Origin of the sequence: Shewanella metallivivens (assembly GCF_028750675.1) — a bacterium.
In the GTDB taxonomy this organism is placed as follows: domain Bacteria; phylum Pseudomonadota; class Gammaproteobacteria; order Enterobacterales; family Shewanellaceae; genus Shewanella; species Shewanella metallivivens.
Genome location: NZ_JAQQPZ010000010.1, coordinates 1 through 57,671 on the forward strand (window position 1 = coordinate 1; position 57,671 = coordinate 57,671).

At 43.1% G+C, this 57,671-nt stretch carries 53 protein-coding genes and 1 pseudogene; 22 read left to right on the forward strand and 32 right to left on the reverse strand.

The features are described 5' to 3' along the window. A partial coding sequence (locus PQR79_RS11875) for an NAD(P)/FAD-dependent oxidoreductase (RefSeq protein WP_274408511.1) occupies nucleotides 1-698 on the forward strand: 698 nt, incomplete at its 5' end. 895 nt (nucleotides 699-1,593) lie between these two features. Here the strand turns inward: PQR79_RS11875 and PQR79_RS20295 are convergent. The 6 genes from PQR79_RS20295 to PQR79_RS11905 form a co-directional block, all read right to left on the reverse strand. Then, complete coding sequence (locus tag PQR79_RS20295; RefSeq protein WP_274408512.1) at nucleotides 1,594-1,839, reverse strand: GyrI-like domain-containing protein; 246 nt, start codon at nucleotides 1,837-1,839, stop codon at nucleotides 1,594-1,596. After that, on the reverse strand, nucleotides 1,757-2,518 hold the full coding sequence (locus PQR79_RS11885) for an AraC family transcriptional regulator (protein WP_274408513.1): 762 nt from the start codon (nucleotides 2,516-2,518) through the stop codon (nucleotides 1,757-1,759). The genes PQR79_RS20295 and PQR79_RS11885 overlap by 83 nt, the downstream gene beginning before the upstream one ends. A 312-nt stretch (nucleotides 2,519-2,830) precedes the next feature. Then, nucleotides 2,831-3,262, reverse strand: a complete 432-nt coding sequence (locus PQR79_RS11890) for a hypothetical protein (RefSeq protein ID WP_238102549.1) — start codon at nucleotides 3,260-3,262, stop codon at nucleotides 2,831-2,833. Between the two features lie 1,213 nt (nucleotides 3,263-4,475). Continuing rightward, the gene (locus tag PQR79_RS11895; protein WP_238102548.1) at nucleotides 4,476-5,309 is read right to left on the reverse strand and encodes a sulfurtransferase; all 834 of its coding nucleotides are present in this window, start codon (nucleotides 5,307-5,309) and stop codon (nucleotides 4,476-4,478) included. Nucleotides 5,310-5,359: 50 nt separating this feature from the next. Further along, on the reverse strand, nucleotides 5,360-5,776 hold the full coding sequence (locus PQR79_RS11900) for a VanZ family protein (RefSeq protein WP_238102547.1): 417 nt from the start codon (nucleotides 5,774-5,776) through the stop codon (nucleotides 5,360-5,362). Between the two features lie 157 nt (nucleotides 5,777-5,933). Next, a complete protein-coding gene (locus tag PQR79_RS11905) occupies nucleotides 5,934-7,430 on the reverse strand; it encodes an aldehyde dehydrogenase (protein WP_238102546.1) in 1,497 nt (498 codons plus the stop codon). Between the two features lie 291 nt (nucleotides 7,431-7,721). On the opposite strand from PQR79_RS11905, the gene aptA reads away from it, so the two are divergent. From aptA to PQR79_RS11930, 5 genes are all read left to right on the forward strand, one after another. Continuing rightward, nucleotides 7,722-9,074, forward strand: coding sequence for an omega-aminotransferase AptA (gene aptA, locus PQR79_RS11910; RefSeq protein ID WP_238102545.1), 1,353 nt, complete (start codon nucleotides 7,722-7,724; stop codon nucleotides 9,072-9,074). 33 nt (nucleotides 9,075-9,107) lie between these two features. Beyond that, on the forward strand, nucleotides 9,108-10,607 hold the full coding sequence (locus PQR79_RS11915; RefSeq protein WP_238102544.1) for a CoA-acylating methylmalonate-semialdehyde dehydrogenase: 1,500 nt from the start codon (nucleotides 9,108-9,110) through the stop codon (nucleotides 10,605-10,607). 9 nt (nucleotides 10,608-10,616) lie between these two features. Beyond that, nucleotides 10,617-10,985 (forward strand): cupin domain-containing protein, encoded by a 369-nt coding sequence (locus tag PQR79_RS11920; RefSeq protein ID WP_238102543.1) that lies wholly within the window; start codon nucleotides 10,617-10,619, stop codon nucleotides 10,983-10,985. 130 nt (nucleotides 10,986-11,115) lie between these two features. Then, entirely contained in the window at nucleotides 11,116-11,838 is a 723-nt protein-coding gene (locus PQR79_RS11925) for a TorF family putative porin (RefSeq protein ID WP_238102542.1), read from the forward strand. A 498-nt stretch (nucleotides 11,839-12,336) separates the two neighbouring features. Further along, complete coding sequence (locus PQR79_RS11930; RefSeq protein WP_238102541.1) at nucleotides 12,337-12,681, forward strand: DUF3634 family protein; 345 nt, start codon at nucleotides 12,337-12,339, stop codon at nucleotides 12,679-12,681. A gap of 55 nt (nucleotides 12,682-12,736) precedes the next feature. On the opposite strand, the gene PQR79_RS11935 is transcribed toward PQR79_RS11930, so the two are convergent. The 13 genes from PQR79_RS11935 to PQR79_RS11995 all read right to left on the reverse strand — a co-directional run bounded on the left by PQR79_RS11935 (nucleotide 12,737) and on the right by PQR79_RS11995 (nucleotide 25,920). Then, nucleotides 12,737-13,237, reverse strand: a complete 501-nt coding sequence (locus PQR79_RS11935; protein ID WP_238102960.1) for a DUF3833 domain-containing protein — start codon at nucleotides 13,235-13,237, stop codon at nucleotides 12,737-12,739. A 124-nt stretch (nucleotides 13,238-13,361) separates the two neighbouring features. Next, nucleotides 13,362-13,994 carry a chalcone isomerase family protein gene (locus PQR79_RS11940; RefSeq protein ID WP_238102540.1) on the reverse strand — a complete coding sequence of 211 codons (633 nt, stop codon included), beginning with the start codon at nucleotides 13,992-13,994 and terminating at the stop codon, nucleotides 13,362-13,364. Further along, the gene (locus PQR79_RS11945; RefSeq protein WP_238102539.1) at nucleotides 13,991-14,509 is read right to left on the reverse strand and encodes a DUF2878 domain-containing protein; all 519 of its coding nucleotides are present in this window, start codon (nucleotides 14,507-14,509) and stop codon (nucleotides 13,991-13,993) included. The genes PQR79_RS11940 and PQR79_RS11945 overlap by 4 nt, the downstream gene beginning before the upstream one ends. Nucleotides 14,510-14,569: 60 nt before the next feature. Beyond that, complete coding sequence (locus tag PQR79_RS11950; RefSeq protein WP_238102538.1) at nucleotides 14,570-15,805, reverse strand: SAM-dependent methyltransferase; 1,236 nt, start codon at nucleotides 15,803-15,805, stop codon at nucleotides 14,570-14,572. A 107-nt stretch (nucleotides 15,806-15,912) separates the two neighbouring features. Beyond that, nucleotides 15,913-16,725: a DUF1365 domain-containing protein gene (locus tag PQR79_RS11955; RefSeq protein WP_238102537.1), complete on the reverse strand. Its 813-nt coding sequence runs from the start codon at nucleotides 16,723-16,725 to the stop codon at nucleotides 15,913-15,915. Beyond that, the gene (locus PQR79_RS11960; RefSeq protein ID WP_238102536.1) at nucleotides 16,722-17,990 is read right to left on the reverse strand and encodes an NAD(P)/FAD-dependent oxidoreductase; all 1,269 of its coding nucleotides are present in this window, start codon (nucleotides 17,988-17,990) and stop codon (nucleotides 16,722-16,724) included. Before PQR79_RS11960 ends, PQR79_RS11955 begins: the two co-directional genes overlap by 4 nt. Nucleotides 17,991-18,015: 25 nt before the next feature. Then, nucleotides 18,016-18,771: an SDR family NAD(P)-dependent oxidoreductase gene (locus PQR79_RS11965; RefSeq protein WP_238102535.1), complete on the reverse strand. Its 756-nt coding sequence runs from the start codon at nucleotides 18,769-18,771 to the stop codon at nucleotides 18,016-18,018. Continuing rightward, on the reverse strand, nucleotides 18,771-19,169 hold the full coding sequence (locus tag PQR79_RS11970; RefSeq protein ID WP_238102959.1) for a nuclear transport factor 2 family protein: 399 nt from the start codon (nucleotides 19,167-19,169) through the stop codon (nucleotides 18,771-18,773). Before PQR79_RS11970 ends, PQR79_RS11965 begins: the two co-directional genes overlap by 1 nt. A 320-nt stretch (nucleotides 19,170-19,489) precedes the next feature. Next, nucleotides 19,490-20,899 carry an ammonia-forming cytochrome c nitrite reductase subunit c552 gene (locus PQR79_RS11975; protein ID WP_238102534.1) on the reverse strand — a complete coding sequence of 470 codons (1,410 nt, stop codon included), beginning with the start codon at nucleotides 20,897-20,899 and terminating at the stop codon, nucleotides 19,490-19,492. A gap of 40 nt (nucleotides 20,900-20,939) precedes the next feature. After that, nucleotides 20,940-22,151 (reverse strand): NnrS family protein, encoded by a 1,212-nt coding sequence (locus PQR79_RS11980; protein WP_238102533.1) that lies wholly within the window; start codon nucleotides 22,149-22,151, stop codon nucleotides 20,940-20,942. A gap of 225 nt (nucleotides 22,152-22,376) precedes the next feature. After that, a complete protein-coding gene (gene phrB, locus PQR79_RS11985; RefSeq protein WP_238102532.1) occupies nucleotides 22,377-23,810 on the reverse strand; it encodes a deoxyribodipyrimidine photo-lyase in 1,434 nt (477 codons plus the stop codon). A 12-nt stretch (nucleotides 23,811-23,822) separates the two neighbouring features. Next, a complete protein-coding gene (locus PQR79_RS11990) occupies nucleotides 23,823-24,785 on the reverse strand; it encodes a YbgA family protein (protein ID WP_303648475.1) in 963 nt (320 codons plus the stop codon). 199 nt (nucleotides 24,786-24,984) lie between these two features. Next, nucleotides 24,985-25,920: a polyprenyl-phosphate transporter gene (locus PQR79_RS11995; protein WP_497007966.1), complete on the reverse strand. Its 936-nt coding sequence runs from the start codon at nucleotides 25,918-25,920 to the stop codon at nucleotides 24,985-24,987. A gap of 153 nt (nucleotides 25,921-26,073) precedes the next feature. Here PQR79_RS11995 and PQR79_RS12000 point away from each other — a divergent pair, with 153 nt between their 5' ends. From PQR79_RS12000 to bamJ, 5 genes are all read left to right on the forward strand, one after another. Beyond that, entirely contained in the window at nucleotides 26,074-26,550 is a 477-nt protein-coding gene (locus tag PQR79_RS12000; RefSeq protein WP_188954569.1) for a hotdog fold domain-containing protein, read from the forward strand. Nucleotides 26,551-26,604: 54 nt separating this feature from the next. Then, nucleotides 26,605-27,489 (forward strand): prohibitin family protein, encoded by an 885-nt coding sequence (locus PQR79_RS12005; RefSeq protein ID WP_238102531.1) that lies wholly within the window; start codon nucleotides 26,605-26,607, stop codon nucleotides 27,487-27,489. Nucleotides 27,490-27,662: 173 nt separating this feature from the next. Then, on the forward strand, nucleotides 27,663-28,811 hold the full coding sequence (locus tag PQR79_RS12010) for a DUF418 domain-containing protein (protein ID WP_238102530.1): 1,149 nt from the start codon (nucleotides 27,663-27,665) through the stop codon (nucleotides 28,809-28,811). 73 nt (nucleotides 28,812-28,884) lie between these two features. Further along, a complete protein-coding gene (locus PQR79_RS12015; RefSeq protein ID WP_238102529.1) occupies nucleotides 28,885-29,235 on the forward strand; it encodes a DUF1294 domain-containing protein in 351 nt (116 codons plus the stop codon). A gap of 123 nt (nucleotides 29,236-29,358) precedes the next feature. Further along, a complete protein-coding gene (gene bamJ, locus PQR79_RS12020) occupies nucleotides 29,359-29,829 on the forward strand; it encodes a BamJ family beta-barrel-assembly machinery protein (protein WP_238102528.1) in 471 nt (156 codons plus the stop codon). A gap of 363 nt (nucleotides 29,830-30,192) precedes the next feature. Here bamJ and PQR79_RS12025 read toward each other — a convergent pair whose 3' ends face one another. Next, complete coding sequence (locus PQR79_RS12025; protein ID WP_238102527.1) at nucleotides 30,193-31,407, reverse strand: M24 family metallopeptidase; 1,215 nt, start codon at nucleotides 31,405-31,407, stop codon at nucleotides 30,193-30,195. Between the two features lie 205 nt (nucleotides 31,408-31,612). On the opposite strand from PQR79_RS12025, the gene PQR79_RS12030 reads away from it, so the two are divergent. Beyond that, complete coding sequence (locus PQR79_RS12030; RefSeq protein WP_238102526.1) at nucleotides 31,613-33,400, forward strand: aminopeptidase P family protein; 1,788 nt, start codon at nucleotides 31,613-31,615, stop codon at nucleotides 33,398-33,400. 435 nt (nucleotides 33,401-33,835) lie between these two features. On the opposite strand, the gene PQR79_RS12035 is transcribed toward PQR79_RS12030, so the two are convergent. Continuing rightward, a complete protein-coding gene (locus PQR79_RS12035) occupies nucleotides 33,836-35,302 on the reverse strand; it encodes an Lcl C-terminal domain-containing protein (RefSeq protein WP_238102525.1) in 1,467 nt (488 codons plus the stop codon). A gap of 221 nt (nucleotides 35,303-35,523) precedes the next feature. Then, on the reverse strand, nucleotides 35,524-36,387 hold the full coding sequence (locus PQR79_RS12040; protein WP_274408516.1) for a transporter substrate-binding domain-containing protein: 864 nt from the start codon (nucleotides 36,385-36,387) through the stop codon (nucleotides 35,524-35,526). 682 nt (nucleotides 36,388-37,069) lie between these two features. On the opposite strand from PQR79_RS12040, the gene PQR79_RS12045 reads away from it, so the two are divergent. From PQR79_RS12045 to purT, 3 genes are all read left to right on the forward strand, one after another. Beyond that, nucleotides 37,070-38,371 carry a DEAD/DEAH box helicase gene (locus PQR79_RS12045; RefSeq protein ID WP_238102523.1) on the forward strand — a complete coding sequence of 434 codons (1,302 nt, stop codon included), beginning with the start codon at nucleotides 37,070-37,072 and terminating at the stop codon, nucleotides 38,369-38,371. Between the two features lie 125 nt (nucleotides 38,372-38,496). After that, the gene (locus tag PQR79_RS12050) at nucleotides 38,497-39,126 is read left to right on the forward strand and encodes a peroxiredoxin-like family protein (protein WP_238102522.1); all 630 of its coding nucleotides are present in this window, start codon (nucleotides 38,497-38,499) and stop codon (nucleotides 39,124-39,126) included. Nucleotides 39,127-39,396: 270 nt separating this feature from the next. Continuing rightward, entirely contained in the window at nucleotides 39,397-40,572 is a 1,176-nt protein-coding gene (gene purT / locus PQR79_RS12055) for a formate-dependent phosphoribosylglycinamide formyltransferase (RefSeq protein WP_372941833.1), read from the forward strand. A 96-nt stretch (nucleotides 40,573-40,668) separates the two neighbouring features. On the opposite strand, the gene PQR79_RS12060 is transcribed toward purT, so the two are convergent. From PQR79_RS12060 to PQR79_RS12075, 4 genes and pseudogenes are all read right to left on the reverse strand, one after another. Then, the gene (locus PQR79_RS12060; RefSeq protein WP_238102520.1) at nucleotides 40,669-41,622 is read right to left on the reverse strand and encodes a D-2-hydroxyacid dehydrogenase; all 954 of its coding nucleotides are present in this window, start codon (nucleotides 41,620-41,622) and stop codon (nucleotides 40,669-40,671) included. 46 nt (nucleotides 41,623-41,668) lie between these two features. Beyond that, nucleotides 41,669-42,442 carry a co-chaperone DjlA gene (gene djlA / locus PQR79_RS12065; RefSeq protein WP_238102519.1) on the reverse strand — a complete coding sequence of 258 codons (774 nt, stop codon included), beginning with the start codon at nucleotides 42,440-42,442 and terminating at the stop codon, nucleotides 41,669-41,671. Nucleotides 42,443-42,496: 54 nt separating this feature from the next. Further along, nucleotides 42,497-43,182, reverse strand: a pseudogene (murU, locus tag PQR79_RS12070) (N-acetylmuramate alpha-1-phosphate uridylyltransferase MurU). 2 nt (nucleotides 43,183-43,184) lie between these two features. Then, nucleotides 43,185-44,216 (reverse strand): aminoglycoside phosphotransferase family protein, encoded by a 1,032-nt coding sequence (locus PQR79_RS12075; RefSeq protein WP_238102517.1) that lies wholly within the window; start codon nucleotides 44,214-44,216, stop codon nucleotides 43,185-43,187. A 143-nt stretch (nucleotides 44,217-44,359) separates the two neighbouring features. Between PQR79_RS12075 and lptD the strand changes: the two genes are divergently transcribed. The 7 genes from lptD to PQR79_RS12110 all read left to right on the forward strand — a co-directional run bounded on the left by lptD (nucleotide 44,360) and on the right by PQR79_RS12110 (nucleotide 53,340). After that, a complete protein-coding gene (gene lptD / locus PQR79_RS12080) occupies nucleotides 44,360-46,660 on the forward strand; it encodes an LPS assembly protein LptD (protein WP_238102516.1) in 2,301 nt (766 codons plus the stop codon). A 144-nt stretch (nucleotides 46,661-46,804) separates the two neighbouring features. Next, nucleotides 46,805-48,109: a peptidylprolyl isomerase SurA gene (gene surA / locus PQR79_RS12085; RefSeq protein ID WP_238102515.1), complete on the forward strand. Its 1,305-nt coding sequence runs from the start codon at nucleotides 46,805-46,807 to the stop codon at nucleotides 48,107-48,109. A gap of 9 nt (nucleotides 48,110-48,118) precedes the next feature. Further along, nucleotides 48,119-49,102: a 4-hydroxythreonine-4-phosphate dehydrogenase PdxA gene (pdxA, locus tag PQR79_RS12090; protein ID WP_238102514.1), complete on the forward strand. Its 984-nt coding sequence runs from the start codon at nucleotides 48,119-48,121 to the stop codon at nucleotides 49,100-49,102. A 9-nt stretch (nucleotides 49,103-49,111) separates the two neighbouring features. Continuing rightward, nucleotides 49,112-49,918 carry a 16S rRNA (adenine(1518)-N(6)/adenine(1519)-N(6))-dimethyltransferase RsmA gene (gene rsmA, locus PQR79_RS12095; RefSeq protein ID WP_238102513.1) on the forward strand — a complete coding sequence of 269 codons (807 nt, stop codon included), beginning with the start codon at nucleotides 49,112-49,114 and terminating at the stop codon, nucleotides 49,916-49,918. Between the two features lie 53 nt (nucleotides 49,919-49,971). Then, entirely contained in the window at nucleotides 49,972-50,352 is a 381-nt protein-coding gene (gene apaG / locus PQR79_RS12100) for a Co2+/Mg2+ efflux facilitator ApaG/CorD (protein WP_238102512.1), read from the forward strand. A gap of 2 nt (nucleotides 50,353-50,354) precedes the next feature. After that, the gene (locus tag PQR79_RS12105) at nucleotides 50,355-51,173 is read left to right on the forward strand and encodes a symmetrical bis(5'-nucleosyl)-tetraphosphatase (protein ID WP_238102511.1); all 819 of its coding nucleotides are present in this window, start codon (nucleotides 50,355-50,357) and stop codon (nucleotides 51,171-51,173) included. Between the two features lie 145 nt (nucleotides 51,174-51,318). Continuing rightward, entirely contained in the window at nucleotides 51,319-53,340 is a 2,022-nt protein-coding gene (locus PQR79_RS12110) for a methyl-accepting chemotaxis protein (protein ID WP_238102510.1), read from the forward strand. A 403-nt stretch (nucleotides 53,341-53,743) separates the two neighbouring features. Here the strand turns inward: PQR79_RS12110 and PQR79_RS12115 are convergent, their stop codons facing one another. The 6 genes from PQR79_RS12115 to rpmA form a co-directional block, all read right to left on the reverse strand. Next, nucleotides 53,744-54,130: a DUF3718 domain-containing protein gene (locus PQR79_RS12115; RefSeq protein ID WP_238102509.1), complete on the reverse strand. Its 387-nt coding sequence runs from the start codon at nucleotides 54,128-54,130 to the stop codon at nucleotides 53,744-53,746. A 96-nt stretch (nucleotides 54,131-54,226) separates the two neighbouring features. Next, complete coding sequence (gene folA, locus PQR79_RS12120) at nucleotides 54,227-54,709, reverse strand: type 3 dihydrofolate reductase (RefSeq protein WP_238102508.1); 483 nt, start codon at nucleotides 54,707-54,709, stop codon at nucleotides 54,227-54,229. Nucleotides 54,710-54,783: 74 nt separating this feature from the next. Beyond that, entirely contained in the window at nucleotides 54,784-55,254 is a 471-nt protein-coding gene (locus PQR79_RS12125) for a threonine/serine exporter family protein (RefSeq protein ID WP_238102507.1), read from the reverse strand. Continuing rightward, nucleotides 55,255-56,013: a threonine/serine exporter family protein gene (locus PQR79_RS12130; protein ID WP_238102506.1), complete on the reverse strand. Its 759-nt coding sequence runs from the start codon at nucleotides 56,011-56,013 to the stop codon at nucleotides 55,255-55,257. 20 nt (nucleotides 56,014-56,033) lie between these two features. Further along, nucleotides 56,034-57,200 (reverse strand): Obg family GTPase CgtA, encoded by a 1,167-nt coding sequence (cgtA, locus tag PQR79_RS12135; RefSeq protein WP_238102505.1) that lies wholly within the window; start codon nucleotides 57,198-57,200, stop codon nucleotides 56,034-56,036. A gap of 202 nt (nucleotides 57,201-57,402) precedes the next feature. Next, nucleotides 57,403-57,657, reverse strand: coding sequence for a 50S ribosomal protein L27 (rpmA, locus tag PQR79_RS12140; protein WP_011621691.1), 255 nt, complete (start codon nucleotides 57,655-57,657; stop codon nucleotides 57,403-57,405). Nucleotides 57,658-57,671 lie beyond the last annotated feature (14 nt).

The following is a 57,671-nucleotide window of genomic DNA, read 5'->3' on the forward strand; positions in this document are numbered from 1 at the left end:
GCAATCTGGGTACTCAATTATTTGAATACAGCGCTGCAGAAAAAATCATTAAAGGTGAAAAACCCAAAGTAATCACCGCACAAGGTCAGGTGACCTGCGATTACTTAGTCATGGCATGTAATGGCTATATTGGTAATAAACTCAACCCCTATTTAGGCGGTAAAGTATTACCTACAGGCACTTATTTACTCGCCACAGAACCATTAACTGAGCAACAATGTGCCAGTATCATCCCGCAAAATATGGCTTTTGCCGACATGCGCGTCGCCTTAGATTATTTCCATTTATCTGCCGATCGCCGTTTATTATTCGGTGGTTTATGCACGTATTCAGGTAAAGATCCTAAAGACATTGAGGCCGCACTAAGACCCAATCTTGAAAAAGTCTTCCCGCAGTTAAAAGGCATTAGGATTGATTATGAATGGGGCGGCATGATGGGCATCGGTGCTAATCGTATGCCACAAATAGGCCGTTTACCTGACGCCGCTAACATCTATTTTGCCCAAGCGTATGCTGGTCACGGGGTGAATGCCACTCATATGGCAGCAAGATTAATTGCCGAAGCGATTAGCCAGCAGTCACAACGCATTGATGTATTTAATGACATTAAACACATGACCTTCCCCGGCGGCCCTATGTTTAGATCGCCCATGTTGGCTGCTGGGATGTTGTACCACAGGATGAAGGATTTGCTGTAGGTTGATGGATTTGCTGTGGGTTGCTGGATTTGCTGTAGGTTGGCAAAAGGGTCAACCTTTGTTCTTCTTATGGCCTACGGCCACCAACGCTTAAGATCGCAAGGTTCCACTCTGCACGGGCTAATACATTATGGCCTGCGGCCACCAACGTCGTGGCGCTTCACCCACACCAGACCAAGAGGAAATCAACGGCTATTCCCTCTTGGAACTCCCAGCCGCCCCGCAACATTTTCAAACAGCGAAAAGGTCGCCATAGGGATTAATCCAGCTTTTGACCGCGTGTGTAACCGGCTTCGGCCTTATTCGAAAATGCTAACGCTTCAGATGGGGCGTCCCTTCCCCTCCAAAGCTAGCTCGCCATCCATGGCTAGCTCACGTCATTTTCTTCAACTGCCTCAAGTCCAGAGTTGAATTTGGGCATTTGAAAGCTAAGAATAACTCGTTTTTGGACAGAACCGAGTTAAGCTACTTTCTTGTCGTCCCGGCAATGTTTTTAAGTCGGGATCCAGGTGTTTGCTTATGTTCTGCTGCCACTAACGTCGTGGTGCTTAGCTTATCCCACGAAATGTTTTGGGTATCACAAGCAAAGGTCTATGGCGTAGCTCGACGCTTTTTCTGTGATGAGAAGGGACACAAAAAAATATTGAGTAATGCCAAACTCTAATAAATAGTTAAGAAAGCAGGATTATATTCACTAAGAGATGGATGGATCGCAGTTCATTATCCTAACCAGAAAGGGTAGTTAGGGGGTCTAAATGAACCGCCCTCGGCAACATGTTCCTGCGTTGCTATACCTCCAAAATCCATTTAGTCGTGTGCGGAGCCGCATGCAGGGTGATGTAGGGGCTGGAGGTTAGATACCTCCGGCTACCCGATTAGCTTTTCGCGCAAATGCCTATATTTCCTTCAGTTTAACGTGAATTTCCATTTCTACATACCCATCAATTCTTGCATCGTTCAGATAACGCTCTAACATCGGAAAGTTATCTGGCTCAAACCCACTATCAGGCAACCAATCAGAGTAGATACTCAACTGAGCCTTAATTGTTTCCTCCGGACTACCNTTTAAAATAGAGTACAGCGTACTTACCCTTTGGTATTTCAGATAGTGAAAATGGCTGCTTAACTTGTATATTTTCACCAATCACAACTGAAGCAGTGTAGCGACATTTATCAATCGGCGTAACTGTTGGGTTATCAAAAGCAAAAGAAAATCGCCTTTGCTCATCTTGCTTTATCCCGTTATTAGATGCCCAATCTATAAGCTTGTCCCATGCCTCATATATTGCTTCAGGCTCATAGCCACGCTGCGACGCTAAAGTGCATACACGCTGGCGATCAAGCTCTCTTACTTCAATGTTCATATTTTTATCCTTTAATTTAAGTACATTCATCACTTCATTTGTGATGCGAGAAGGATACAAATCAGAGGGTTTAAAATCTTTTCCATACTTGCTGGATATTTTTCCAATCTTGCTATCCTTAACCTTATCGGGATTACGTATTTCTGACGGACTAAAGCCGAAATGCAGCTTCACTGCTTTTGAAAAATTGGCACTTGACGAAAAACCGGTATCTAAAGCGACCTGAGTTACGGATAGTTCAGTTTTAAAGATTAATAAGTTGACCGCTCGCTCAAGCCTTCGCCTCACGATGTAATCATTTACCGTCTCACCGACAATAGCTGTAAAAATTCGGTGAAAGTGATATGCTGAAAAATGACTTACATTTGCCACTTCAGCCAGTGAAATTTTGTTATCCAGATTCGCTTCAATGTATTGAATTACTCTTTCTATACGCTTGTTGTATTCTTTATTCATAGATACCTAATTAGGAATGCTGCAAAGATACTCAAGGGAAGCTAACGCTTTGCTAAGCCGTAATTCGCTGTTTGGTAAGCGCGAAGTGCCAAGCCAACTGTTAATTGTTCCAGTGAGTTTACGAACGAACTTGAGCAACTTGTGTACGCCCTGCATGGGCATGAACTAATGAGGTGAAAGTCCTCTGTAGGAAGATCGCCGTTCAAATAACTTACTGTTATTAAACGTTAACTACTAGCGAATGGCAAGGGCTTAATCGCAAGGTTTGGTCTGGAGAAAGCCGCTAGCCTCATGCAGGGTGGGGGCTGGAGGTTAGATACCTCCACCGACCCGATTAACTGGCCTTTTAAACTTTTCCGAAACTGGTCCAATAAAACACATAGTTATTAATGCGCCTTGCATCATTTGAATTGACCATTCTAAATCTGTAACCCAATTCAATTCATATCCCCAACCTTCAGTATGTAATAAAGGGCCTGATATGCTAAAGATAAGAAAACCCCATTTCCCGAAATTGTTGTGCACGGCCAATAAAGCTAAAGATATAAAGGCTAATGGTTTACGAAAATCATAAACATACATAAGAATGTCATCAGGCAGTAACCAATGAGGCATAGGTTGCATCATCCAATAATTTACTACTTGGTAAGGAATGATCGACTCGTCATTATTGAAATACCAAACTGAAATCAAGTAGGCGGTAAAAACAACAATAAAAAATCTAAAAATTAAATTTATACTCATATCATCCTTGGCAAGTTAATTTTTCATTATGGGTTATTGATTAATAACATCCTACATTTGCTAACTTATTGTTGTAAAGCAGTTCTATTTAACTTTACTGACAAATAAAAGCGGGCTTGCACATTAAAAGTGGCCCAAGATTCTGAATGAATAAAAGTTCATTTATTTCAATTATTTATGAAAGATAAATTATTCACCATACTACTTTAGTTTACTTGTTAGCCGATTTGACTTAAAAATACTAAAAACCATTACAAGTGTTTTTGTTTATATTACACAATATAAAGGTAGGAAATATGGCTTTCACAGGATACTTATCCGATATTTTTAAGCCAGATACTGATGAAGTGTTAAGCAGTACGATCTCCTTCGAAAATTATGCCATTTTTAGTATTTTTCGTCTGGGATGATGTGGCCACAGGTTCATATTTGAAACAAACTTTGGGGCATAGATGAGTTACGTATATTGCTTGCAACAGTCCAAATTCAACTCTGAACTTGAGGCCGTTGAAGAAAATAACGTGAAGCTCACATGGATGTGAGCTTAGCTTTCGCGGTACAGGATGTACCATCGGAAGCGTTAGCATTTTCGAATAAGACCGAAGCAGGATTCAAACGAGGCCAAAAGCTAGATTAGTTTCCGTCGCGACCTTTTCGTTGTTCAGAAAATGTTGCCGGAACGCTGAGGGTTTGCAAAGGGGTACAAGCGCTTTACCCATTTGCTCTGGTGTGGGCGAAGCGACACGACGTTAGTGGCTGCAGGCCATATCTTAAACAAGGAATGGGGCATAAATGATTTACATTTACTTGATTTGAAAATGGTCAAATGCAACATTGAACTTGAGGCCGTTGAAGAAAATGACGTGAGTCCAGACATGGATGTCTGGCTAGCTTTGGAGGGGAAGGGTCGTTCCTTGGCATCCATGCCACCACGACATTTGTGAATCCATTCACATCAGACGCCCATCTGAAGCGTTAGCATTTTCGAATAAGGCTAAAGACGGTTACAAACGCGGTCAGAAGATGGATTAATTTCCGTCGCAATTTTTTCGCTGCTGTTGTTTGGTTAAAAAGCGAAAATGTTGCCGGAACGCTGAGGGTTTGCAAAGGGGTACAAGCGCTTTACCCCTTTGCTCTGGTGTGGGCGAAGCGCCACGACGTTAGTGGCCGTAGGCCATAAAACAAAAAATACCCACCAATTATTCAATCGACCCTATTCTATAGGCAGCGCAGCATCTCCGCCCCACACAGCCCATGAACCGTCGTATAATGCGGCTTGATGATGACCTGCGACATACGAGGCTAAAATCAAAATACATGCGGTGATACCAGAGCCGCAAGTGAACACACGTTGGGCATTGTTACTGGTATCCAGGTTGGCAAAAATTGTGTGTAACTCTTTAGTCGATTTCATTTTAAAACCGTTTAATACTTGGGCAAACGGTAGGTTTAGCGAGCCAGGAATATGCCCACTGCGCATGCCAACTCGTGGTTCGGGTGATGTACCATTAAAGCGCCCTACTGCGCGGGCATCGATAATATCTACATTAGCATGGCCAAGGTGAGTTAACACAAATTCGGTGTCACATACCTTATGTTGCAATAAACGCCCTTTTATATCACCAGACTGAGTTGGGCTAGCAAATTGGCGTACCGTGTCTTTACCTTCTGCTCGCCACTGCGGTAAGCCACCGTCGAGCACAAACACTTTTTCAAACCCCATCGCTTTAAACGTCCACCAAGCGCGTGGCGCAGAATAAATACCCTGGTCATCGTAAATAACCACGGTGCTGTTATGAGTAATACCCAGGGTTTGCGCGGCGTCAGTAAATTGCTCCGGTGTTGGCATGGCATGGGTTTGTGGAGAGTGATGATCAAAAAGTAGTTTATCAATTTGGCACGATAACGCACCAGGGATGACATAAAGCTCATCGTATACGAGAGGGTCTTTGCCTAACACAACTTCCATGCTGGCATCGAGTATAACGAGATCTGGATCTTCAAGATGTAACGCTAACCAATCTGTGGTCACTAAAGGAGAATTCACATTAAACCTCTCTATTGTTTACGATAAAACTCAGTCAAATTAATCCTAACTCAGGTTGTAACACCTCGCTGTCTATCGAGAATACGCTGAGTTAAGCCACTTAAATAACTAAATAAAATAATACCAACAGCATCGGCAACCAAGTCGATGATGTCTAACGTTCTTGATGGAATAAAGCCCTGACTGATCTCCTCACTCAAGACGAATATTGACACTAGCACAGCACCGTAATAAAGCGGAATACGTCCAAGCAGAAAGTGTCGACTCTGTAACGCTAAATTGGCCACAAAGGTTAATAATCCAAACAACAGCATATGGCCAACTTTATCGCCATAAGGAATATGGCGGACCAAATCAAACAATATGCTTTGAGCACCCGTATTGGCTAAATAAATGACCCATAAAATAAAACAGAAAAAAACCGCAGCTACAGCGAGTGATAATCGAGAGAAAGTATTGTGGGTCATTTAACTTTATCCATTTGTTACGTATTACGGTAATTTTTAACGACATAATCGACTTGTCAGTCTACGCGAAGATATTTAAAAGAAGGGTTAATATTTCTTAATAAAAAAGCCCTTTATTTACTAAAGGGCTTTGTTTACATCACAGGCAGAATGATGACTATAAAGCAATCCAAGTCGCTTTTAATTCGGTGTATTTATCAAACGCATGTAATGACTTATCACGGCCATTACCCGACTGCTTATAGCCCCCGAATGGTGCTGTCATATCACCACCATCGTAGTGATTAATCCACACCATACCACTGCGAAGTGCTTTAGCCGTTTTATGCGCCTTACTTAAATTTGAGGTCCATACCGCTGCAGCTAATCCATAAATGGTGTCGTTAGCAATCTTAATGGCTTCGTCCATACCGTCAAATTCGATTACCGATAACACAGGGCCAAAAATTTCTTCACTGGCGATACGCATGTCATTTTTAACATTACTAAAAATGGTCGGTTGAACAAACATACCGCCAGTTTCTGCCATTACCTGTTTGCCCCCCTCGACCAGAGTCGCGCCTTGTTCGGTACCGGTTTTAATGTAGTTAAGCACATTGGTTAATTGTTGCTGATCGACCACCGCGCCACAAGTGGTATTAGGGTCAAGTGGATGCCCAGGCTGCCAGCCTTGCATTTCTTTGATAATAAGCTGAATTAATTCATCTTTAACACCAGATTCAACCAACAAACGTGAACCCGCTGTACACACCTCACCTTGGTTAAAAGCAATGGCAACTGCGGCGGCTTCTGCGGCAGCTTTTAAGTCTGGTGCATCGTTAAATACAATATTGGGGCTCTTGCCACCCGCTTCTAACCACACGCGTTTCATGTTCGACTCGCCTGCGTAAATCATTAATTGTTTGGCAATTTTAGTTGAACCGGTAAACACCAATGTATCAACGTCCATATGCAAAGCCAATGCTTTACCCACGGTATGACCAAAGCCAGGTAACACGTTTAATACCCCGGCAGGAATACCCGCATCCAGCGCTAACTGCGCCATACGAATGGCTGTTAACGGCGACTTTTCAGAGGGTTTTAAAATCACACTGTTACCGGTTGCAAGCGATGGCCCAAGCTTCCAACACGCCATAATCATGGGGAAGTTCCACGGTACAATGGCAGCCACAACCCCCACCGCTTCGCGGGTGATCATGCCAATTTCGTTATGGGCTGTTGGGGCAATTTCATCGTAGATTTTATCGATGGCTTCACCAGACCAGCGAATAGCGCGCGCGGCACCCACCACATCAACGCCTTTTGAGTGTTGAATGGGTTTACCCATATCGAGGGTTTCAAGCAGTGCAAGCTCGTCTGCGTTTTCTTCTAGCAAATCTGCAAATCGAATCATGATTTGCTTACGTTGTGCTGGCGGCAAATTAGCCCAAGTTCCTGCCTCAAAAACTTCACGAGCATTGGCTACGGCGACGTTGGCGTCAATCAAGTCACAACTGGCCACCTTGGCTAATACTTTGCCATCAATCGGGCTAATGCAATCAAAGGTCTCACCAGATGCAGCACCTTGATACTGACCATTAATAAATGCATTTCCATTAATTTGCAGACTGGCTGCCAATGCTTGCCAATCGCTAAGACTTGTTGGAGTACTCATTGTGACCTCGATTTAATAAATGGATTGATAGACATCACGCCAAGTGATGCCAAACAACATAATTAGCTTGCATGACTCAATATATTTACTGTGAATATTGTCACTTGATGAGGCCAAACAGCAAGAGATTTTCAATATATTTTACAAAATAGTCTAATTTAGTATAAATAAATGCACACACCCCTTTTATGTTCATTATTTTTGACATAGCATAGCAAATATCAATCACTCATAATTTAACCATTATAAGTGGGCCAATTGACTAATTTGTTACCTATGTAGAGTCTATTTATGAACGAACTTCAGCACAAAGGAACGGGCGACTCATCGCAAACATGGCCGAATATGGCCCATTTTTGGATGCCATTTACCGCCAATAAGCAATTTAAAACAAATCCACGCTTGTTAGTGTCAGCACAAGGTATGTATTACACCGACATTGATGGTAACAAGGTGCTCGATGCCACTGCAGGATTATGGTGTTGTAATGCCGGTCATGGCAGAGCAGAAATATCTGAGGCGGTCAGCAAGCAAATTAGCCAGATGGACTATGCGCCGTCCTTTCAAATGGGTCACCCACTGGCGTTTGAATTAGCCCATAAACTCAGTGAAATGAGCCCTGACGGATTGGACCATGTGTTTTTTACCAATTCGGGGTCAGAGTCTGTTGATACAGCTCTCAAAATGGCGCTTTGTTATCACCGAGCCAATGGTCAAGCGAGCCGTACACGCTTTATTGGCCGCGAGTTAGGCTATCACGGTGTTGGGTTTGGTGGCATTTCAGTTGGTGGCATCAGTAATAATCGCAAAACTTTTAGCCAACAATTGTTGCAAGGTGTTGACCACCTGCCTCATACACTCGACATTGCCAACAATGCCTTTAGCCATGGTCTACCGCCATACGGTGTAGACAAGGCTGAAGCGCTTGAGCAGCTCATTACCTTACACGGCGCAGAAAACATTGCTGCCGTTATCGTTGAACCCATGTCAGGCTCTGCGGGGGTGATTTTACCACCTGATGGCTACCTTAAACGCTTACGCGAAATCACCCAAAAACACGGTATTTTACTGATATTTGATGAAGTTATTACTGGCTTTGGCCGCGTGGGAGCCGCTTTTGCCAGTGAACGCTGGCAAGTGACGCCAGACATGATCACCACAGCAAAAGCCATTAACAATGGTGCAATCCCTATGGGGGCGGTCTTTGTGAGTGATGCTATTCACAACACCTGCATGAATGGCCCAGACGAGTTAATTGAGTTTTTCCATGGTTACACTTATTCCGGTCACCCAGTGGCAGCGGCATCAGCCCTAGCAACCTTGTCGATTTATGAAAATGAACAGCTATTTGAACGCGCGCGCGAACTTGAATCTTATTTTGAACAGGCCGTGCATAGCCTCAAAGGGCTACCAAATGTGATTGATATTCGCAACACAGGTTTGGTTGCCGGCATTCAGTTTGCCCCAAGTAATAAAGGCGTGGGTAAACGTGGTTACGCCATATTTGACCATTGCTTTAGAAACGGCGCATTAGTGCGCGCAACGGCTGACATCATTGCCCTATCGCCGCCATTAATTGTCGAAAAATCTCAAATAGATGACATGGTAAATCAACTGACTGACGCCATTAACGCCGTGGATTAATTCATTTTTAGTTTATAAGAAAGGACTGCAAGCATGCTTAACATTACCCATTTTGTGAATGGACAACAGACTCAAACCAGCCAACGCCAACAAACGATTTACGACCCAGCAACCGGTGAAGCCCGTGGCCAGGTGTCATTAGCCAGTCAGGAAGAGGTAGCCACTGCCATTGCTGCGGCTAAAATCGCGTTTGACAGCTGGTCACAAGTGACGCCACTCAATCGTGCTCGCGTGTTATTTAAATTTAAAGCGTTAGTCGAGCAGCATGTCGATAAATTAGCAGAACTGATCACCCTAGAGCATGGCAAAGTGCTTGATGACGCCAAAGGCGAAATAACTCGAGGCCTCGAAGTGGTTGAGTTTGCCTGTGGTATTCCGCACTTATTAAAAGGCGAACACACCCAACAAGTCGGTGGTGGCGTTGACGCATGGTCGGTTAATCAAGCTTTAGGTGTTGTGGCTGGTATTGCGCCATTTAACTTCCCAGTAATGGTGCCCATGTGGATGTTCCCGATTGCCATTGCCTGTGGCAACACCTTTATTATGAAACCGTCTGAAAAAGACCCTAGCTCGGTCATGTTCATTGCTGAGTTGCTCAAACAAGCTGGCTTACCTGATGGAGTGTTTAACGTCATAAACGGCGATAAAGAAGCCGTTGATGCCTTGCTCAGCCACCCAGATATTAAAGCCGTCAGCTTTGTTGGCTCAACTCCCATTGCGGAATATATCTACACCACAGCGTCTGCTCACGGTAAACGAGTGCAAGCGTTGGGCGGAGCTAAAAATCACATGTTATTAATGCCCGATGCTGATTTAGATCAAGCTGTTAATGCACTAATGGGGGCAGCATATGGTAGTGCGGGTGAACGTTGTATGGCCATTTCTGTAGTACTGGCTGTCGGTGATGTGGGCGACAAATTGGTCGATAAATTATTGCCGCAAATTAGCGCCTTAAAGGTGGGTAGCGGTATCACCCCAGAAATGGACATGGGTCCGCTGATCTCAGCGCAGCATTTAGCCAAAGTGCGCGACTACGTTGAAGCCGGTATTAACGAAGGCGCTAAATTGGTAGTCGATGGTCGCGATATTAGCATTAGCGACCACCAGCAAGGTTACTTTTTAGGTGCCTGCTTGTTTGACCATGTCACACCACAAATGAGCATTTACCAACAAGAAATATTTGGCCCAGTACTGGCCATTGTGCGAGTTGACAATTATGCCGACGCATTAGCCCTCATCAATCAACATGAGTTTGGTAATGGCACGGCCATTTTCACTCAAAATGGACAAGTCGCGCGTCATTTTTGCCACCATGTTGAAGTGGGCATGGTTGGCGTTAATGTGCCAATCCCAGTGCCAATGGCCTTTCATAGCTTTGGTGGTTGGAAGCGTTCATTATTTGGTCCATTGCACATGCATGGGCCTGATGGCGTGCGTTTTTATACCAAACGTAAAGCCATTACCGCTCGGTGGCCACAAGCTAAAGTTGACGCTAACGAACCGTCGGCCTTTATTATGCCAACCATGAAATAAGTGAGCATTATGAATAAAAACATCAGTGATATCACTCTATTTAGTAGTCAATCTACCGAGGTTGAGTCGTATCACTTAGCCGCTGAAAAAAGATTAGCGGGCAACCCACTGCAGTCGGTGCAAAATCATTTCGAAAGCCCCTGCAAACAATTTAATGTTGGGGTCTGGCAAAGCGAAGCCGGCAGTTGGACTGTAAATTACAGCGAGTTTGAATATTGCGACATTCTTGAAGGAAGCAGCATTATTACCGACAGCCAAGGCCACAGTTTAACGGTTAAGGCTGGCGATAAATTTGTCATTCCATCTGGGTTTACTGGTACTTGGGAGGTCGTTGGATACTGTAAAAAGATTTACGTTATGTTTGAACAGCAAGCTTAAGCAAACATAGCGTTTAACCGCCATGCGGTACAGGCAAAACCTATCGGTTTTGACTCTGATAAATGGCATACGCAGTGACTGGATATTGCAATAACGAGTCACTGTATTATATGTAAATGGAGATGATATCGTGTCGAACACATTAAAAAGAACGCGAATTGCACTGTTAAGCGGATTAACATTATCAGCAACCCTACTGGCTCCGTTAGCGACTGCCGAGGTCTCTGGCGCAGTAAGTGTCACTAATGATTACCGCTTTCGTGGTGTATCACAAACCGCAGGCGATCCAGCCTTACAAGCCAATATTGATTGGAGCCATGATAGCGGCTTTTTTGTGGGTGCTTGGGGCAGCAATGTCGACTTTGATGAACCTGGTTATAACGGCCCAGACGTCGAAATAGACTTGTACGCCGGTTACTATGGTGAAATTAACGACGACACCAGCTATGACTTCACCTTGTATCGTTATAACTATCCTGGAGACAGTGAGTTAGACTACCTCGAAGTCAGCGCGGGTATCGATTATAGCGGCTTTAGAGGCGCTTATTGGTATACCGATGATTATGGCGGAAGTGATTTAGCCCTGCATTACACTGAAATTAACTACAGCTGGGAATTTGCCGAAGATTGGAGCCTAGATTTACATTATGGCTATAACTTTGGTGACGCCATTGACGATGGTGAAGGCTTTGACAGCTACTCAGATTACTCTATTGGCGTATCAACTGAGTTTAGTGGGTTTAGTGTTTCAATGGCTTACTTAGACACTGACATTGATGGTGATTATGAGGTTAATTCCGGGGTTTATAAAAACTCTGGCACTTTATTAGCGACCGTGAGTTACGCATTTTAAAGTCTAGTGTTTATAAACAGACTTTAAGCGCTAACTGAGCGCTGGGGCGCTCAGTTTTTAATCCAAAAAACCGCCAATTTGGCGGTTTTTATTATGTGCTATGGGGACTTACTAGGGCCTGTATAACGTTAAACACCACAAAACACTGCTCGCGGTACAAGTCAGTCATCTTTGCCCAATGCCGTAATTAAGCTTGGACACATCATTATACTGTGTAGCGCTAAAACACTGCGCTGCGGCGCTTTTAATAGTACGGTTTTATCGAGGATTAGATCTTGCTCATAGATTTCAACAAAATAGCATTGCATACCCGCATGACCGGAGTATCTTACAGTAATAGAGTGTATAACCTAGCTCGGGATTATAAACGGTTATCAAACAGGCCTTTGTCTCGCTTTTGATATATATTGGGCTCAATGTTGTCATTTAGCCTTACATATCCCGCCTCTTAACCCGAGCTGAAGTGATATAAAATTAATCGCCACCAAGGAGCGCGCCATGGCAGACACCATAATCAAAATACTGATCATTGTGGGCTTGTTTTTTCTCGCCTATAAACTGATTTTTACTAGCAGCCGTGGATTAACGTTATTTGAAATGCATTTTAAAGACGGTAAGCTAACAAATCACAAAGGCAAAATTCCAGAACGTTTTGAACGCGAATGCAGAGCTATTGCAAAATCAAACAAGCTCACTTGCACCATTAGAGCTGAAAAATCAGGTCATGTGCGTCTGCATGTTTCTGCTAACGTGGGTGACAATTTAACCCAACAAATTCGCAATCAATTTCCGTTTGAGTATTACGATAAAAAACAACAAGACTCATCAAAATTGAAAGGTTAATCTTATTAACTGCCAATAAAAATGGACTCTGCTGAGTCCATTTTTGGGTATAAGGTTAATTAGCTTGCTTAGAAATCACTAAAGTGACCTGCGCAACCGTAATGCCAAACTTAATAATATCGCTTTTATTAATAATGGTATTTTGATCCACTAAAAACATCCAATCGTCAAAATGCACCTCATATTCGCTATCATCGACGGCCAATAACATGTCGTAGCGCCAACGCAACGCACTGCCTTTGGATTCACCTTGCGCAATGCCTAAAATGTCATTGGCGGTACCTAAATAAGCGCCGTTACCTTGATCGATAATGGTCCACACTCGGGTTTGTTTCTCGCCATCATCATACACAAACCACTCGTTAATCACCCCTTGCTTACCTTGTGGGGTATCGCTCCAGTGCGCCTCCATGGTGACGGTAAATTTACGCGTCACCTTGCCGGAGAAGTCTTGCACTATGCCGGCAGCGGTTAATTTGCCATCAAAAAACTCGGCCAAATCAAGCTTGGGGTTGGTATTGGCATAATCATCAATTGATGCAGATGAGCATGACATTAACCCGAGAGCCAATAATGCCAGCACGACCGTTTTACCTAGCGGCTTAAGCCATTGCTTAAACAAGTGCTTGGCGGTAAATATAGAGGGTGATTTCGATAACATTATTCAACCTTAGTCAGCGTTAATTCATACCAATGAGTTGTTGGCGCAATTTAGGTCTACTGGTATGTTCAGATAACCAAATCGCCAGAAAATCTACCGCAAACTGGGCATGACTCACTTGAAAATACGGTTTGTCATTAAACAAAAACTCAGCTTGATCGCGGTTATTGACCATAAACGTTAGCCTGTCACCGTCTTTGACATCGGGCCAAGCTCGTAAAAGCTGTTCACGGTATTGCTCAATTTGTTGCTCAGATAAGCCTAAATGCATCCACTGATCAACCGTAGCATCGATTAAATCTTCAGCATCAATGTCACGATGGTATTCAATTTCGAGTTTAAGCGGCCATTGTTCTGCCTGATATTTACCATCAATTGAGTATAAAGTTGCGCTATAAATGTCGAACCACATCATACTCATATTAGCTGAGCCGACTTGAATAAGTGATGACGATGAAGATGGCTGCGGCATTGCTAAAACAGGCTGTGGGTCAGTGCTGGGAATCGTTGACGATTGATTGGCCATGGCATTACTCATGCTGAGCATTAACATTAGCATCACCACTACCGCACCGACGACACCAAAAAGCACTTCGACCAACCATTGATAAGCATTGCCTCCGGCGTTAACCGTCAGATTGAGCGTTTTCATTGCTGGCTCTCCTGGGTAAGACCTCTGGTGTATTCACCGCGACTTATCATTAACAATACGGGAAACAACACACTCCAGATCACTGCCAATATAATTACACTCACCCATTGACCGTAAGGCAAAACAACTGCATTAAACTCAGCACCCGCAATGTAACTTAAGCTGCCAAACACCCCACCGAATAAAGCTTGTAAGCTCACTGCTAATCGTTGAAAAAACACCAAACTGTACCTAAGGCTTAGCGCAAACACTAACCATAACAGCGCTAACCAATAAGGCGTTTCAGCAAACACAAACACACCAGCCCAAGTCAGTAACGTGTCAACACTCATGCCAATCACGGCGCACAAACACATTAATTTAAAATCAAGCCGCTGCGATTGAGACAATAAAAAATGGCTCACCACCAGCACAATCGATAATAACAGCAGTTGGTTGCCGGCAAGGACGCCTGCCCACCAAACCAATTGGAAAGATAACGCATTTAAGATAATAAATAGCTTTGGATTAGGCATAACTACCTCGCCGCATAAGCAAGCTTGCTCGCAGGGTACGAGCAAGCCATAGATAAACTATTACAAGCGGTATTGCGGCCTAACGGCAACCAAATGCACAGTACTGGTGGTTCGTTCTAAAAAGCCGCCTTCACAGTAGCTTAAATAAAACTTCCACATCCGAATAAAATCATCGCCATAATTTAATGCTTTAATCTTGTCGTATGCCGCATCGAAGTTTTCATGCCAGTGACGTAATGTACGGGCGTAGTCTTTACCCATGTCGCTCACAGACCAAGTGACCATGTCGGTCTTTTTAGCAATATGCTTGGTCATTTCACTCACCGATGGTAAGCAACCACCAGGGAAAATATAACGCTGAATAAAGTCGACCCCTTTGCGGTAACTGTCATAGCGCTGATCGGCAATAGTAATGGCTTGAATCAACATGCGGCCGTTAGGTTTGAGCAAGTGCTGCAGTTTTTCAAAAAATCCGCCGAGGTACTCATGACCAACCGCTTCAATCATTTCAATCGATACCACACGATCATATTCACCGGTCAGTAATCGATAGTCTTGTTTGAGTAAAGTGATCTTGTCTTGCAAGCCCTCTTGCGCCACTCGTGCAACAGCATAGTCATATTGCGCATCTGAAATGGTTGTGGTTGTGACCTGCACACCAAAGTGCTTAGCAGCATAAATGGCTAATGCGCCCCAACCGGTGCCAACTTCAAGCAGGGTTTGCCCTGGGGTTAAATCCAAACGCTCACAAATAGTGTGCAGTTTATGAATTTGTGCTTCGTTTAAACTGCTATCATCATTGGGGTATAACGCACTTGAATACATCATTTCAGGATCTAAAAACTGCTGATACATGTCATTACCTAAATCGTAATGCGCCAAAATATTGCGTTTAGAACCCGCTTCTGAATTTCGATTTAATACATGCTTTAAGCGGCTAACACCATTACTTAACCATGAAAAATAACGCTCAATGTTGTCGAGTAATGCTAAGTTGCGAGCAAATACTTGCACCACTTTAGTTAAATCGGGGCTACACCAATGACCTTGAATATAAGCTTCGCCAGCACCAATTGAGCCGCCAAATACCACTTGGCGATAAAAATTAGGGTGTTTAACCTGCATCGTTGCGTGGATGTCACTTTTACTGTGACCAAATACACTTGTTTGATCACCATCAACAATCGTTAACTGCCCATCAGCAAGATGCGCTAGCGCGCGAAGTAAGATTTTTCTTGCCAAACTGTCAGATAAACCAGCTTGAGCTATGCTGCTTTGTGCGACTGTATTTTCCATGTGTTGTCTCCAGTTCATCAACTGCTATTGGTGATGATATAAACTTATAAGCAGTCAGTACGTTGTGCCAGTCCATTTGGTTTACATTTGTTTTTGTCGTCTTTAAATTAGGCCACTTTTGTCGCCTGCTTGCTGACAAAAGGCACGCGTTTAACAAACAGTTTTAACGCTTGCCAATAAATACCTAACATAATTTTTGCTGTCATTAACGGAAAATGCAGCATAAAGCCTCGGATACTTTTCGCGCTTATTTCTTGGCGTTTAAGCACCACACCAGCATCAAACAGTTTATCGTTGTTGGCATTACGGTTTTCAATAGTGACCTTTAAAAACTTAGCTGGCGCGGTAATTCGCCATAAGTAATGCATCTCTAGATTCATAAACGGCGACACATGAAACACCTTGTCGGTGTGGGTGGTATTGGCCATGTCCACTAAATAGCAATGGCGCTCATTCCAAGGGGTATTGCTTACCTCTGCCAGCATATAAACCATTTCATCTTGGTGATAACAAAAATAAAAATTCACCGGGCTAAAGTAAAATCCGCAATGACGAATTTGCCCCGAAAAAATCACCTTGTCGCATACTTGGTTGGCACCTAAATGTGCAATGGTGGCTAACACCCGTTGTTTTAACGCGCCAGCATCATCGCCATGACAGGCTGGCGGCAACACTAATGCATCCGCAAACTGCTTATCCAATTCATTGAGATAGTCGCTTGGTTTAAATTTTAGCGGGGTCAACCTGTTTGTAGAAAACAATTTACTGCTGGCACATATGGCATCGACTTCGTCTAAGTCAATTGCCATCATCGCCAACTTATAGCCAAAACTGTGCACTTTAGGCACGTGGCGACGATGGCTCACCGTGCCAGTATAAATGCCGCTATGTAAGGTCTGTGGCGATGAAGCTATTGTCATAAGGTGATTCCAAAAAGATTACACACGTCTACCGCGCTTCGCACCCCGTCTTCATGAAAACCGTTGTGCCAATAGGCGCCAGCATAATAAGTATGACGTTTTCCGTTGATTAGCGCTTTCTTACTTTGAGATTTCATGCTGGCGTCATTAAACACCGGATGGGCATAATTAAATTTCCGTAAGATTTTAGTTTCGTCAATTAAATCAGTTTGATTTAAAGTCACACAAAATGTTGGGGCGTCACTCGGTAAGCGCTGCAAAATGTTCATGTTATAGGTGACGCTTGCAGGGCGTTGAGCAACATCTAACTCATTTTCACCATCAAGACGATAGTTCCAACTTGCCCAAGCCGCTTTGCGCTTTGGCAGCACATTAATATCAGTATGCAGCATAACCTCATTATTTTGATAGGCCATTGGAGCGAGTATTTCTGTCTCGTCCTGGCTTGGGTCAGTCAACATAGCTAATGCTTGATCGCTATGGCAGGTCAACACCACATCATCAAACGGTTGCCACTCGCCATGAGACACTTGTACCTGCACGCCATCGTCACTGCGTTTAATTCCGGTAACGGGTGAGTTAAGGTGAATGCGCTCTTTAAACGGGGCGGTTAATGCCGGAATGTAACTGCGTGATCCGCCTTCAAGTACATACCATTGTGGGCGGTCATTAATGTTGAGCAGGCCATGGTGCTGAAAAAAGCGAATAAAAAAACGTAATGAAAAGCTGCGCATATCATCAATACTGGACGACCAAATTGCTGCGCCCATTGGCAAAATATAATGCTCACAAAAAAAGGCAGAAAAGTCGTTTTGATCTAGGTATTCACCCAGTGTGGAGTGAGGGTATTTGTCGGCTTCATAAATCGCTTTACAGCCGTTATTAAAACGCACTATTTCGCCAAGAAATCGATAAAAGCTGGGGCGGAATAAATTTCGGCGCTGGGCAAATAAACTCCATAAATTATGACCATTATATTCAAGCCCAGTGATGGCGTTATTGACACTAAAACTCATTTCTGTCGGCATGGATTTAACCTTGAGCTGCTCCATGAGTTTTTCAAATCGTGGGTAAGTACGGTCGTTGAATACAATAAAACCGGTATCAATTGCATACGACTTACCTGCTACTTCAACATCGACCGTTGCGGTGTGCCCACCAATATAATCATTAGCTTCAAACACGGTAACCTTGTGTTTTCGGCTCAATAAATGTGCGCAAGTTAAGCCAGAAATACCCGTACCAATCACGGCGATATGTTTCATTTAATCATCCTTACTGAAAGCTGTTTTAGTTATTTTTCTTTGCTAGCAAAGACACCAGCAATGACTCTGGTAATAACGAAGCCAATTTAAGTAACCAGGTAAACTTACCCGGAAAGTGAATTTCATTACGTTGGCGGTGCATACCGTTATAAATGGCCACTGCTGCTTGCTGAGCAGTAATTTGCATAGGCATGGCAAAATCGTTTTTATCGGTTAATGGGGTTTTAACAAATCCAGGGCAAATAACACTCACGCCAATATCGTGCTCGGCTAAATCCACTCGTAAACTGCGCCCTAAATAACTAATCGCCGCTTTTGATGCGCCATAAGCTTCAGCCCGAGGAAACGGTAAGTAGGTCGCGCTTGAACTCATTAACCCAAGTTGAGCACCACTGCTAAGTAACGGTAAAAAATGCTCAAGACAATAACCCATCGCAATGACATTGGTGTTAATCACTCGGGCAAATAATGCCGAGTCAAAATGCAATACATCGTCGATATATTCGCAACTGCCGGCATTGAGTATCACGTGCTGTAATTGCCAGTGGTTATCGAGCAACAACCGTTTAAGCTCAGTGGCCGCGGTTTGCACTTGTGCATTGTCGGTAATATCAAACTCAAGTGGTGTCGCGCCGCTAATGTTTTGCAGCGCCTCGCGGTTGCGACCACAAGCAATCACTTGCATACCTTGAGCAAGGTAATGCTCAGCCAACGCAAAGCCGATGCCTGAGCTGGCACCAGTGATTAACACTGCCTGCATTTTAGCGGTTTTCATCACCATTACTTGGCCGCCCTATTTTTTAACAAGCCAATCAAACCGCCTAAAAATGGCACCTGCTCGTACAGCATTTGCCCAAGGTCAAAATAGTCGCGATGGGCATAGATTTTGTCATCGAACTTTAGTTGCGACATGCCGTCAACCTGAATCTGTTGGCCTTTGTTTAACTTAGGGTGCGAATAAGTCATTGTCCAATATAATGCCGCTTGGCTATTGTTATGGCTCACAACCACTTCTTTAATATCAAACTCGATGTGGGTGACGTTAAGGTACATGTTGGCAAAGTAACGCGTGAGGTCGTCTATGCCATTAACCTGATGCATAGGATCGCGAAAGCCAATATCGTCACGATATACTTGGCGTAGCAAATGTAAATTGTCTTTGTTAAGTTGCTGATACATATCAATAAATGCATCTACAATAGCAGGATTGCCATGACTAGACGTTGTATTTACGCCACTTGATGGTTCAGCTGAAATATCAACTACCGTTTGTGCACCTTGCATTAACTCACTCCTTTTATGCCAACTTTTGTGAGCATAAAAACAACAATGCCTTATATCACAATAAGATAAAAGTGTTTCATGCCTTCAAATTCAGACTTATTCAATTAAGAGATGATACGAGATAAGGTAAAATGCAGATCACTGTGGTAGGTAAATAGCAAAACGCCCAAGCTAGAGCCTAGGCGTTTGGTTATTCAGTGGGTTAACAAAGTAAATTAATAACCGGTTTTAGCTACCGGATGCCAATGTTTATCCACTTCTTCTTTAATGAAGGCTTGCTTAGCTTTAACGGCGTCTGCCTCAACAAATCCAATAGCGGCATGGGCTTTTTCTTTAGTGCTGTAATCTGGGTACTCTACTTTTTCAACCGACAATAGGCTCAACACTCTCGCTAATGCTTCACGACCATAAGTAATTTGCTCTGTTGCTTTATCGAGCAACTCAACACCTTCTTTAGGGTTATGAGCATACAAACCGTGCGATGCCATGGCAAAATCCCAACGCCACTGTGCATGGCGAATCGCCATAATTGAATCGTTCATTTGTGGCCATGTCGCCCCTGCGTCCCAAGCGGCCTTAGCTTCATAATGGGCTTTAACTAATAACGACTCTACGTTTCGCGCTTTTGCATCTATATTGGCTTTGGTTTTATCAAGCTTTTTGACCATGGCCGCTCTGTTGGTATGACAGCTAGAACAGGCTTGCTCAAAATTATCCATGGCAGCTGCCACTTTATGATCGGTAAACGCATTACCTTGCTCATCTTTGGTCTCTGGCATATGACAGGTTATGCAAGTCACGCCTTTTTTAGCATGGGTAGAGCGGCTCCAGTGTTCAAACTCTGGGTGACGCGCTTTTAATATCGGGGTTTTCGAAATAGGGTGGATCCATTCGTAAAAACGTCGGGTGTCATAATACTTTTCAATGGTGTCAGCGGTATTGCCAAAAATCCAAGGAATATTAACCTTGTTATTGTTTTCTGGTTGGAAATAATAACTCACATGGCATTGCCCACACACTTGTGCGCCTTGCATAGTGCTGTCTTGTTTATCAAATGGCAGTTTAATTTTTGCCATCGCATCTTGAGCATGTGGACGAGGTAAAGCTAATTCCGCACTGCCATCAACATGGCAATCACTGCAATACACGACCGATTTTATCTCGCTGCCTAAGTCGACAAAATTAGCATCAGAAAAACCTTGAATGCCCATTTCTTTCATCAGCCTTGGGGCGTCTGGGGTTTTACAGGTCCAACAGCTAGCAGATAAGCCTTTATCGCCTTCTGCTACAGCAACTCCAGTACGTAATGTATGAGTGACGTCGGCTACCGCGAACTGATGGCCGCGCGGACTATGATATTCTTTCGCAAACGATGAGCCGGCCCACAAAATAATACTGGCAGGATACTGCGCTAACATATCTTCGCTTTCGTCTTGCTCTACAGTTGCCTCCCAAGAAGCAAATTGATTGGGGAATTTAATCTGATTAGGGTCTATCTCAGCGCTTTGCAGTGACCAAGAGGTCAATGTCAATAATGCCAGACCGCTAACAATAATACCTAAGCCCGTTTTACTGCGTAAAGGACGAGTGGCTTTCATCATCACGTCTATTATTGGATTAATCATATGCTTACCTTAAACAGAATTAACTCAAATCAAAAGAATGCTACCCAGGACGACCATCAAGTCTTGGGCGGGTTAAAATAGGGGCGTAAAACCACACGAACAAACCAAAGCCAATAAACCAAAACATCCCAGCAATCCATAACCACATTTGGGTGTGCTCAGGCATTAGCAGCGGCATAATCGCTCGAAATATTGCCGCTAGGGCAATGCTTAAAAACGCAAATGCCATTTTAGGGCCTTGGTAAATATTACGACTCGTATGGCCAAGCGAAACACGAGAGATCATCGACAAACACAGCGCGGCTATGCCGCCTACGGCAAAAAGGTGCAATAACGTGCGGAAGGCATATTCGTTATCAATGTTTATCGCCATTAAGACTAACGTGACAGGCAATGATAAATACGCCAAATGCAAAGACCATAACATGGGCTCTTTCAAGGTTTTATGTGCTTGCCAACGGGCAAAACGAATTAAATGTAATCCACCGGCTACCGCCAATAAAACTTGCTCAACCCCTTTAGGAAACCAATGACTTATTGCTTGTATAAACAACAATCCCATAACTAATAATAACGCATTTTCTAATATACTAATGGGATCTGGCTTAGGTTGTTGAATACGCATGGCTGTAAAAAATGGAATAACCCGGCCACCAACAATTGTGATCACCAATGCGAGCCACCAAATCATCCCTTGCCATAACTGAGTTGAAAGCGAAAAGTCACGTTGTTGTAGCGCATAGTAACTTGCAAGATTGACGACTAATGCCACCACAAGTAACAACGGAAAGCCGATATTGCGCCACTGTTTTACTGGGTAAATACAACGCCACAAGGCAAAAGCACTGAAGCCTAAAAATAAACTGTCAAATAACGCTGGCACCACTAACGGAATGTTCATTGGCAATAACAGCGTTAATCGGGCGATGAGCCAGCATGCAAAGGTGACAATCAAACTGCGGCCTTTAATGGTCGGTTGATTGGTCCACGCTTGCACTGCTGTCAGTAAAAAACCACACACGATAGCCATGGCAAAACCAAACAACATTTCATGCGGGTGCCACCATAATGGCACCACATTGGCCCAAAACTCACTGTTAAATAAACTGTATTGTGGAGTAAACCAGCCCATTAACCACAACGGAATATATAACGCAGCTACCACAGCGCCGCCAAGAAAAAACGGTCTAAAGCCTAAACGCCAGATTGCAGGGGTGTTATCAATTTCAGCAGGGTCATCAATATTTAGCATAAGCAGCACACTCATTTAGTGAGTTAAGAGCGATAAGATTCAAACATGCATAATAAATAAATCTTTAATTAAGGCTATTGTATGCTGACCATTACATTACTTCAATCATTACCCTTCGCTAACGCAAACTAAGCAGCCCATACTGTGATCTAACGCAAAAAAGCCAACACCGAAAATGAGTGTTGGCTTTTATATAAAACAATAACAACGGGATTAATGAGAACACTAACCGCGCTTTAACGCACTTAATACGTCAATTGCTCGTAAGCGTGCCATTTTGTGTTCAACAATTGGCTTGGGATAACCTTGATTATCTGGCTGGGCAAATAAGTCATGCAGGTTAACTGATTTAGGTTCATGGATATCTTTAAATGACCAAGTTGCAATTTCAGGAATATAACGTTTAATAAAACTCGCATCAGGGTCAAACTTGCTACTTTGAGTCATAGGGTTAAACACCCTAAAGTATGGCTGCGCATCACAACCGGTTCCGGCCGACCATTGCCAGCCGCCGTTGTTAGCCGCTAAATCTCCGTCAATAAGTTGCTGCCTAAAATAACGTTCACCCCATCGCCAATCTACCAACAAATGCTTGGTTAAAAAGCTGGCCACCACCATGCGTAAACGATTATGCATCCAGCCGGTTTGATTTAACTGTCGCATTGCGGCGTCGACTATCGGGTAGCCGGTTTTCCCTTCACACCAAGCTTGAAACTCCTCAAGGTTATTGCGCCATACAATGCCATCACCTAACTCATTAAAGTTATGTGCCATCGATAACCGTGGAAACGCCACCAGCAAATGACGATAAAACTCTCGCCAAATAAGCTCATTGAGCCAGGTTTTCGCTGGACAAGTATCATCAACTAATGCTTCCGGGTAACGCGCTAAAATAGCAGCAACACATTGGCGCGAACTTATTACCCCAAGGGCTAAAAAAGGCGATAAACGGCTGGTACCTTCCAGCGCAGGGAAATCTCTATCGGCTTGATAGTCAGCTACTTGAGTTGCTAAAAATTGATCTAAAATACGTTTGGCCGCGCCCTCGCCTGCTGCCCATTGCTCACTACTGCGTTTGTTGCACTCAAACACAATAGCCTCTGGTTGCGCTAATGCTGCCGCTACTGGGGCCGGCGCAGCAACTGGCACTATGGCTCGTTGACTCGCAATACTTTTCCATTTTTTAGCAAATGGCGTAAACACCTTGTACATATCACCAGACAGGTTTTGCACTTGCCCTGGTGCCAGCAGGCAATCTTGATCAATTAGTGTCAGCGGTAAGCCTTGTTCAATTAACTGAGCATCACGGCGACGCTCATTAATTTCGGGCTCGCTGCCAGCAAAAACAGCATCGATATTGTGCTGCTGTAAATACTCATTTAACGCAGCATGGGAGTCACTAAACCATTGCAAATGCAGCACATCTAACGCAATACCTAACGCAGCCAGTGACTGTGCTAACAAATTGACATGCCGTTCAATAAAATCAATTTGAATTGGCGCAACATCATGCTGCGCCCATTGCGATGGCGTCACTATGTATAGCGCTCTCACATTACCTTGATGTTGCTTGGCAAACTCACAAGCCGCCACTAACGCAGGGTTGTCGGCAACGCGCAAATCTTGTCTAAACCACATCAAGCTATTCATCGTAGTCATTGCCCCCCCAACCTAATAGGCATAACGAAGCTTAAGGGCTTCAGGATGCGGGTTTAAATACACTTGCTCTTCAATATAAGGAGTATGGAACTCACGGACATAGTGGTTAATCAAGGTAATAGGCACGAGTAAAGGCAATAATCCTTGACGGTACTTTAAAATCGATTCGCTCAGTTCTTCTTTTTGTTCTGCACTTAATTGCTTCTTAAAATAGCCTTGAATGTGCTGCAATGTGCTGGTGTGATTTTTTCGGGTGGCAATGATCTTAAGTGCCGTCATAAAGCCTTCAAAATATTGCTGTGCGGTTTGCTCTAAATCTTGAATGTCAGCCAACATTGGGCCTAAATCGCGATACCATTTAGGGCTGTGCGCCATCAGTAAATATTTATAACGTGAATGAAACTGCATCAGTTTGTGCTTTGTGAGGCCAGACTGATTCATCTTTCTCCAATCGTTGTAAGCAAACACGCGAGTGAAAAAGTTTTCTCGGATGGGTAAATCATGTAAACGCCCTTCTTCTTCTACTGGCAAAAATGGGTAACGCTCCATTAACGCTTTAGCAAACACCCCTACACCGGTTTTAGAACCGTTATTGGTACCGATTTTATATTCGGTGACTCGCTCCATTCCGCAGGTGGGTGACTTTGCACATAAAATATAACCGCCCAGATAATCGAGTTCTTCCACTTTGCGCTTAGAGTATTCATTCAGCTTGTCGGTCACATCTAACGACCCGTCGGCACTGCGAATATGCACAATATCGCCATCACGAATTTGACGCACACTTTTACGCGGCGCCCCCATACCTATTGCCATTTCAGGGCACACCGTGGTGTATTCAAAAAACGGTTCTATTTCTTGTTTACAGTAGTAAGAGTTTTTGTGGCCGCCATCGAAACGAACTTGGTTACCTAAAAGACAACTGCTGATCCCAATTTGGATTTTTTCTGGCACAAATGTGGCTATATCTGGCATGTATAATACTCCTGAGACCGAATGTTTTGCCTGCTATGGACAAATCATACCCACTTATGGTGGATTTAGTGTTTAATAATACGAAACATAAATGAAATAAGTTCATTATTTATAGAACCTTTTCAGCTAAAGTTGAAGCATAAAAAAGCAGAACCGGGGTTCTGCTTTTTTATTTAATTAAATTCTGAGGAATTGCGTATTAGGCAGCCTGCGTTTTGGCTTTTCGACCAACATACTCTAAGCCCCACACTAGGCCAATCCCAACGAAGGTACACACTATCGCCACTACGATTTGCGACGACTCACCAGTGACTTGCTCAAACTGAAACGGCGATAAGTTTTGCTCCAATAATGGCACTTGCTCACCTTTACTGTTTTCGCGCCAGCTAATGACTTCTTTCCAAGGCCAAATCTTACCTAATGTGCCGAGCATTAATCCGGTTAAAAACAACACGGTGGCGTCGTGACACTTACGCAGCAATGCCGATAGCACATGGCTAAAACTCAGCAAACCGATAGCTGCGCCGATGGCAAAACATGCTAAATAAACAATTTCAAACCCTTTTGCCGCAGCCAAAACCGCTGGATACATGCCAAGTAGCAGCAAAATAAAACTGCCAGAAATCCCAGGTAAAATCATCGCGCATATCGCAATTGCGCCACAAAAGAAGAAGTTAAGGTAAGTAATTTGCAGCTCAATAGGATGTAATACCGTAATGGCCCACGCAAAAGCGACGCCGCCAATAAACATCAATATTCTTAACGCGGTAAACTTTTCGACCTGCTTTACCATGTGCACCACAGAGTAAATAATTAGCCCAAAAAAGAACGACCATACCGGGATGGGATGCGTAGCCAGTAGCCACGAAATCAACTTAGCTAAAGTAAAAATACTGGTTAAGATGCCGCCAAACACACACAACAAAAACGGCCCATTAATGTGCATAAAAGCCGCTTTAATCCCTTGCTGCTTAATTATGCCAAACAAAGATACATTAATGTTGCGAATACCATCTAATAAAGGGTCTAAAATACCGGTAATAAATGCAATGGTCCCGCCAGATACACCAGGGACAACATCTGCCGCGCCCATGGCCATACCTTTGATATAATTCAACAACAAGTTAGATTTCAAAATTTATCCTTAAATGTTCATCACCGGCAAAATTATACCTGTCACGGCGCAAATGAGCGATGAAAAAGAGTACCCAGTACTTCACCCAAGGTTACAACAATGTTAATCTCATCCGACCAGACACGCATTAATACCCTAACCCGAGTTTAAAAAATGACACCTACAAAACCTAATAAAGTCATGTCACTGTACAAAAAAGTGACTTCATACCCATTCGGTAAACATATTTTTTCTAAAATGGTGGCACGCATGGCGCCCTATTTTGGTACGGTTCATCCTTACATTAACGAGCTAAAAGTTAATCGTTGCGAATGCTTAATTAAAAAACGTAAAAAAGTGCAAAACCATATTGGTACCGTGCACGTTATTGCGATTTGTAATGGCTTAGAAATGGCTATGGGTACTATGGCTGAAGCCTCTATCCCAGCTCATTTACGCTGGATCCCTAAGGGCATGTCAGTAGACTATACCGCCAAAGCAGGGACTGATATTCTGTGTGTCGCAGAGGTAACACCAGAACAATGGCAAGTAGGTGATATGTTAGTCGACGTAAAAGCCTATGACACAAATGGTGTGGTAGTCGTACAAGGCCACATTAAACTGTGGATTTCAGAAAAACCGAAAAAGTAGTTACAAAAATCATAATATAATCATATTCATTTTATTTTTTGCTAGGGAAGCACAATGTTAAAAAACGATCTCGCAAACGTAAGCAATAATCACTTAGGTAAAATCATTCCGGTGTCGATATTACTGATCATCTTGATCAGTCTATATGGCAGTTGGTATACCGTCGACCAAGGTGAGCGTGGTGTGGTATTACGCAATGGTAAAATCATCGACACTGCAGAACCTGGGCTTGGATTTAAAATTCCATTAATGGACACAGTGGTAAAAATCTCAACTCAAACTCACACCGCAAGCTATCAAGCATTACAAGCCTATAGCCGCGATCAGCAACCTGCCACCTTACGCGCGTCAGTGACGTTTAGTGTGCCGCCCGATCGCGTTGAAGAAGTGTATGCCAAGTTTAAAGGCATCGATTCTATGGTTTCACGCTTACTCGATCGCCAAGTACCCACTCAAGTTGAAAACATTTTTGGTAAATACACTGCTATCTCTGCGGTCCAAGAACGTATTAAGTTTGGTATTGATGTGACCGAGGCGATCACTAAATCGATTAAAGGTCCGGTAACCATTACCTCAGTACAAATTGAAAACATCGACTTCTCTAATGCTTATGAGAAATCGGTAGAAGACAGAATGCGCGCTGAAGTCGAAGTACAAACCCAATTGCAAAATCTTGAAAAAGAACGTGTTAGTGCGCAAATTGCGGTGACTCAAGCACAAGCTGAAGCAGACTCACAGTTAGCCCGCGCGATTGCAGAAGCAGAAAGTATTCGGATTAAAGGTAATGCTGAAGCCTCAGCAATTAAAATCCGTGCCGAAGCTTTAGCGCAAAATCAAAACTTGGTTGAATTAACTAAAGCTGAGCGCTGGGACGGTAAGCTGCCAACCACCATGCTACCAACGGGGACAATTCCGTTTTTAGAAGTACAGAAAAAATAATCAACACTGCCAAGTCAGCATTGCAGGCATGTTTAATCCTCAATCATGATTAACAGCATAAAAAGCCAAGCAAAATGCTTGGTTTTTTATTGCCTCACGGGTACATTAACTGCAACTTTGATAATCTAAACTCTTATTGCAAAAGGACTTCTGCGATTAACAGTGCAAATAACATGGACGAGCAATCTGCTTCGACTAAACCACAACGCCTAGCCAACCTTGACGCCATCCGTGGTGTGGGTGTATTGGGTATTTTCTTTTTAAATATCTATTTTATGGGTAATAGCTTTTATGGCTATGCGCCGCATGCTGTGCAGCCTATTGGCGATATTGGTATTGAGCTGTTGAGTAACTTTTTTCTAGAAGGACGCTTCTTTAGCTTATTCGCAATGTTGTTTGGCGCGGGTATGTTAATTCAATTTCAAAAATACCAATCTGAATTAACGATTAACGCGTCCCAACCATTTCTCAAACAACAAAAATGGCGCTTATATTGGCTGATTATATTTGGAATTTTCCACGGAATTTTTATCTTCCCGGGCGATATTTTACTGTCTTATGGCGTCAGTGGATTATTGGCTTTTAAGTACCGTTACCTCGATGCAGATGCGTTAATTAGGCAGGCTAAATGGTTTATTTTTTTGTCGCTTATCCCTATTGCCCTCATATCGCTAACTCCAGATGATCAAGTGTATCTGCGTGACTCAACGCTATACATTGAGCAACTATCGGCTTGGACAGGCAGTTATTCACAGCAATTATTAATGCACTTGACCATGTTTGGTTACATGGTATTGGTGATCCCATTAACGCTGATGTGGTTTATTGCCGGACTAATGCTAATCGGCATGGCATTGTATAAACGCAATGTATTTAGCCTGGGATTAGACCGTAAGTTGTTAAAACAATGTCTTTTTTGGGCGCTGGCATTATCGCTAATCGACTCAGTATTAAGCTTTAGCGGTAACTCGTTATTAGTGGCACTTTCTGACGTGGTATTACTGTTAAGTGCCATTGCTTGTGCTTTAGTGTATATCCACATCATTTGCTTATTATGTAATAACAACTCACAACGCTTAATCGCACTACAAAACGTCGGTAAGCTGGCATTTAGTTTATATATATTGCAATCCATTGTCGGAATTATACTGCTACGCTACCTTCTCCCAGAGTGGCAGCAACAACTAGATAGAGCCGGTTATATGTCTATCGCAGTCATTTACACCATAGTGCAACTATTGCTCGCGCATTGGTATTTTCGTTATTTCAAACAAGGGCCACTAGAAAAGCTGTGGCGTTATTTAGTGCTAAAACGAGGCTAATCACAGTAAGTATTAAGAGAAAAAAGCACGCCTTGAGTAACAATCGAATCATCAGAAAAGTGAAAACGCCAATATGAACAAATTTGCTTGGCTAATGTTAACCATGCTCACCATTGTGAGCGCGTTCATTCACCCCTTGTTAACAGCAGTGTTTTTAGCACTAAATGTGCTAACTGTGACGTTGTATTACCTCGATAAACGCGCGGCAATCAATAGTGCTCGGCGCATCACTGAAAAAACCTTACACGTATGTGCATTGTTAGGCGGTTGGCCCGCAGCCTTGCTAGGCCAACATCATTTTCGCCATAAAACCCAAAAAACACGTTTTATTCGACTACTGTGGTGCTGCATAGTACTTAATATTACCGTGTTAAGCGCTGCTGGTTATGTCTATTTTGATTGGATAACAGTGCGAGTGTCATAAGGTGTTAACAACGTCTATTAGTCAACAATAACGCACTGACTAAAATAGATTTTGCGTAGTTTGATAGCGTCAATCATTTTGCGGTAAACTCATGCCACTGAATCGACTTTATTGAGAACTATTATGCGTATGATTTTGGCCGTTGTGGTCATTGCTGGAGTGATATTTTACTTTTTTAGCCAAATGAATAACTCCAAGGCAGCAAAAGAAAACATCGAAAAAGGAAAACTGTTTTTAGCCGAAAACGCTAAACGCGAAGGTGTAGTACAAACCTTGTCTGGTTTGCAGTATGAAATCCTCACCAAAAGCGATAACACCGAACACCCTAAAGCCAATAGCAAAGTGACCGTGCATTACCATGGTACATTAATCGACGGTACTGTATTTGACAGTTCGGTTGATCGCGGCGAAACCATTAGCTTTGGCTTAAACCAAGTGATTAAAGGCTGGACAGAAGGCGTACAATTAATGACAGTGGGCGACAAGTTTCGCTTTTATATTCCCAGCCAACTTGCTTACGGTAACCGTTCAACCGGCAAAATTGTTGGTGGCTCGGTACTGATATTTGATGTTGAGTTATTTGAGATTAACTAATCAGAACTCAAGATAATCGAAAATAAAAATGAAAAGCCTCCAAGACGGAGGCTTTTCATTTTTCAACGCATGTGCGATGACAATTTAACGCTTATACCATTGCGGATTAATAAGTGACCACTGTGAATGCGTCCAGCGGTTTTTGATTAAGACGTCGCTATGTAGTAATGGTTGTTCCCTTTCAAATAGCGAGAACGTAAAGCAAAAGCGGCTGGGGCATTCCTTTTAGGCGAGTTTTAAAAGGGCTTACACTGCGTTGCATGACTTCGAAAGAGAATCACTATTCATTCAGTCATTCGCCTTGTTTAAGCCCTTTTAAATTCTCGCTGAGAGATCACTTACTAACGCGCAATGGTATTAAAATCAGCCTAGGTAAAACGGGTCGTCAATTGATTTAGCAGGCGGAGTAAACCATTTAGGCCCTTTAGGCGTCATGTAAAAGTGGTCTTCATGACGAATACCAAACTCACCTGGCACGCACAACATGGGCTCGTTACTAAAACACATACCACTGGCAAGTAACGTTGAGTCATTACCGACTAAATATGGCCATTCATGAATATCTAGACCTATGCCATGACCTGTTCGATGCGGTAAACCTGGTACTTTGTAACCAGGGCCAAAGCCTGCATCTTGTAATACTTTGCGTGCGGCAACATCAACCTCACAACAAGGCGTACCGATTTGCGCAGCAGCAAATGCCGCAAGTTGTGCATCTTGCTCTAACTGCCATAACTGGCGTTGACGTTCACTGGGCTCACCAAATACATAAGTGCGAGTAATATCAGAGTTATAACCGTGCAACTGGCACCCTGTATCAATCAGCACAGTGTCGTTATTCGCCAATGATTTAGGCGACTTAACCCCATGCGGATAAGCGGTATCTTCGCCAAATAATACAATGCAAAAGTACGACCCGTTCGGTGCTCCTACCGCATAATGTGCCTGGTCGATAAAGTCTTCAACCTCCGCAGTAGTAATGCCTTCACGCAATATACTTGCAGCCGCTTTATGCACCTCAAGCGTCATGTCTTTTGCTCGTTGCATTAACGCAATTTCGGCAGAAGATTTAATCATACGACAACCTGCTGTTACGGTTGTAGCGCTGGTAAAGCAATGTTGAGGCGCAGCTTGAGCAATGCCGTTGCTTATAAAAAACGGGGTGGATTCATCGATACCAATTTGGCCTTGCGTTAGGCCCATGTTGTCGAGCACATTGGCAAATAATTGGTATGGACTTTGGTCTTCATGCCAGGTATTAACCTGACCTTGAATGGCCATATACCCTTGCAAGGTATCGAGTTCAAATGCAGGAGCAATGTATTGCATGGCCCCCACAGCAGGAATAATCGCCCCAACCATACGCTCGCTTGAATACCAGCGCGTACCAGTAAAATAATATAAGTTCGTCCCCGCATTAACATAAATAGCATCTAAGCCATGTTGTGCCATTAACTGCTGTGCACGCTGTATGCGTTGATGAAATTCATCCTCGCTGATTGCTGCTACACCGTCTGTCATTTTACATAATTTAGCTAAAGCCTGCTGCGGGCTAACACCACCAACGCCGATTGTCATCACGAGTCCTTTATTATTGTTATTGTCAGATAAACGCCAACAAGAATAGCGCTTACAATGCAGAGTGACCATTGTATACAATATAAGTTTACAATTTAAGCCACGCTATTGTGAGCGACTTTGCTTGCAAGGCTGCTGTTGCCCTTGCGATAATTGAGCCTCATTTACAGAGCTGAGTTCATCAGTCGCCTCCAACGGAGAAACCATGTCTAATAATATTGCCACCCGCCTTAATGCCATTCGCCAGCAACTTGAAGTTAACCAAATCGATGCTTTTATTATTCCCCGTGCCGATGAATACTTAGGTGAATACGTACCTGCGCGAAATGAGCGCTTACACTGGGCCACCGGCTTTACCGGCTCAGCAGGTATGGCGATTGTATTAAAAGACCGCGCCGCTATTTTTACCGACGGCCGTTACACAGTGCAGGTGCGCCAACAAGTTGATGGCAGTTTATTTGAATACTTAAGCCTGTATGACGATCCACAAATTGACTGGTTAATCGATACATTACCCGCAGCGGCTAGCGTGGGTATCGACAGCCGATTACATACTCTTGCCTGGTATCAACAAGCCAAAGCCCAATTTGATAAGGCCCAAATCAATTTGGTTGAAGTGAATAACAACCCCATTGATGTGAGCTGGCTAGATCGCCCCGCACCATCAGCATCAACCATGACCTTATTTAGCCATGAAGGTGCTGGGCGTAATAGTGTTGAAAAACGCCAACAAATTGGAGCACTTGTAAAAAAACAAGGTGCCGATGTGGCACTTATCGCGGCATTAGATTCATGCTGTTGGCTGTTAAACATTCGTGGTAATGATGTGCCACGCTTCCCGGTCATACTGGGCTGCGGTTTATTATCGGCCAATGGCGACATGACCTTTTTTACCGATTTAGCCAAAGTGCCTAACAACATTGCTGAGCATGTAGGCGCTGGTGTGAGCTTTAAAGAAGAGTCTGAATTAGCAAGCGTTTTAGCCAAAATGGAGGGCGTTAAGTTATTAGCCGACCCACATTCAGCCAATGCATACTCACAATTATTGGCGCAAAAAGGCGGTGCTAAACTGATTGCCGGAACAGATCCTGTCGCAATACCTAAAGCGCAAAAAAATAGCGCTGAGCTTGCTGGTATGCGCGCCTGCCATATTCGTGATGGCGTTGCTGTTAGCCGCTTTTTAGCCTGGTTAGACAGCCAAGTTGAACAGCACATCATGCACGATGAAGCACAATTGGCAGATAAATTAGAAAGCTTTAGACTGCAAGACCCACTGTATCGCGAGCCAAGTTTTGACACTATCTCGGCCACCGGTGCTAATGCCGCCATGTGTCATTACAACCACAATAATGGCACCCCAAGCACCATGACCATGGACAGTATTTATCTGGTTGACTCCGGTGCGCAATATATTGATGGCACCACCGATGTCACCCGCACTATCGCCATTGGTAAGGTTACTGACGAGCAGAAAAAAATGGTCACCTTAGTACTAAAAGGCCATATTGCATTAGATACAGCACGCTTTCCTAAGGGCACTTCGGGCCAACAACTCGACGCTTTTGCCCGCCAGTATTTATGGCAACACGGTTTTGATTATGACCACGGTACCGGCCATGGCGTTGGCCACTTTTTGAGTGTGCACGAAGGCCCACAGCGTATTGGTAAAAACGTTAATGGCGTTGCGCTGTTACCTGGCATGGTATTGTCAAACGAGCCAGGCTATTACCGTGCCGACGGTTTTGGTATTCGTATCGAAAACCTTGTGGCGGTGCAGCCGTGCCAAGCCCTACAAGGGGCTGAACGTGAAATGTATGAGTTTGACGCATTAACTCACATCCCAATGGATGCCCGCTTAATCGACAAGTCATTATTAACTGATTTTGAAGTAAATTGGTTTAATCAATACCAACAAAAAGTACGTCAAACCCTTGCGCCATTAATGCAAGGCGACGAGCTAGCATGGTTAAATAAAGTCACTGAGGCCATTTAAAATAGTGGTTAAAGCATAACAAGATAAAGGCTTAGAGTGAGTTAATCTTCTAAGCCTTTTTTTACAAAGAATCAAAGTCAAAGGATATGGCAGTGATAGAAAACACGCTATCTGCTTTGGGTAGCGGAATGGTCTAACTGATAAAGTGGATCATTATCAATGCCATTATTGAAGAGGCTCTTTGTGGTTATGGTTATGGTTATGGTTATGGTTATGGTTATGGTTATGGTTATGGTTATCTTAGCCTCAAACTCATCACCTTAGGCAACAACCCTAAAGCGGATCAACATAATAATGCAGGGGTATTATCTGCGGTGTGATTGCCACTATACCAATGAGTTTTGTTATGTTGTTTATCGAGCCAAACCTGGCATATTAACAATAAAAAACGCAGGCACTTACAAGCCTGCGTTTTTATTATGTTAGGTCAAAAATTTAGTTTATATCACGTACTAAACGAACATAGTTGTAAATGCGAACGCTATCGTATTGAGGACCATAGCCCCCAGAGTAGTCTTCACCATCCCATACTTTTGGGTCGCTGCGTTGCGCACCGGCACCATGCACATCGACCCAACGTCCGGCATCACTGTCGTAGCCAAGCGCTTTACCAAAGGCGACATAAGAGGCAGCATTACCATAGGTTGTATTTAACTCCGTATCATCAGAATAAGCACCGTCTGTTGCATGGGTTGTGCTGCTCCAATATAGGCCATAATCAGCTTCACCATTCTCGTCGGTAATCGTAGTAATGTTAAACACATCGCCAATCACAGCATAATCGGTATCAGCTAGCTTCTCGGTGTATTCAACTAGGCTATGTAACTCTTTTATGTTCGGTAAACGCCAATCGCTGTAACCTAAATAATTAGCCGCATTCATGGCTTTAACGTAAGCAAAGGCATCTTGCCATAACATTGCACCTGCCAAATCTGTGTCATCGGCAATGATCAAGCCATTGCCATCGGCGTCGGTCCAATCAAGTTTGGTGTAATCAAACCCTGCCGACTCTGTCACAGTGCCCGTTGTCTCATCATAATCTGCACCACTGTCAGATTGCGCCCACATTAAGTTAGTCGCATTGTCGGTAATAGTATGGTCACCGTTGTCGATAAAATCGTTGGTCGCATAACTGGTATTGCCACGCATACACATGACAAAATAGGTTTTGTCGCCATTAAAGAACTCTTCTTCGTAACCTTTAATACGTCCATCAGCAAAATTCACCCCAAACATCATCGAAGTACCTTCACCATTAGTAAACGTTGAAGTTGTTGCATATTGAGAATCGATGATTCGTTCATTGTCGGTGCTGCCGTAGGCAAAAGCAAAATAGTTCCAATCGATAAACGGTTGTAGGTAAGTAAGATCGTCAGAGGTTGGATCGGTTCCTTGAAAGTTCATCAATGAGTAAAGCTGTTTCACATTAGGCAGTTGCCAATCGGTTTGCCCAGCGTAATCTAATGCCTCACAATAGCTTGCTGCTGCACTTGAGCTAAGCTTGTCATCACTGGTAATTTCACCATCATTGTTCATTTCTGGGCTTTGGGTCCAGATAATACCTGAGACATTATCGGTGACCGTCATGTCGCCATCATCGGTTACATTGGTGGTGTAACTCTGCTCGCTGCCATTCACTGTTTGGCCATCTTGACCATAAAAATCTTCTGATGACGATGTTGGGCAAGCTAACTTGATATAATTGTCATAACAAATACTTTGGGCAGAATCTGCGATGGCATAAGAATATACAGTTGATGAATCCCCATCTTCTATCGTTTCTGAGGTTTCATCCGTTACAGTGATATCTGTCGTTTCATCTGAAGATGAGCTACCACACCCACCCATCATCAGTAGCATTACAAGCATGCTAACTTGGGTTAACTTAGTTTGAACTTTCATTCCTCATCCTCTGCACATGACGTATTAATACTTTACAACTTGGCTGCACAATAGCGCCTTAACGTGCAGAAATTGTGCATAAAAAACGCAAATACCGTTAGCTATTTTCAAAGCGGGATCGAACTCACACTGGTATAAGGAAAGCTGAATTTCAGTATTGTTGAAAAAACATAAAATGAGTTAATAGGTTCTAACTCGTCGTCAATGGTAAGCGAGACAAGTTATTGATACGGTTTGCACAAGGTGTCAAAGTCATCTTTGGGGTTCAGTAAGAAGTCTTTACCCACCGAAGAAATGATGTCAGTTTCTGCAATATAGGGGTTATCTATCTTAAAAACTAATCTGTTATTCAATTTAGCCTTGAGTAAAAACTCACAATGACGCTGATAAAATAACTGATCAAATTGACCATTTTCGATGATGCGCTTTAAGCCGACTTCAATGCGTTTTGCTAATCGCGGTTGATTAGGTGAAACGTAATAATAAGTCACTAATGGGATATGCAACAAAAGGTGCTCATCAACCATTAACTCGGGGTACTGCAAATGAAACTGCGAGACTTCTTGAAAAACCTCATTAACACCTCGTCCAAATGTGACAAAACGCCCTTTAGATAGCATGTTAAACAAATTTTCGTAAAGCGTGCTTTCAACAACATCAAATCCTGCTTGCTGCATAGCCACTTTCGTCGACCATTGGCTACCTGAGCCGGTTTTAAGCGATACTAACTGGGATAGAGTCTTGATATTGGCAAGTAAAGTGGCGTTTTCTTGCTGAATAATAAACAGCCTAAAACCTTGAATGCCTTTGCGAATTGGGATTTTTATCGGGATAAGATCATCGTTCCAATTCTCTTTGGAGGCCTCAGCAATCACATTAATGCCTTCGCCGGCTTTTAATGATCTAAAAATACGGTTTCGGCTCATGTGCAAATCGGTTACCAGTAAACTACCGTCGCCAAAATCCGCTGTGGTGGCCTCTATCACCAAAGATAATAAATCATAGGGGTATTGATAGCGATTATCTAGCTCTGATTCTGAACGATTTATGATAAATTCATCATTAGATTGGCACGTTGAATTCACTGCAAAAGCCCCTAGTAACAGCAGGCTCATTGATATGCAAAATCGCGTTACAGCGTTCATAAATTAACTCGTGACGAAATGAAAACTCGGATGGGTGTTTATTCATTGAAGCCGTAATAGAACGGAGCAATTTATTAAAAATCGGACACCTTGTGTGTACAAAATAAACCATAGGTTAACAATGAATAAATATCAAACAATGACAATTGAAGCTGTGAGGAACACCACAGACAAAGCAGACTCAATCTAATAGCGTGCGGATGTAAAGCAATACCCAGTGATAACCACCACCTCATTGGTGTTTTCCCCCCAAAAAATGCAAGTGGTGTACAGCATAGGTAAGCACTACATTAAGGGCATATAGCCCAGCACTTAGGAGACTGTAACTAATTTTGCTTAACATGTTAATAATCAAAAAATCTTGTAATTAAATACAGATAAAGTTCAGGATTTAAACAAAAGTTTGTTATACTCCGCGGCCGCTTATCGATGGCGCTCAAATCAGTTAATCTCACTCAAGCTTAACGTTTTCAACTATCCTAAGAAGTTAACAACATTGTTAAGCATGAATTTAGCCATCGATTAAGGCTAACGGACCAAATTATCTAGATTTACCTTGTTCAGCTAGCAAGCTAGACGCAACTAAATCGCTTTGTTTTGATGTATATACAGGAACTGCACCATGAAATTCGAATCTTTTAGCTTCGCCCCAGAAATATTACGCGCGATCGCTGAGTGCGGTTATCAAGCTATGACACCAGTCCAAAAACAAGCGATCCCAGCCATTCGTCGTGGTGAAGATGTACTCGCCAGCGCGCAAACCGGTACCGGTAAAACCGCAGCGTTTGCTTTACCTATTTTACAAAAAATGTGTGAAGTGCCTAAAGAGACATTACCATCAAACACACGCGCATTAATTCTTACCCCTACCCGCGAGCTTGCGGCACAGGTTGCAGACAACATTAGCGCTTACAGCAAACACCTCAACTTTACCGTATTAACCATTTACGGAGGGGTAAAAATGGACACGCAATCGCAAAAGCTTAAGCGCGGTGCAGATGTCATTGTGGCCACCCCAGGCCGTTTACTTGAGCATATTGTTGCTTGTAACTTAAGTTTGTCTAACGTTGACTTTTTAGTGCTTGATGAAGCCGACCGTATGTTAGACATGGGCTTTAGTGCCGATATTAAGAAAATCTTGCAAGCGGTAAATAAAAAACGTCAAAACATGTTGTTTTCTGCCACCTTCTCAAACGAAGTGAAAAAACTGGCTAACGACATGCTAGATAAACCTAAAGTGATTGCCGTAGATAAGCAAAACACGACAGCGGCAACCATTAGCCAAGTTATTTATCCGGTTGAACAACGCCGTAAGCGTGAATTATTGTCTGAACTGATTGGTACTAAAAACTGGCAACAAGTATTGGTCTTTACCGCCACCCGCGATGCGGCAGATAAATTAGTGGCAGAACTCAACCTAGACGGTATACCGTCGGGTGTCGTACATGGCGAAAAAGCCCAAGGTAGTCGTCGCCGTGCACTACGTGAGTTTGTTGAAGGTAAAGTCCGAGTCTTAGTGGCCACCGAAGTGGCAGCACGTGGCCTTGACATTCCAAGTCTTGAATACGTAGTTAACTATGACTTACCTTTTTTGGCCGAAGATTATGTTCACCGTATTGGCCGTACTGGGCGCGCGGGTAAAACCGGTGTTGCTATCTCGTTTGTGAGCCGTGAAGAAGAACGCACGTTAGCCGACATTGAAAAGCTTATCGGCCAACAAATTCGCCGCATCACAGTACCGGGTTATGAAGTCGGTAGTCGTGAAATGTTGCTTAAGCAAATTGAAAAGCGTCGTAGCTTCGCCAAAAAACAGCAACGTAGTGATAACGTTGGCGCACAAATGATTGCTGAGAAAAAGATGGATGGCCGCCGTGTTAAAGTGGGTAAAACCAGCAGCGCGGTTAAATACAAAAAGATTAAATAACCCCGTTTGAAGCAATAAACGGTAATTGAAAAAAGCGCTTAGGCGCTTTTTTTGTATTTGAATGAAATGAATTGTGTGATTATGAGGTCTACTTTAGTCAGGACATTACTCTATAAGGACTGATCATGTTAAAAACACTGCTTGTTGCCACCGTACTTACCTTAACCAGTTTAGCCAGTGTAGCTAAACCTATTGCCAGTGACGAAAATAATGTCATGCCGTTACTCAATGGCCACCAAATACCAGCAATTACCCTGCAAGATGTGGATGGTAAAGCGGTTGAACTCAGTAAGCTTGTGGCGCAAAAGCCGACGATATTCTTCTTTTACCGTGGCGGTTGGTGTCCATTTTGTAATTCACAAATGGGACAACTAAAAGCCATTGAACCTAAACTGATCGAAATGGGTTTTCAACTTGTGGGGATTTCGCCCGATACGCCGGAAAAAATGCGCGCCTCGTTAAATGATCAAAAGCTTGATTATTTATTGTTATCAGATAGCTCATTGGCTGCATCACAAGCCTTTGGTTTAGCTTATTACACCAGTGCTGATATCACCCAAAAATACACCGCTAGTGTGGTGACCAATGAATTGTTTACCACACCAGAAGGTGACAAACGCTTAGTGTTGCCTGTGCCAGCGGTATACTTAGCGGATAAAAAGGGGTTAATTCATTTTCAATATGTAAACCCAAACTACAAAGTGCGCCCAGCTCCTGAGCTTATTTTGGCCGCTGCGGGCCTGTTGGTTAAATAATCTGCGAGCAATAATTTATCATCAATAACAAGCCAGCATTTGTTTTTCTGGCTTGTTAATCCCCACTTATTTACGCACTCGTATTGAGCCGTTTCAAGCCACTTATCGTAATTAAACACAATCTTACATCACAAAAAAACATACCTATTGCAATAAAATAACGATTTATTGGTTTTTCTATTGGATTTTTTATCCTAGGGATCGTTACACTGTTCGGCATATAAAAATATCCCTACATAAAGGCTATAAATCATCATGTCCATTCCGACTATATTTGGCACAGCAAACACACCTGGCACAGTAAAAGCCATGTTATTAGGTTGCGGAGAGCTTGGTAAAGAGGTCGCTATTGAACTGCAACGTTACGGTATTGAAGTCATTGGTGTTGACCGTTACCCTAACGCCCCGGCAATGCAAATCGCTCATCGATTTCATGTGATTAATATGCTCGACGCTAACGCGTTAAAAGCGGTAATCGAATTAGAACAGCCCGATTTTGTTATCCCAGAAATTGAAGCCATTGCTACTCAAACCCTCGTAGAACTTGAGCAACAAGGACTACATGTGGTTCCGACTGCCAATGCCACAAAGTTAACCATGGACCGTGAAGGCATTCGCCGCCTAGCAGCAGAAACCCTCAATGTGCCGACATCAAAATATTACTTTTGCGATACTCAAGCCGAGTTTGAGCAAGCTGTAGCCGACATTGGTATTCCTTGCGTGGTTAAGCCGGTAATGAGCTCGTCAGGTAAAGGTCAGAGTGTGATTAAGTCGAGCGATACCATTGCCAAAGCATGGGCTTATGCGCAAGAAGGTGGCCGCGCGGGACAAGGTCGAGTGATTGTTGAGGCCTTCATTCCTTTTGATTATGAAATCACCCTATTAACTATTAGCGCAGTTAATGGCATTCATTTTTGCGATCCGATAGGCCACAGACAAGAAGACGGTGATTATCGTGAATCTTGGCAGCCACAAACCATGTCTAAAGTTGTTTTACAAAAAGCCCAAGCCGTCAGCCAAAAAGTGGTTGAAGCCTTAGGCGGCTTTGGCTTATTTGGTGTTGAGTTGTTTGTAAAAGGCGATGAAGTGTATTTTTCTGAAGTATCTCCAAGACCACACGACACAGGCCTAGTAACGTTAATTAGCCAGGACATATCTGAGTTCGCGTTACATGTTCGTGCCATTTTGGGTTTACCAATAAGCAATATTGTTCAGCATGGCCCAAGCGCTTCAGCTGTGATTTTAGCCGAGGGCACCTCGACCAATATTCGTTACCAAGGCATGGCACAAGCCTTAGCGCCTGCTGATACTCAATTACGCTTATTTGGCAAACCTGATATTAATGGTCGCCGCCGGTTAGGTGTTGCCCTTGCACGTGACACATCCATAGAAAGCGCCATTGAAAAAGCCAAAACGGTCGCCAACCACATCAAGGTTTTATTTTAACCTATACAGCCTTGAACTGATTAAGCAGCCTTGATCCTGCCCAAAAGAAAGCCGCAAATCATTGCGGCTTTTTTGTTGCTTAATCCTCACGCATTTTTAACCGTTTACACAATTAACCACATTCCCCTGCTGGAACTGCTTTATATTATCAACCGCAATACTGAGTAGATTCTGTCTTGCTTGTAATGTTGCCCAAGCAATGTGCGGCGTAATGGTGATATTGGTGGCACTTAACAACGGATTGTCGGGGCTTGGCGGCTCAGTGGATAACACATCCACTGCAGCAAAACCATTATTTTGATTAAGCCATTTAGCTAAATCGGCTTCATTAATTAAATCGCCGCGAGCAGTGTTCACTAATAAACAACCCGCCTTAAGTAGACCCAAACTGTCACTGTTTATCATGTATTTGGTGGTTACAGTTAGCGGACAATGCAACGAAATAATGTCAGCTTGTTTCAATAGAGTATCGCGCTCACACCATTGAATAGCAGGGGGGAGCTCCGTTTTAGGCTTGGCACTGGTCACTAACACCTTCATTCCAAATGCAACACCTAAATTCGCCACTTGCTGACCAATATCACCGTACCCCACCACCCCTAAGGTAAGCCCTTTTAGCGACATTAACGGCGATAACGTAAAACAAAAGTCGCGATTTCGACTCCACTGGCCAGCTTTTACAGCTTGGTCGTGTAATGCCACTTGTTGATGGTGATGTAGAATATGAGCAAACACCATTTGAGCTACGGCATCAGGGCCGTAAGCAGGAATATTGGTAACATGAATACCAAGCCGGGTGGCACACGCGATGTCGACCACATTGGTCCCTGTTGCCAGCACACCGATGTAAGCTAATTGTGGAAGTTGGCTTAGGGTTTGCTCGTTGAGCGGCGTTTTGTTGGTTAATACTATTTGCGCATCTTGGCAGCGCGCCACAACCTCATTGGCTAGGGTATGATCGTAAATAGTACACTCGCCAAGCGACTGTAACCCTTGCCAATCTAAATCGCCTGGGTTGAGTGTGTAACCGTCTAATACCACTATTTTCATCTATGACCTCAGTCCATTGTTAGCATAAATTACAGCGCCCTTAAATTTAGCGCATTCCCCGTGATGTTTTAATGCATTCATATGCTGCTTGTATGTCTTGCGCTTTAGTTTTGGCTAGAGCCATCATTTCTTCTGGTAGCCCTTTAGCCACTAACTTATCGGGGTGATGCTCATTCATTAATTTGCGATAAGCACGCTTAATCTCTTGCTCGGAAGCAGAATCAGCAATACCTAACATCACATAAGCGTCAGTCAGCGGCATTTTATTACCCTGTGGCGATTGATGATGACTGAACTCAGCTTGCCAGCGTGCCAGTAGCGCATCGAGTTGCGATGCCATTCCCAACTTATTCGCAATAATCGATAAGATGTTTTTCTCATTAGCGTGCAGTTCACCGTCAGATAGTGCGGTCTGAATTTGGATTTCTAAAAACATTTGCGATAACTCTGCACGTCCCTGGGTGACATGACGAAATTGTTCTAACTGTTTCGCTAAATCAAAGTCGGCCTCGCGACCATGCCTAAATGCTTCTTGAGCATCGATACGCGATTGCCCAGATAACTTCATTTGATCCATTAATATGGTGGCAATACGAATGTCATTTTCAGTGACACGCCCTGAGGCTTTAGCCATATGCCCCATAACGGCAAAGGTAGCATTGAAAAATATCGCCTGGCGTTCACTGCCTTTACGCATTAACGATGACAAACCTTGGCGTTTATCATATGCATGCCCAAGCCACAATCCTAAAAATGCGCCAAAAAAACGACCGAACATAAACCCGATAATGAACCCGAAAACTTTACCCCAAATGCGCATTTTACCTTCCGCTTTATTTAATAATTAACGTCTCTTATACCACTATTCATCACACTAGCATTGCCCCTGCAACCTTGAATGTAATTGCTCAAGCCTTCCAATGGTCCCTACATCACACCAATAACTACTAAAGTGTTCACCTTCAATACGTTGCTGTGCTATCGCTTGTTTAAGTAAAGGCCCTAACGCTTGCTTTCCTGCAGGCAAATCGTTAAATAATCGCGGATGATAAATCCCCAATCCTGAAAAGGTAAACCTTTGCTCATCACTAAGACTTAACTTTGCCCGCGCGCTGATGGAAAAATCCCCTAAGGGGTGATGTGGCGGATTATCAACCAACCACAAAAATGCATCGGCTTTATTTTGGGCAACCCGTTGATAAGCTGTACTCAACTCAGGTAAAAAATCGATAAAAATATCGCCATTAATGACYWNAAAAAGGCTCATCACCTAAAAAATTGAGCGCCTGTTTAATGCCACCGGCGGTTTCTAATGCTTCGGTTTCAGCGCTGTAGCTAATTTGCAAGCCCCAGCGTTGTCCATCGCCAAGCTGTTCAGGCAGTTTATGCCCTAACCAAGCATGGTTAATAACCACCTGTTTAATTNCCMAARSMRSSRRKNTTTTCGAGATGGTATTCAATCAAAGGTTTTCCGGCAACATTGACCAAAGGTTTTGGCAAGGTGTCAGTTAACGGGCGTAATCGCTCGCCTCGGCCTGCGGCCAAAATCATCGCTTTCATGTTTAATGACCTGCCTGAGTGGATTCCGTTATGGGTCTTTGCTGCACTAAAGGGGCGATAACCGTTTCAACCCACGCGCTAAACTCGGCTATTTGAGGGTATGACGCACCAATATCAACAATGTATTGCAAGGTTAATGGAATATCAGCCAAATAACCGCGCTTTCCATCACGATGATATAAACGCGCAAAAATGCCAGCAGCCTTGATATGGCGTTGCAGCCCCATTAAGTCAAACCATTGCTGGTACGTCACAAAATCAACCTCATCGCAAAGTAACTTGTGCTGCTTGATTAATTGATAATGATATTGCTTCAATTGTTGCACCGATTCATCAGGCCAGCGGACATAACAGTCACGTAATAACGATACTGCGTCATACGTGATTGGCCCTAATACCGCATCTTGAAAATCAATCACTGCAAGCTCATCCGCATTGATGAGCAAATTGCGACTGTGGTAATCACGATGCATACCGACTTTAGGTTGCGACATGGCACTGTCAGTTAACGCGGCAAATGCGGCAGTGATCATTTGCTGTTCATTGTTCGTTAATGTGTAATCTATGTGTTTATTTACCAACCAATCAATAAAAATCATTAATTCACGCTGTACGAAGTCGGCATCATAGTCGGTTAACGGGCCCAGTTCGGTGTCAGTTACAGTCGCTATGGTGGGTAATAGATTGAGCGCTTGTTGGTAATAATCGATAACATTGTGCTGATTAAGCACGGACAATAACTGCTGTTCGCCAACATCAGTTTGCAATACAAACCCTTGCTCAATACTGGTTGCAAGCACTTCTGGTACACATAAACCTGCAGCACGGTAAGCCTTAGCTACAGCAACAAAAGGCGCAATAGGCACCAAGTGTATTGGCGAATCTGACACGATGTAATGCTTGCCAAGATGCTGAATACGAAAATAACGACGAAAACTGGCATCACCACAAATTAATAATGGCGCCACCTCAGCTTTAAAATAATGGTTTAACCAGTGGTTTAAGGCGACAAATCTTGGATCAGATAAACTCATCTCAATGGCTCTTCACGAAAAATTGCTTTATTATAGCCAGCATAACATTTGGAAACAGCTAATGAATGTAATGTTTTATTAGCTGAGTATCTTTTTCTCTCCAAAACTTTTCCTGAATATGAAATCATAAATTATTGACAACAATGCAGATCCGTTATTTCCTGGCATTATGCCTACTCCCCAATATCGTTCTAGCTGAAGAAGCAGACACGACTGAACTGCCAACATCGCAATGCTTTGTTACGCCACCGGTTTCTCGCTCATTTGATGACAGAGCAGCATTAACAGGGATTGATGACGAACAAATCGTGATTATCAGTGACTTTTCTAATGCTGCATTTAACGAACAAGCCGAATTTACTGGCGATGTGAGTTTTAGCCAAGGGTTGCGACATATTGCGGCTGACAGCGCGATTTTAGATCAAAAAAACCAACGATTAAGCGCTAATGGTAACTTAATTTTTAAAGACGATTTATTTACAGTTACCGCCGACTCACTTGAAGCCCAAATGAGCACCAACAGCGCCACATTACAAAAGGCGCAATACTGGCTGCATGGTCAACAAGTTCATGGTGATGCGAGTAAGCTTCAAATCACCTCAGATAACAATTTATTACTGACCAAAACCAATTTTACGACTTGTCCTCCAGGCGATGAATCATGGCTGCTAGAGGCCGACATGATTAAAATCGACAGCACAGAAGAATGGGGAGAGATCTGGAATGCCAAATTACGGATCGCCGATGTTCCTATTTTGTATATTCCATACATGACAGTACCAGTGTCAGACAAACGTAAAAGCGGCTTTTTGTTTCCAAGTTTTAGTACCAGCACAACCAACGGTGTTGAAATCAGTACGCCTTATTATTGGAATATTTCACCGGAATATGACCTAACCTTTACACCTACCTACATGTCATCTCGCGGTTTATTTACCAAAACAGAGTTTCGTTATCTTGCCGGAGAACAGCAAAATGGCCAGTTTAATGTTGAATACTTAGACAGTGATGACAACTTGAGCACAAAAGCAGACCGTTATCTTTATCACTGGAGCCACCAAGGTGCTGTTAACGCAAACTGGCGAGTAAGAGCTGACTATACAAATGTGTCAGACAACAATTATTTTAACGATTTAGATTCAGATGTTAACCAGTCGACTGACAACCAATTATCACGAATTGGTGAGGCGAGTTACTTTGAGCGCAATTGGGATTTCAATATCCGCGTTCAAGATATTAAAGTGTTAGGCGAAGATGAAAAACCTTATCAGGTGATGCCGCAGTTAAACTTTAATTACCGTACTGAAGATATTATTGAGTCAATTGATTTTAAGTTTAACTCCGAATTAACCAATTTCCGCCACCAAGACGATGAGTACAATACCGCTAACCGTTTACATTTAGTGCCAAGTTTAATCTGGCCAATTCAAGGGCCTGCGGGATCATTTACCAGCGAAGTCAAATTGATGCAAACTCAATATTGGCAGCAAAACCTTGACGATGACTCAACCTTAGATGAAAGCGTCAGTCGCACCATTCCACAAGCCCGCTTGCATGGGCAGGTTAACTTTGAACGTGCAACCCAGCTGTTTAGTGAACAATATCGCCAAACGTTAGAGCCACAAGTGCAATATTTATATGTAGGTTATGAAGACCAATCAAACATTGGTATTTACGACACGGCAGAACTACAAGAAGATTACTACGGTTTATTTCGTGACAGACAATACTCTGGGTTAGACCGTATCGCTGATGCGAACCAATTCACGTTAGGTTTTACAACTCGCTTATTTGATCACTCAAACCGTGAGAAGTTTAAGTTCAGTGTCGGCCAAATTATGTATCTGGAAGACTCTAAAGTGAGTATTGATGATACCTACGAAGAAACCTCACCATCAACATCAGTGTTAGCCGCCGAATTAGATGCTCAGTTATACAATGATTGGTTTATTAGTGGTTCAGTGCAACATGACACAGAAACAGGCGAAAACAAAAAGAATGAAGTCACTTTAGATTTTCGTCCAAGCAATGACAAATTATTGCAGTTAAGTTATCGTTACGTGCCTGATTTATTGAATACTAACACCAATGACCAAGTCGATATTTCCCAGGCCGGTTTTCGAACATCGTGGCCTATCAGCGATGATTTGTATTTTGTCGGTAACTACTATTATGACCTCAATGAATCTCGTAACATTGAAACCTACACAGGTGTTCAATACGAGTCTTGCTGCTGGGCCGTTCGTTTAAGTTATCATTATCGTATTAAAACAAATTATGATGATGACTTAACAGATACAGACAACACCACTGAAGAGTTTGAAAGCGGTGTATACCTCAACTTTGTCATTAAAGGTTTAGGCGGTTCAGGTCCTTTAGGGGTCGCTGACATGTTAAACGAAGGCTTATTTAACTACCGTAAGCCACTTTACTTGAGGAATTAGCATTCTTTTGTGATAGATTGCTGAACCTAGCGATAAACTCATAGTCCAATAACAACAAACATGCTGTTGAGTATGAAGTAGTAACCTTATTTTGGCGATCTATCGCCAGTTTATATTGAATTGAATGTGCCAAGGATTTTGTGGATGAAACACAGTAAAAAAATGATTTTTGCATTACTCGCGCTGGCAATAAGCCATACCAGTGTTGCAGCACCAGTGCAATTAGACCGCGTATCAGTACAAATTAATGACGGTATTATTCTCGAAAGTGAAATCAAAAACATGATTGTCACGGTAAGAGCAAACGCAAAAGCAGCTAATCAAACACTGCCTTCTGAAGATGCGCTTCGCACTCAAGTGATCGAACGTCTCATTTTAACCCATTTACAAATGCAAATGGCTGAACGTATTGGTTTGCAAATCGGTGATTTACAATTAGACCAAACTATTGAAAACATCGCGAAAGAACAAAAAATGACTGTGGCACAAATGCAGCAGACTATCGAAAGCGAAGGAACCAGTTTTAGCCAATACCGTGAGAAATTACGCCAAGAAATCACCCTAGGTGAGATTCAACGTATTCAAGTTCAACGTCGTATTCAAGTGTCGCCACAAGAAATCAGCGGCTTGGTTAAGCTAATTGAAGAGCAAGGCTTAAAAGATGTTGAGTTTCAAATTGGCCACATCCTAATTGAAGTGCCAAGTAACCCAAGCAGCGAACAACTTGAAAACTCAAGTCGTCGTGCTGATATCGTATTAAAACGCCTAAATGATGGTGATGATTTCCGCAGTACTGCTATTGCAGCATCGTCAGGCCCTAAGGCCCTTGAAGGTGGTATTTGGGACTTTATGAACATTAACGAAATGCCAACCTTGTTTGCAGAAGTTGTTAATGGTGCTAAAAAAGGCGACATTATTGGCCCTATTAAATCAGGTTCAGGTTTCCACATCATTAAAGTGGTTGATACTCGAGGTCTGCAAACGCAAGAAGTGTCAGAGGTTAAATCTCGTCATATTCTACTAAAACCATCGCCAATTTTATCGGAAGATCGTGCTAAGGCGATGCTAGAAAACTTCTTAACGCAAGTGCGCAACGGAGAAGCAGACTTTGCCAAACTCGCCAAACAGTATTCAGAAGATCCTGGTTCAGGCGCTAAAGGCGGTGAATTGGGCTGGGCAGATCCTAACATTTATGTGCCTGAATTTTCACAAACATTGGCTAACCTAGAGGAAGGCCAAATTAGCGAACCATTCCGCACCAGCCATGGTTGGCATATTGTTCAACTTGAGTCGCGCCGTAAAACAGACGCAACCGATCAATTCAACAGCAATCGTGCTCACCAGTTAATTTTCCGTCGTAAATTTAACGAGGAATTACAAAACTGGTTGGATGAAATGCGCTCAGAAGCTTATATTGAAATTATTGAGCCAGAAACGCAACGAGGTTAAGCAAGATCAATGACTAAACGTATTGCCATTACTCCGGGGGAACCAGCAAGCATCGGTCCCGACTTAGTCATCAAACTCGCTCAGCAGGCATGGCCTGCTGAGTTAGTTGTTTGTGCCGATCCTGATCTTTTGAACAGTCGAGCAAAGCGACTCGGGTTACCTTTACAATTAAGAACTTACAACCCTAACCAGCCACCGCAACCACAAGCTGCCGGTACGCTGACGATTTCACCTTTTGCACTTGCTGAGCCAGCAGAATGCGGCGTGTTAAACGAAGCCAACAGCGCTTATGTTGTCGACACCTTGCGCTATGCAGGTGAAAAAAACATGTCTAATGAGTTTGATGCAGTTGTTACTGGGCCTGTGCATAAAGGCATCATCAATCAAGCGGGTATCCCGTTTAGTGGCCATACCGAATTTTTTGCCTTGCAAGCAAACTGTCCTGATGTAGTGATGATGCTAGCCACACCAGGGTTGCAAGTCGCCTTAATGACGACCCACATTCCATTAGCTTATGTTGCAAAAGCCATTACCCGCGACAGACTGCATCACATTATCAGTATTTTACACCGTGAGCTGGTCAGTAAATTTGGTTTAGGCTCACCCAAAATTTATGTATGTGGCTTAAACCCACATGCAGGAGAAGACGGCCATTTAGGCCGTGAAGAAATTGATACCATGATCCCCGCGCTTAATGAGTTACGAGAGCAAGGAATTGACATTGTTGGCCCACTGCCAGCAGATACCCTATTCCAACCTAAGTACCTTGAACAAGCAGACGTGGTGCTCGCGATGTATCATGACCAAGGATTACCTGTGCTCAAATCATTAGGGTTTGGTAAGTCGGTCAATATCACCTTAGGTTTACCTTATATCCGTACCTCTGTCGATCATGGCACTGCACTTGAACTTGCAGGTACTGGCAAAGCGGATAGCGGCAGTTTTACCTGTGCATTAAACAAAGCCATCGAATTGGCCTCAAAAAGTAAGTAACCCATTTTAATGAGTAATAAAGTACATTTAGGCCACACAGCCAGAAAACGTTTTGGACAAAACTTCCTTACAGACCAAGGAGTTATCAGCAGCATTGTTGGCGCGATAGCCCCTGATAACAACCATATAATGGTAGAAATTGGCCCAGGTCTGGGTGCGTTAACGGAGCCAGTAGCAGACTCAATCGACAACTTAACCGTTGTTGAGTTAGACCGTGATTTAGTGGAACGTTTGCAAGTGCATCCGGTTCTTAAAGATAAGCTGACCATTCACCAAGGTGATGCGTTACAGTTTGACTTTATGAAGCTACAGCAGCCAGGCAAAAAGATGAAGGTGTTTGGCAACTTACCATATAACATCTCAACCCCGCTGATGTTTCATTTGTTTGAATTTGCAGAGCAAATTGAAACAATGCACTTTATGCTGCAAAAAGAAGTGGTATTACGCCTTTCTGCAAGCCCTGGCACTAAAGCTTATGGCCGTTTAACCGTTATGGCCCAATATTACTGTCAAGTTGTACCGGTACTTGAAGTGCCACCACATTGCTTTACCCCCCCGCCAAAAGTGGACTCTGCAGTAGTAAGATTATTACCTTACGACGTTAAACCTTGGCCTTGTAAAGATGTCGATGTATTACGTCATTTATGTTCTACCGCATTCAATATGCGCCGTAAAACGTTGCGTAATAACTTAAAAGCCTTGCTGTCAGACGATGACTTTGCGTCACTCAACATCGATGCCACAATGCGGCCAGAACAAATCAGTGTTGAGCAGTATGTTGCGATGGCTAATTTACTGTGCGATAAAAAAAATTAATAATAAGGGCATGCCAAGCATGCCCTTTTATTTTTCCCTACTCAGGAACTCAAATGAGCCAAGTCGAATCGCCTATAAAAATTAAAGTCGACACCCATTATTTAGAGCAACAATCGGATGTCGCTGAGAGTAAGTACCTTTTTAGCTATACCATCACTATCATTAATCTTGGTGATAAAAATGTGACTTTAAAAGACCGTCATTGGATCATCACTGATGCAAACGGTAAAGAGAGTGAGGTAAAAGGCCCAGGTGTGGTAGGTGAAACCCCAACCATTACCCCCAATACCGCTTATCAATACTCTAGCGGCACCGTCATGGAAACGCCTGTCGGCTTTATGCGAGGCTTTTATGGTATGGAAGATGACAAAGGCCAGAGATTTCTAGTCACCATCCCAACATTTCGTTTAGCGGTACCGGGAATTCTACAATAACCATGGCTCATTATTTTGTCGGCGATATTCAGGGCTGCTTTCACGAATTAACCTTATTACTGCAAAAAGTAGATTTTAACCCCTCAAAAGATCAACTTTGGGCAGTAGGAGACTTAATTGCTCGTGGCCCAGACTCGTTAGCCGCCTTGCGTTTTTTTGAGTCACTACAAGACTCAGCCAAAGTGGTACTAGGTAACCATGATCTGCACCTACTTGCGCTGCATGGCAAGCTAAAAAAAATCAACCCACAAGATAAGCTGTCTGAATTACTCAACGCACCTGACATCAATAACCTGATAGGTTGGATCCGCCAGCAACCCCTAGTTAGGACGTTACCAGAGCATAATATCATCATGACCCATGCAGGGGTCCCGCCCCAATGGGATATCGATACTCTCATCCAAGAAGCAAAACAAGTGAGTATTGCTCTACAACAAGACGATTATTTAACCGCGCTTATCGCAAAAATGTACACCAACACCCCTCAACAATGGAGTGTAGATTTAAAGGGGACAGATAGGTTACGCTATTGCATCAATGCATTAACCCGAATGCGTTTTTTACATTTAGATGGTCGTCTCGACTTTGACTGCAAATCATCGCCACTAAAACAAACATCGACAAACTTAAAACCATGGTTTGAATTCGATTCACTGTGCGCACCACAGAACACACTAGTGTTTGGGCATTGGGCAGCGTTAATGGGGCAAACTAATAACGCCCATTTTAACGCACTCGATACCGGTTGCTGTTGGGGAGAACACCTCACATTATGGCATCTTGAAAATAATGAAAAAATTACCCAAAAAAGGGTCATTTAACGTTAAACTAAAGTAGCAGTTTGCCGATAGCAAACTATGGGATTTATTACATTTGCCTGAGAAACAATTGTTCGATGATAAATTCAGCCTCTACAACCCAAATAAAATTAAAATCAGGATCAAATAATAATAATCGGAGTATTGTATGAAAATTAACGTAGCGACTAGAGTGATTGGTGGCTTTGGTGTCGTCACATTACTCATCGTATTTCTAGGTGTGGTTACCCTACTGAGTAACAACAGTATTAAAGATGGCGCCACTATCCTTAAGACGATTAGCTTACCTGCACTTGAAACAACCAGCGTATTAAATGAAAACCTCAATACTCAACAAATTGAAGCGTTAGTAGCCTACTACAGTACGCACTCATCAAATATCCCCACTATTGAGAAAAGGCTTTCAGATCTCAATAGCCGTTTCGAAAATGACTTAACTAATTTAAGTGACTTAGTCAGTCAACAAACACAACTCACTGCGCCCTTAAAGGCGTTAACCCAAAGCTATAACGCTTACCATATCAGCGCAAACAACATGCTTAATGAGCGTCAAGATGCATTAAGCTTACAAGAAAAGCTCAATGATATGCGCAGCGACCTTGAGAATGCCGCAGATGACTCTTCATCAATCTTACTCGACATAATCGATCTTGAAACCAGTGAGGATGAAACTGAGCGCAGTCTTGCCGCCTCAGCTAGCCTTGTTGATGGCACCTTCATCAACATCATAACCACCATATATGACTTAGTGGCGGCAACAGAGCAAAGCAAGTACGACCTTATCATCAAAGAACTAGATTACATGGTCAGTGAAGCCACTGGTAAGCTTGACTACATTCACCGCCAAGGTAGCGGTGTGGTGAGTGACTCAACCCTTGAAGACTTAACAGCAGAAAGCGCCAAAGTATTCGCTTTACTTGAGGGCAATAACTCCATTATCAACCTTAAGCAGCAACAATTAACCCACAGTTTTGCCGCTACCAAACAACTTGCCCAGACTCAAAGCGCCGCAAAAGATGTTAATAGCAAAATGACTGTGCTAGCCAAATCGATTGACTCATTTGCACGTGATATCAGTAACGAAGCACTCAGTATTATTGACTCGGCATTTTATAAAACCCTTGGGGTTGTTCTTTTTGCTATTGTGGTTGCCATTGTTGTTAGTATTGCCGTGATTACCCCACTCACTAAATCGTTAGAAAAGGTGAACCAAGCTTTAACAGTGTTAGCGTCTGGCGACTTAACCCATAAGTTAGATGACTCGGGCCATGATGAATTTGCCGATCTGGCAAAAAACTGTAACCGTCTAGTCGACAGCTTACGCAGCCTTATTGTGGGTATTGTCGACAGGGCAAATCAGCTCGCTGCAGCGGCAGAACAAACATCAGCAATTACCTCACAAACAACGATTGGGATTCAAGAACAAAAAAGTCAAGTTGACCAAGTTGCAACTGCAACAACAGAATTGAGCTCTAGTGCTCAGCAGGTTTCAATGAGCGCCGATCAAGCCCTCAATGAAATTAAACAGGCTGACCAAGAAGCTCAGCACATGCGCTCACTTGCTGAAGAAAGCAAAAACACGATTATTGCACTGGCAGATGAAGTCGCTAAAGCCGGTATTGTCATTAACAAAGTCCATTCAGATAGCGCCTCAATTGGTTCTATTTTAGATGTTATTCGTGGCATTGCTGACCAAACTAACTTGTTAGCATTGAATGCTGCTATTGAAGCAGCACGAGCCGGAGAGCAAGGACGAGGTTTTGCAGTTGTTGCCGACGAAGTCCGTAATTTAGCGTCACGTACTCAACATTCAACCAGCGAAATTCAACAAATGATTGAAGTACTGCAAGTCGGTACTCAAGAAGCCGTTGCCGTAATGGAGCTCGGACGCAATCAAGCAAACAGTTGTGTTGAAAAGAATGAACAAGCTAACATTGCCTTAGAGACAATCAGTCAATCAGTGCATAGAGCTTACGACTCAGGTAACCATATTGCCCACGCTGCACAAGAGCAAAACATTGTTAGCCAACAAGTTTCAGAAAAACTAGAACATATAGCATCGATTTCAGAAGAAACAGCAACAGGTGCAGATCAAACTGCACAATCGAGTCATCAAGTCGCAGTGCTTGCTGAGGAGTTACAAGCATCTGTACGCGAGTTTAAAGTATAGCAAGCACTTCTCTATCGGTTAAATCTCTAAAAGGCCCATCAGGGCCTTTTTAGTTTTTTGCTGAGCATTTTTGACTAATACCAACTCCACAAATTAATGCCCGCGGGAGTTCTGCGTCTTCTAGGCAAGTAATCCCAATCCTTATACCAATCCTTATTAGAATGTGATCTATTTTAGGCTGCGTCACTAAACCCAATGACTGCAGGTGTAGTCATCTACATCAAAGTCATTTGAAGCCGTAATGGGATGTGATGTGGTCAAGTCAATCGGTACACAAACAAGAGTTGCGTGTTAGTACAGCAACAAAGAGTCGGATAAGTCATAAAAAAATACCGATAACATGTTATCGGTATTTTTAGTTAACCAGCTCAATACAGGTTAACGCTTTAACGTCTGATTAAAATCAACCACCAACACGATCTTTAATCGCTGCGGTGATAGGACTGCCATCATGACCGTTGGCCGCAGCCCAGTCTAATATGGTTGTGCCGTCAGCCTCAGGGGCTGCTAAGTCAGACGATGGCATACGTTTTGCGATAAACTCACCGACATCATTAGCATTTGAATTGTAGGCAGTACGCAATAAACTGCTGCCATCACAAGAAATGCTTGCATAAACATTACGTAATTTAACGCGACTTTCTTTCATCTTTTTACGTAAGCGGTTTTTGTCGTCTGATTTTACATAGTCACAAATGTTTGCTACTAATTGTTCTGTATTAGCAACAGCAGGGGCTGACACAGAAGATGCTGCAATCAGGGCTGCAATAGCCACAGGCAATAGGCGCATCTGACACTCCTTTATCTATTTATTGTTATATAGCTTGTATTCATAGAGCGTTACACTCCATTGATATACATTAATCTCAGGGTTTACGTGATTAATTTAACACTTTTTCACGAGTGTGTTAAAGCTATATTGCAATCCTTTGTCGCTTGTTAAACTTTCTGAATTCTCGATTACCCACGAACCATCATCCCAAGCAGGGAATACCGTATCGCCATCGACATCTAAATCAATCATTGTTAAGTACAATACGTCAGCTTGAGACAGCAATTGTTCGTAAAGTTGACCGCCGCCAATAACAACCACCTCAGCACAATCGCCCGCAGCTTTTAGTGCAGCATCGAAGTCGGTAACACAAGTTACACCGTCGATACTAAGCTGAGGATTACGACTAATCACGATATTATGACGCCCCGGTAAAGGTCGACCAATTGATTCATAGGTTTTGCGCCCCATGATCACCGGTTTAGAAAGTGTCATGGCCTTAAAATGGCGTAAGTCTTCCGGTAAATGCCATGGCATTTTGTTGTCCTTACCTATGACTCTATTATTGGCCATGGCGGCAATCATTGCGATACGCATTGAGCTAAATCCTTATTATCTCGAGGAGTAGACGAACAAACTGGTTTACTGAGCATTAAGCTCAGTAGAACAACTTAAATAATGGGTCTGGTGCGGTAATACAGCAGGCTCGGTAATGCTAAACCAACAGCCAGAGCACCAAGTATAAACACCGTTTTAAGGCCGTTTACAATCACCTGTGCAGTAAGCTCCGGACTCACCTGACTTTGAGCCGTTAATTGAATCAGCGCTATCACAGTATTAAATGCGTAAGTTCCAGGCACCATAGGAATGATAGCCGCGACAGCATACATCAGCGGAGGAGCCAAATGACGCTTAGCAAAACGAATAGTAATCAGTCCTACTAGGGCTGCAGCAACAAACGTTGCCCATTCAATTGGCATAGAAAATTGCAGGAGCAGGGTTCTTGAGCTGTGACCAATAGCTCCAGCAATGGCACAATAAACTAAATAACGTTTAGGCACGTTAAACACCATGGCAAAGCCCACAGCAGGAATAGCAGAGAAAAACGCATCATGGAGCAGTAAATTTAAAAAAGATAACATCTAAAAAATACCACCCATTTGCATCGCAATAGTAATGCCAATCACCGATGCTAATGTCAAAAGAGTTGCATGGCCCCAACGTGATATGCCCACATTCATGTGGCCTTTAACCATATCAGAAATGGCATTAATCAGCGGAAAGCCGGGAACCAGCATGAGCACACTCGCCGCCATTGCAGCTTGCGGCGTTTGAGTTATTGGCCATAAATAACCCATTTGAGCAAAGGCAGTGATCACAAACGCGGTAAGCGAAAAATTGACTAATAAATTAAAGTGACGTGATGCTAAAAATAAACGCACCATCATGCCAATAGCAGAGGCAAAAAAAGTAATGACGCAAGCGATTAAGTCACCATCAAACAAATGACAAAAGCTAGCACAAGACAAGCCAATCATTGGTACAACGGCAATTGCTGGGTAAGATTTAGGTTTGATATGTGCTAAGCGTCGTCTGACTTCATTAGCACCATAAATGCCCTTTTCAGTCAGCAAACAAATACGCTGCAACTCACATATGACCATCATATTAATGCCATGAGCACGAATGCGTCTCGTGGTAGTAATACAACGTCCATGTACAAGACTCGTGAGAACAAGTGCATTGGAAGAGATTGATAATTCAATACTGGCAAGCCCGAGAGCCTTACCAAGACGCTGGCTGATCTCTTCAACGAGATCAGACTCAGCACCATAGGCCAACAGTAATTGCGCACAGCGAACTACAAGGCGGGTAATATCATTTTGGCTATCTGCGTACACGATATCCTCAAATGAGCAAATTAACGTTGGTAGATAACTTCTACATCGTAATCATCATCGTCGAAATCATCATCAAAGTCATCATCATAATCTTCATTAAGAGAATCATCTGCGCCTTGGTGATAATTGTCCCACTTAAATTCGACATCTTTATCTTCTGGCAATAACTCTTCAACCACCGGAATACTCTTGATGTAATCAAGCATCTTAATGCTCAACTCTTCAGTTCCTGTGCGGTTGTAAGCTGACATAGTATATACATCACCTTGCCAATCTAACTCTTTCACAATGTGGTCAATTTTTTCCTGAAGCTCTTCTTCAAGTAATAAATCGGTCTTGTTAAACACTAACCAACGTGGCTTAGAGGCCAACTTAGGTGAGTACTTTTCAAGCTCGCCCACAATTGCACGAGCAGAGTGCACAGGATCGCTGCCATCAATAGGTTCGATGTCAATAATGTGCAAAAGCATACGGCAACGCTCAAGATGCTTCAAGAAGCGAATACCTAAACCTGCGCCTTCTGCAGCACCTTCAATCAACCCAGGAATATCTGCAATAACAAAGCTTTGACCTGGACGAGGGTTAACAACGCCCAAGTTAGGTACTAACGTGGTAAACGGGTAATCTGCCACTTTTGGCGTCGCACGTGAAACAGCACGAATAAAGGTCGATTTACCCGCATTTGGCATACCAAGTAAACCAACATCAGCGAGCAATAACAACTCAAGCTTGAGTGCTCGAACTTCACCAGGTGTGCCAAGCGTCTTTTGGCGCGGAGCACGGTTAGTACTGCTTTTAAAGCGTGTATTACCTAAACCGTGGAAACCACCTTTAGCGACAAGCAGTTTTTGCCCATGCGTAGTTAAATCGCCTAATGACTCTTCGGTTTCTTGATCGATAGCACGAGTACCAACTGGTACTTGAAGAATCAAATCAGCGCCACCATGACCTGTACAGTCACGCCCGCGGCCATTTGATCCTCGTTCAGCCATATGGAAACGAGTAAAACGGTAGTCAATCAGGGTATTCAAGTTTTCGTTAGCTTGCAGATAAACACTGCCGCCATCGCCACCATCACCACCATCTGGTCCACCATCTGGAACATATTTTTCGCGTCTAAAACTCACGCAACCGCTTCCGCCGTCACCTGCTTCAACGCGAATATTCGCTTCATCAACAAACTTCATACTGACTCCTGACGCCACTTATTCTGTAATTATAACCCCAAATCAATGGGATTTGCAGGAAAGCGCTGAAGATAGCATTCATCACGATATCGCCTACTGCATATAAACTAAAATCATCAAACTTCCCACGGAAATTTAATGATATAAAAAACACAAAAGCCCCACCATAGGCAGGGCTTTCGAGATCTCGCTTTGTAAAGAATTAAGCTTCGATGCTAATAAACTTACGGTTATTAGGACCTTTAACTTCAAACTTCACTTTACCGTCTGTTAACGCGAATAGAGTGTGGTCACGACCAACACCTACATTAACACCAGCGTGGAATTTAGTACCACGTTGACGAACGATAATATTACCAGCTAGAACTGATTCACCGCCAAAGCGCTTAACACCAAGACGTTTACTTTCTGAATCGCGGCCGTTACGAGTAGAACCGCCAGCTTTTTTATGTGCCATGAGTTAGACTCCTA

What these genes read in the sequence shown, in the direction of transcription:
- PQR79_RS12025 (WP_238102527.1), bottom strand. Translation starts at nt 31,407, where the DNA reads ATGACAATCGGCGTTGGTGGTGTTAGCCCGCAGCAGGCTTTAGCTAAA.
- PQR79_RS11975 (WP_238102534.1), bottom strand. Translation starts at nt 20,899, where the DNA reads ATGATTAATCCAATAATAGACGTGATGATGAAAGCCACTCGTCCTTTA.
- PQR79_RS12010 (WP_238102530.1), top strand. Translation starts at nt 27,663, where the DNA reads ATGGACGAGCAATCTGCTTCGACTAAACCACAACGCCTAGCCAACCTT.
- PQR79_RS11940 (WP_238102540.1), bottom strand. Translation starts at nt 13,994, where the DNA reads ATGAAAACGCTCAATCTGACGGTTAACGCCGGAGGCAATGCTTATCAA.
- PQR79_RS12110 (WP_238102510.1), top strand. Translation starts at nt 51,319, where the DNA reads ATGAAAATTAACGTAGCGACTAGAGTGATTGGTGGCTTTGGTGTCGTC.
- PQR79_RS12105 (WP_238102511.1), top strand. Translation starts at nt 50,355, where the DNA reads ATGGCTCATTATTTTGTCGGCGATATTCAGGGCTGCTTTCACGAATTA.
- PQR79_RS11890 (WP_238102549.1), bottom strand. Translation starts at nt 3,262, where the DNA reads ATGAGTATAAATTTAATTTTTAGATTTTTTATTGTTGTTTTTACCGCC.
- aptA (WP_238102545.1), top strand. Translation starts at nt 7,722, where the DNA reads ATGAACGAACTTCAGCACAAAGGAACGGGCGACTCATCGCAAACATGG.
- PQR79_RS11900 (WP_238102547.1), bottom strand. Translation starts at nt 5,776, where the DNA reads ATGACCCACAATACTTTCTCTCGATTATCACTCGCTGTAGCTGCGGTT.
- PQR79_RS12005 (WP_238102531.1), top strand. Translation starts at nt 26,605, where the DNA reads ATGTTAAAAAACGATCTCGCAAACGTAAGCAATAATCACTTAGGTAAA.
- PQR79_RS11920 (WP_238102543.1), top strand. Translation starts at nt 10,617, where the DNA reads ATGAATAAAAACATCAGTGATATCACTCTATTTAGTAGTCAATCTACC.
- apaG (WP_238102512.1), top strand. Translation starts at nt 49,972, where the DNA reads ATGAGCCAAGTCGAATCGCCTATAAAAATTAAAGTCGACACCCATTAT.
- PQR79_RS12115 (WP_238102509.1), bottom strand. Translation starts at nt 54,130, where the DNA reads ATGCGCCTATTGCCTGTGGCTATTGCAGCCCTGATTGCAGCATCTTCT.
- PQR79_RS11905 (WP_238102546.1), bottom strand. Translation starts at nt 7,430, where the DNA reads ATGAGTACTCCAACAAGTCTTAGCGATTGGCAAGCATTGGCAGCCAGT.
- PQR79_RS11955 (WP_238102537.1), bottom strand. Translation starts at nt 16,725, where the DNA reads ATGACAATAGCTTCATCGCCACAGACCTTACATAGCGGCATTTATACT.
- PQR79_RS11980 (WP_238102533.1), bottom strand. Translation starts at nt 22,151, where the DNA reads ATGCTAAATATTGATGACCCTGCTGAAATTGATAACACCCCTGCAATC.
- PQR79_RS11960 (WP_238102536.1), bottom strand. Translation starts at nt 17,990, where the DNA reads ATGAAACATATCGCCGTGATTGGTACGGGTATTTCTGGCTTAACTTGC.
- PQR79_RS11915 (WP_238102544.1), top strand. Translation starts at nt 9,108, where the DNA reads ATGCTTAACATTACCCATTTTGTGAATGGACAACAGACTCAAACCAGC.
- rpmA (WP_011621691.1), bottom strand. Translation starts at nt 57,657, where the DNA reads ATGGCACATAAAAAAGCTGGCGGTTCTACTCGTAACGGCCGCGATTCA.
- PQR79_RS11930 (WP_238102541.1), top strand. Translation starts at nt 12,337, where the DNA reads ATGGCAGACACCATAATCAAAATACTGATCATTGTGGGCTTGTTTTTT.
- PQR79_RS12045 (WP_238102523.1), top strand. Translation starts at nt 37,070, where the DNA reads ATGAAATTCGAATCTTTTAGCTTCGCCCCAGAAATATTACGCGCGATC.
- surA (WP_238102515.1), top strand. Translation starts at nt 46,805, where the DNA reads ATGAAACACAGTAAAAAAATGATTTTTGCATTACTCGCGCTGGCAATA.
- folA (WP_238102508.1), bottom strand. Translation starts at nt 54,709, where the DNA reads ATGCGTATCGCAATGATTGCCGCCATGGCCAATAATAGAGTCATAGGT.
- PQR79_RS11935 (WP_238102960.1), bottom strand. Translation starts at nt 13,237, where the DNA reads ATGTCATGCTCATCTGCATCAATTGATGATTATGCCAATACCAACCCC.
- PQR79_RS12060 (WP_238102520.1), bottom strand. Translation starts at nt 41,622, where the DNA reads ATGAAAATAGTGGTATTAGACGGTTACACACTCAACCCAGGCGATTTA.
- djlA (WP_238102519.1), bottom strand. Translation starts at nt 42,442, where the DNA reads ATGCGCATTTGGGGTAAAGTTTTCGGGTTCATTATCGGGTTTATGTTC.
- pdxA (WP_238102514.1), top strand. Translation starts at nt 48,119, where the DNA reads ATGACTAAACGTATTGCCATTACTCCGGGGGAACCAGCAAGCATCGGT.
- rsmA (WP_238102513.1), top strand. Translation starts at nt 49,112, where the DNA reads ATGAGTAATAAAGTACATTTAGGCCACACAGCCAGAAAACGTTTTGGA.
- PQR79_RS12075 (WP_238102517.1), bottom strand. Translation starts at nt 44,216, where the DNA reads ATGAGTTTATCTGATCCAAGATTTGTCGCCTTAAACCACTGGTTAAAC.
- PQR79_RS11950 (WP_238102538.1), bottom strand. Translation starts at nt 15,805, where the DNA reads ATGGAAAATACAGTCGCACAAAGCAGCATAGCTCAAGCTGGTTTATCT.
- PQR79_RS11965 (WP_238102535.1), bottom strand. Translation starts at nt 18,771, where the DNA reads ATGGTGATGAAAACCGCTAAAATGCAGGCAGTGTTAATCACTGGTGCC.
- PQR79_RS11945 (WP_238102539.1), bottom strand. Translation starts at nt 14,509, where the DNA reads ATGCCTAATCCAAAGCTATTTATTATCTTAAATGCGTTATCTTTCCAA.
- PQR79_RS12050 (WP_238102522.1), top strand. Translation starts at nt 38,497, where the DNA reads ATGTTAAAAACACTGCTTGTTGCCACCGTACTTACCTTAACCAGTTTA.
- cgtA (WP_238102505.1), bottom strand. Translation starts at nt 57,200, where the DNA reads ATGAAGTTTGTTGATGAAGCGAATATTCGCGTTGAAGCAGGTGACGGC.
- bamJ (WP_238102528.1), top strand. Translation starts at nt 29,359, where the DNA reads ATGCGTATGATTTTGGCCGTTGTGGTCATTGCTGGAGTGATATTTTAC.
- phrB (WP_238102532.1), bottom strand. Translation starts at nt 23,810, where the DNA reads ATGACTACGATGAATAGCTTGATGTGGTTTAGACAAGATTTGCGCGTT.
- PQR79_RS12000 (WP_188954569.1), top strand. Translation starts at nt 26,074, where the DNA reads ATGACACCTACAAAACCTAATAAAGTCATGTCACTGTACAAAAAAGTG.
- PQR79_RS12015 (WP_238102529.1), top strand. Translation starts at nt 28,885, where the DNA reads ATGAACAAATTTGCTTGGCTAATGTTAACCATGCTCACCATTGTGAGC.
- PQR79_RS11990 (WP_303648475.1), bottom strand. Translation starts at nt 24,785, where the DNA reads ATGCCAGATATAGCCACATTTGTGCCAGAAAAAATCCAAATTGGGATC.
- PQR79_RS12030 (WP_238102526.1), top strand. Translation starts at nt 31,613, where the DNA reads ATGTCTAATAATATTGCCACCCGCCTTAATGCCATTCGCCAGCAACTT.
- lptD (WP_238102516.1), top strand. Translation starts at nt 44,360, where the DNA reads ATGCAGATCCGTTATTTCCTGGCATTATGCCTACTCCCCAATATCGTT.
- PQR79_RS12035 (WP_238102525.1), bottom strand. Translation starts at nt 35,302, where the DNA reads ATGAAAGTTCAAACTAAGTTAACCCAAGTTAGCATGCTTGTAATGCTA.
- PQR79_RS11970 (WP_238102959.1), bottom strand. Translation starts at nt 19,169, where the DNA reads ATGTATCAGCAACTTAACAAAGACAATTTACATTTGCTACGCCAAGTA.
- PQR79_RS12125 (WP_238102507.1), bottom strand. Translation starts at nt 55,254, where the DNA reads ATGTTATCTTTTTTAAATTTACTGCTCCATGATGCGTTTTTCTCTGCT.